Raw genomic sequence first — 57671 nt, 5'->3', positions numbered from 1 at the left:
ACGTTGATCCAGCGCTTTCCCGAGCTTCAGTACCGGTCCAAACTCGCCGGTCGTCCGGAACTGGATGTGGGTGACGAGGCGGCGTTTTGTTACGCGTTTTTCGACACCATGATCGATCCGGAAACGCGAACGTACTTATCGGAAGACTATGCTTTCTGTCGGCTTCTAGAAAGCATCGGCATTACGCCCGCAGTCGACGCGCGGTCGAATCTGCGCCATCAAGGTATTGCGGTCTATGAGGGCGACCTCGCCCGCAGTCTGGAGATACAGTGTTCGGAAGCGCGTCGTGTCGGCGGATAGCGGGGTGCGGAAGAGCGCGTGCCTCAGTTCGTGAGGCGGACGCGACTTTTTGCAGGCCCGATGTCAGCAGCTTGCTGCTGCCGGCGTCGCGCGCGGGCCTTGCACCGACGCAGGGAGGGCATCGAAAGCCCACGGAAAGGGAAACGAAGACCCGATATTTGGGAAGCTCGCGTTATAGACGCCTCCGGGTGGGGTAACGAGCGGGCTGAAACCAGAAGGAATTAGAACGCGCCGGCCCAAAAAAGAAACCCGGCATGAAGCCGGGTTTCAAAGGACGGGTAACGAACTGTTTCAGGCAGGTGCCTGGATGTTCGATGCCTGTTTGCCTTTCGGGCCTTGCACGACCTCGAAGGTTACTTTTTGACCTTCCTTGAGGGTCTTGAACCCATTCATCTGGATGGCCGAGAAGTGTGCAAACAGATCCTCACCACCTTCGTCAGGCGTGATGAATCCGAAACCTTTTGCGTCATTGAACCATTTGACCGTACCAGTTGCCATTCCAACTTCCCCTGTAACTCATGTCACTACCACGAGCCCTCGAAAAGCTCGACGACCGCGCGATGCAGCCGCTCCCTCCTCACAAGCTCACCATCGGCATTTTTTCGAATTATGGCTCAGTGAAAAAAGTGCCAGCTTGATTGTTGAGGCTCTTTATTCGAGTGTCAAGAAGATTTTGAGATGCCGTTGTCGCGTTGCAAACAGGCGTTTTCCAGGGTTTTTCCGGCTTTTGTTTTGTTATGTGCGGTTGCCCAAGCGAGCCGTCTTGAAAAGTCGCATAATCGACTCACATGCTGTTCTGCGGGTCGCGCACCGTCAGCTGACCGGGCCGGTGCCCTCAGCCAGCATTGGCAGGTTGTGCGATACTCGATCCGACTGCGGCGCAGCACGGCTGCGACGCATCACTGGATAGGGGCCGGCTCCGCAATCGGCTCGTCGAATGACGCAACGCTTTTGGGGGTAATCCCCCATCAGACGGTAGCGAACGGGCTTACCGGCCGGTTGGCCGGGTTTTGACAGGATTGCGGGCCTGTCCTAGTTGTTTAGAATGCGTGTATGGCGATTATCCCGGACAAGCAGGACGGCACCGTACTGGAGCGGCAGGAAAAGAAGCTGAAGCCGCCTTCCATGTACAAAGTGGTGCTGCTGAATGACGACTTCACGCCAATGGAATTTGTCGTGATGATCGTGCAGGAATATTTCAATAAAGATCGCGAAACCGCAACTCAGGTCATGTTGAAGGTGCATCGCGAGGGCAGGGGAGTTTGTGGGGTCTATACGCGGGACATCGCGTCGACCAAAGTCGAGCAAGTCGTTACCCACGCACGGCAGGCCGGGCATCCGCTGCAGTGTGTGATGGAGGAAGCATGATTGCCCAGGAACTGGAAGTCAGCCTGCACATGGCGTTCATGGAAGCACGCCAGGCGCGGCACGAGTTCATCACGGTCGAACATCTTTTGTTGGCACTGTTGGACAATCCAACGGCCGCGGAGGTGTTGCGTGCATGCGCGGCCAATATCGAGGATCTGCGCCAGAACCTGCGCAACTTCATTCATGACAACACGCCTACCGTGCCTGGCACGGATGACGTCGACACGCAGCCCACGCTGGGTTTCCAGCGTGTGATCCAGCGCGCGATCATGCATGTGCAATCCACCTCGAACGGCAAGAAGGAAGTGACCGGCGCGAATGTGCTGGTGGCGATCTTCGGCGAGAAGGACTCGCATGCGGTCTACTACCTGCAGCAGCAGGGCGTGACGCGTCTGGATGTGGTGAATTTCATCTCGCATGGCATCGCCAAGACGAGCAGCACGGACGCCGCGAAAGCGAGCGACGCGAATGCCGAGTCCGACGAAGCCGCCGCGCAGAAGGAAACGCCGCTCGCCCAGTTCACGCAGAACCTGAACCAGATGGCGAAAGACGGCCGCATCGACCCGCTGATCGGGCGCGAGTCGGAAGTCGAGCGCGTGGTGCAGGTGCTGTGCCGCAGGCGCAAAAACAATCCGCTGCTGGTCGGTGAGGCCGGTGTCGGCAAGACCGCGATCGCCGAAGGGCTCGCCTGGCGTATTACGCGCGGCGAAGTGCCGGACATTCTGGCCGATGCGCAGGTGTATTCGCTCGACATGGGCGCGCTGCTCGCCGGCACCAAGTATCGTGGCGACTTCGAGCAACGTCTGAAAACGGTCCTCAAGGAATTGAAGGAACGTCCGCACGCGATTCTGTTCATCGACGAAATTCATACGCTGATCGGCGCGGGCGCCGCGTCGGGCGGCACGCTGGACGCATCGAATCTGCTGAAGCCGGCGTTGTCGTCGGGCACGCTGAAGTGCATCGGCGCGACCACGTTCACGGAATATCGCGGCATCTTCGAAAAAGACGCGGCTTTGTCGCGCCGTTTCCAGAAGGTCGACGTGACCGAACCGACCGTCGAACAGACGGTGGCGATCCTGCGCGGGCTGAAGTCCCGCTTCGAGGAGCATCACGGCGTGAAGTATTCGTCGGGTGCATTGTCGGCGGCGGCTGAATTGTCGGCACGCTTCATCACGGATCGTCATCTGCCGGACAAGGCGATCGACGTGATCGACGAAGCTGGCGCGGCGCAACGCATCCTGCCGAAGTCGAAGCAGAAGAAGACCATCGGCAAGAACGAGATCGAAGAAATCATCTCGAAGATTGCTCGCGTCCCGCCGCAAAGCGTGTCGCAAGACGATCGCAGCAAGCTGCAAACGCTGGATCGCGATCTGAAGAGCGTGGTGTTCGGGCAAGACCCGGCCATCGACGCACTGTCGGCCGCGATCAAGATGGCGCGTGCGGGCTTGGGCAAGCTGGACAAGCCGATCGGTGCGTTCCTGTTCTCCGGCCCAACGGGCGTCGGCAAGACGGAAGTGGCGAAGCAACTGGCGTTCACGCTGGGGATCGAGCTGATCCGCTTCGACATGTCGGAATACATGGAGCGCCATGCGGTGAGCCGTTTGATCGGCGCGCCACCGGGCTATGTCGGTTTCGATCAGGGTGGTTTGCTGACTGAAGCCGTCACGAAGAAGCCGCATTGCGTGCTGCTGCTCGACGAAATCGAGAAGGCGCATCCGGACATCTACAACGTGCTGCTGCAGGTGATGGACCATGGCACGCTGACGGACAACAACGGCCGCAAGGCGGATTTCCGCAACGTCATCATCATCATGACGACGAACGCGGGCGCCGAGGCAATGGGCAAGGCGGTGATCGGCTTCACGAACCGCCGGGAAACCGGCGACGAAATGGTCGACATCAAGCGCATGTTCACGCCTGAGTTCCGTAACCGTCTGGACGCAACGATCAGCTTCCGCTCGCTGGATGAAGAAATCATCATGCGCGTGGTCGACAAGTTCCTGATGCAACTGGAAGATCAGTTGCACGAGAAGAAGGTCGATGCGCTCTTCACCGACGCGCTGCGCAAGCATCTCGCCAAGCACGGTTTCGATCCGTTGATGGGTGCGCGGCCGATGCAGCGTCTGATCCAGGACACGATCCGTCGCGCGCTGGCCGACGAACTGCTGTTCGGCAAGCTGATGAACGGCGGTCGCGTGACGGTCGACGTGGATGCGGAAGACAAGGTGCAGTTGACCTTCGACGAACATCCGGCGCCGCGCAATCCGAATCCGGAAGCGGTTGAGGTCGAGTAAGTCAGGCGGGTAAATTTCAGTCGTTGCTCTGAAAGCAGAACGGCGCGGGTTAAACCCCGCGCCGTTCTGCTTTTTGCGTTCCGGCCGCGTGCCCGGAACGTTTGCTCAACTCTTAATCGGCTGGCGCGGTTTCGTATGGATGCGCGGACGGGATGACGCGCTATCGAAGCCAATCGGCGCCGCCATGTACGCGTTCAGCTTGTCGCGCACCCACGGCTCCGGATTGCCGACTGTGGCGATGATGCCGGTGGTGGAACCGCCGCCAAGCAGCACGGCAAAGATGCCGCGTACTGGTAAATCGCCATACGCCGGCCCGGAGATGTCGAACGGTTCCGCATGCGCGAACAGATCTTCGACGGTCTTACCCATGTAGGTCTGGAAAGGCGTCGGGAATTCGAGCGCGAGGATAGTCGGATTGATGTTGTGATAATCCGATCCGATCGCGGGGTCGCCTAGCATATAGCTGCCACCGCTTCCCCAATGCTGGCTGTCGAAATCCGCGTAGACCTCGTCCGTGGTGGCTGGCGTGCGGCTCGCGGGAATCTGCCAGGGCATCACCGGCACCTTGAGCGCGCGGCTGACGGTCTTGCAAAAGTCGAAGAACCGATCCCATTCACGCGGACTGTAGCAGTAGCCGTTCACATAAGCGCGTTGCGTGAAGTCGTCCGCTTCATAGCGGTCGATGGCGAGGAAGTCGGGCGGGTTCGGACCGCTGTAGACCTCCAGCGCCTGCACGTACGCTGCCGTCTGTTGGGCGAAGGTGGCCGGATCGTTATCTTGATAGATCCACTCCGAATAGCCGACGCCCCAAAGGTTGATTTGCCAGCCGAACACAACTTTCGGGGCAACGGTACGGACCAGCCAGTTCACCGCCTCGACGTAACCGCGTATGTCTTCGGTCACGGTCGCGGGAATGACGGCTTTGACCGACCAGTGGTCGAGTGCCGTTTGCAGCGGCGCGCGCACCGGCATTCCGTAACTCGCGCCAAAGCCCGCTTGCTGGCAGGCGCCGAGGAAGTCGGGGTTGACGATAAAGCCGGCCGGCACCGGATGGGCGGCATCGATCGTACCGTTGGCGAGATTCAGCGCCAGGATGAAATTCGCGAAACTGTGGGCGTGCTGATCGGCATTGGCGAGCATCCCCGGCGTATTGCCGAGCGACAGATTGCACGTGTACGAAATCATCACCGGAAGCACGGTCTGTCCGTTGTCTAGCGCTGCTTCGACATTCCTCGCGAGTTGGATCGCCTGCCTGGTGGATTGATCGTCGGTGAGGTAGGTGTTGTCGTCGCCGGCGCCGTCGAAGCCCGCGTAGTTGAACAGAGACGACGCACGTGCCGCAACGAAATCGGCCTGATTACCCGGTGTGAGATCGGCGCATCCTCCGAACGACAGGAAAGCAGGAAAGCCCGGCACGTTGAGATTTGCGGACGCATCGATGGACAGGTCGAGTGCCGTGCTGCCGTCAACAGCAACGACGAGCGTGTTGGCAACGCTCATTGCAAAGACCGTACCGCCGGAGACGAAATCGTCCGCGTGGACCGAGTACGTGCCCGGCTTCACCGGCGCGCTGAAGGCGGTTTTCTGGGTGCTGACAGACACCGTTTGCGTGTAGCTCATGCTCTCGCCGGACAGGCGCAGCGTAATTTGCCGGGCCACGGTTTTTTCAGCCGTGATATTGACGGGAACCCTGACGTAGCCGGTCGTATCGACAGGCGCGGTTTGCACCATTGAATCGTCGATAAGAACCTCGTGAAGCATATTTTTCAATTCGACAGCCGGTGTTGAAAAGGAATGCTTAGTATTGTTTAGCGCAATGTTGCCGATCTGAATCAGTGCAGTGCCTGATGCCGGAAGTTTGCGTAACTGCGTAGAACTGTTGATGCCGGCAGCAAACGAAGCCAGGGTTTGGCCGCTTGCCTGGTCGATGACGACGACGTCAAGTGTCTCTGTCGCAAGGCCGCTCAGCGCGCCGATGGCGATATCCAGGGCGGAGTATCGCTGTACGGGGCCGAAAGTGACGGAAACCGGCGCGGTCTGATTGGGCGCTACGGTGACCTGCGTCGGCGCAATGATCAGTGGTGCGCTGACGGTCTCGTCGTCGGTGCAGATGTCATTGCCGCTGACCGAATAGGCGCCCTGCATCAGTGCGACGCTGGTCGTCTTGCCATAACTGAGCGTGAGATCGGATCGCTGACTGCCGAGGCTGAAGGTAAGCACTGGCGGAAAGCCGGCTAAGGCCGAGTCGGGAGGGGCTGCACAATCGACAGACACGCTGCCGTTCACGTCGGGCGCCGCGTCGGCCGCGATGACAAATGAGTTGAGGTAAGCATCCGGATTGTGGGTCAGATCGCCGTTTATCCCGATCGTGAACTGATCGCGCGGATCCATCGTGTGCGCTTCAGCAAAATCGAGTTGAGCCGAGACTGAAAAGGTGGTTGTATCGATCTGCGTCGAACCAACATGGGGCGTCACCTGGACCCACGACATAAACGTCCCGTTGATGTCTGTGTCGGCCACGGCGGCCGGCGACGTGAAATTCATCGAAAGGAACTGACGGACGTTGACGGGGGTTCCGTCTTCGTACTTGAGGCCGGAAACAACGATGGTGCCGTAATACTGACCGGCACCTGCGCCTACGACTGCGTCATACAGGACTTTCATACTATCTCCAGGCAAAAGCTGACCAACGAGACGTTTCGGCTCATGACAGTCGGGAGCAATCTATCCGCCTCAATGGGTGAAAGGATTTCTGCGTGAATTCGATCTGATTCGTCATCCGAAATAATCACGACGAGACGTGATTTGCTTGATTTGACTCCTGCGGGTTAGTTGGTTAGGCAGCGGGTTCGATGTCCGTGGCGAAGACATTTGATGCACTATCGCCTTGAGTCTCGCCCGACGTCACGACAGCCGCCACACGACGAACTATTGATCGATTGTAGTTTTTTGTGGGTGCACTTCAAAAGAGCTTAGCGTCGCAGGATGCGCCTGGATGTGTCGCATTTCGAGCGTGCGAAGACAGGGCATGCCTGCGAACGGCAAGCCGGTGTCGATGCGGAAGATTGGGTGCTGTCGAGTGTCGTCGAGAGTCGTGGCCGCTGCGCGACGCCTGCGACGAATCATGTGCGGAACAAGGGACCGCGCCCAGGCCGGCGGAACGGGCGCCGGCGCGAAATGTGTCGACCAGGCGCGCCGTCGCCACGGGCGGACATGGCGCGCCGATGCTCGCTTCAATGCTTCCCTGTACTGCCGAACCCGCTAGCGCCACGCTCGCTGGTTTCGAAATCATCGACGATATTGAACTCGGCTTGCACGACCGGCACAATCACGAGTTGCGCGAGGCGCTCCATCGGATTCAGCACGAACGCGGTCTCGCCGCGGTTCCACGTCGAGATCATCAGCTGACCTTGGTAATCCGAATCGATCAGGCCGACCAGGTTCCCCAGCACGATCCCATGCTTATGGCCCAGGCCCGAACGCGGCAGAATCAGCGCCGCATAGCCGGGATCGGCGACGTGAATCGCCAGACCCGTTGGCACCAGAGCGGTTTCGCCGGGTTTCAGCGTCAACGGTTCGTCGAGGCAGGCGCGCAGGTCGAGGCCCGCGCTGCCGGTGGTCGCGTAGGCCGGCAGTTGGTCGCGCATGCGCGCATCGAGAATCTTCAGGTCGAGTTTCATGCAGGTTCGAAGGGTTAGGTCGTGGAGGCCGGGCGTCCGAGTTGAAACGCGTCGGCGAGAAGTTCATAGGAGCGCAGCCGGGCGCGGTAGCTGCCCGCGACGGTGAGCACGATCAGTTCGTCGGCCTTGAACTGCTCCTGCAAAGCATGAAGCCGTTCGGTGACGGTTTCCGGCGTGCCGATGATACTGCGGGGCTTCTCGCGGTCGATCACCAGTTGCTCGCGTACGCCGTATTCTTGCGCAGCGCCTTGCTCGATCGTCGGAATCGGCGCATTCAGGCCAAGGGCCATCTGCACGCGGCGCAGGTCGACTGCTTTTTCCAGGTCGGCGGCTTCCTGTTCGGTGTCGGCGCAAATCACGAACACCGAGGCGGCCAGATAGGGCTGGTCTGTTTCCAGGCTAGCCTTGAAGCGTTCACGATAAGCCAGCGCCACCTGATGCCCGAAATGCGCGTTGATGAAATGCGCGAATGCAAAGCGGATGCCGAGTTGCGCCGCCAGCAGGCCGCCGAATTCACTCGACCCGAGTACCCACAATTGGGGGCGCGTGGCGATTTGCGGCTGAAGCAGTACGCCGTGCCCAAGGTGATCCTCGGGCAGTGTGCCGTGCATCAGGCCGACCAGATCGGCGACCTGCTGCGGAAAAATTTCGCCGCGATTGTAGGCACCGGCTGCGACTGCTTGCGCCGTGCGCATGTCGCCGCCTGGGGCGCGTCCTACGCCGAGGTCGATACGATTGGGAAACAGCGCCTCGAGCATCATGAATTGCTCGGCGACCTTGAACGGGCTGTAGTACGGCAGCATTACGCCACCTGAGCCGAGTCGAATGCGTTTGGTCACGCTGCCGAGGCGCGCCAGCATCACCTCAGGGCAGGGATTCGACACGCCGCGCAAGCCGTGATGCTCGGCGCACCAGTAGCGCGTGTAGCCGAGGTCGTCAGCAAGCTGCGCAAGTTCGACGGTGGCGGCGATTGCGTCCGCCACCGAGTGCCCGTCGATCACGGGCGTTTGATCGAGCACGGAAAGTAGCGTCATGTCAGTACTGCTCCAGATGATGCGGTGCGCCAGAGGCGCTCGCGGCGAACGCAGCATGCGCCGCCGCGAGCGGCTTTAGCGGACCAGACTTGTGTCGGGCAGACGCCTGGCAATTTCTACGATCAATGCGCGCGCGAGCGTCTGCTTGTCGGCGCGCGGGAGCTTCGTTGCACCACCTGCTTCGAACAGGATGACCTCGTTGTCGTCGAGACCGAAAGTCTGCGGGCCGAGATTGCCGATCAGGAGCGGTACGTTCTTGCGCACGCGCTTTTCTTCGCCATGCACTTCAAGATCGCCGCTTTCCGCGGCAAAGCCGACTGCGAAAGGCGGATGCGGCAACCTGGCTACCGCTGCCAGGATGTCCGGATTCTCGACGAACGTGAAGCTGGGCAGCGCACGGTCGGCGGTCTTCTTGATCTTCTGTTCGCTGGCGTGATCGACACGCCAGTCGGCCACCGCGGCCACACCGATAAAGATGTCGGCGTCCGCGACCGAGCGCATCACCGCGTCGTGCATTTGCTGGGCGGTTTGCACGTCTTCGCGGAACACGCCCCACGGCGTTTCCAGCGCGACAGGGCCGGCGACCAGATGCACCTCGGCGCCCGCTTGTTGGGCGGCGCGTGCCAACGCAAAACCCATCTTGCCGCTCGAACGATTGGTGATGCCGCGCACTGGATCGAGCGGCTCGAAGGTCGGGCCGGCGGTCAGCAACACGCGGCGGCCGGACAGGATCTTGGGCGAGAAGAACGACGCGATCGCCTCAAACGTGGCGGCCGCTTCCAACATGCGCCCGTCGCCGGTTTCGCCGCACGCTTGCGGACCCGAATCGGGGCCGAGCACTTCAATGCCGTCCGCGCGTAGCTGCGTGACGTTGCGTTGGGTAGCGGGGTTTTGCCACATCTGCCGGTTCATCGCCGGCACGACGAGCAGCGGACAATCGCGCGCGACACACAGCGTCGAGAGCAGATCGTCGGCCATGCCGTGCGCGAGTTTGGCGAGGAAGTCGGTAGAGGCCGGTGCAATGACGATCGCGTCGGCTTCACGCGATAGATCAATGTGCGCCATGTTATTCGGCACGCGCGTGTCCCACTGGCTCGTATAGACTGGCCGGCCAGACAGCGCCTGCATCGTGACTGGGGTGATGAATTGCGTGGCCGCTTCGGTCATCACGACCTGCACGGTTGTGCCGGCCTTGGTCAACAGGCGCGTGAGTTCGGCGATTTTGTAGCAGGCAATGCCGCCCGTCATACCGAGGACGAGGTGTTTTCCTGCGAGTTCTGCGGTTGCCAACGAAAGCCTCCGACAAAGCGTGGTGGCCGGTGGTGGCACTGGCCACCGCCACCGGTCTTCAAACCGGACATGTGCTCGGCCGTGTTCGTGACGGTCCGGCATGGTCTTTAAACATGGCCCCTATGCGTGGCCCCGGAGCATAGTCACCGAGCACGGCCCAGGTTCGGCCCATATATCAGGCCAAAGCGGGCAGTAACTCGCGTTACTGCGAACCGCGCACGCGCCGCAACTCGTCGAGCACAAGCAGGATCGCGCCGATCGTGATCGCGCTGTCGGCGAGATTGAACGCCGGCCAGTGCCACATGCGCACGTGGAAATCGAGAAAGTCGATTACATGGCCGTACGCGAGCCGGTCGATCACGTTGCCGAGCGCACCGCCGAGAATCAGCGAGAGCGCGGTGCAGAACATCTTCTGTCCGCCATGACGCTTGAGCAGATAGCAGATCACGAGTGCCGCGACCACGCCGAGCGCGGTGAACGCCCAGCGCTGCCAGCCGCCCGCCATCGCGAGGAAGCTGAAGGCAGCGCCACGGTTGTACACGAGGATCAGGTTGAAAAACGGCGTGACCTCATGCGGAACACCGTAGGCGAACACTTTCTGGATCGCGATCTTGGTGAGCTGATCGAACAGAATCACGATCAGCGCGACGCCGAGCCAGGGCGCCAGCGAACCGTTTCCAGACGACGCTTTCGACATGGTTCTCGCCATTATGCCGCGCTCCTCGTTTCTCCGTTGCCGAACAGATTGCTGAAGCAGCGGCCGCACAGGTTGGGGTGTTCGGCGTTGGCGCCGACGTCCGGGCGGTAGTGCCAGCAGCGTTCGCACTTCAGATACTTCGAGGCGATCACTTCGACGCCTTCTTCCGCTTCGCTATCAACCTTCACGACGTTCGCTGCTGACGTGATCAGCACGAACTTCAGGTCGTCGTCGAGGCTCGCGAGCGCGTCGTATCGCGCGCCGCTCGCGCGGATTTCGACTTCCGCTTGCAGCGACGAACCGATCAGGTTCGCCACGCGTGCTTCTTCCAGCGCCTTGGTTACGTCGCTACGCGCGGCGCGCAGCAGTGTCCATTTGTCGAGCAGCTCGCCAGCTTGCGGCACTGCCGGGAACGCGTGATACGTCTCGGTGAAGATCGTTTCGCTGTTCGGCGAGAAGATTTTCCACGCTTCTTCGGCGGTGAACGACAGGAACGGCGCCATCAGGCGCAGCAGGCCGTGTGCGATGTGATACAGCGCGGTCTGAGCCGAACGGCGTGCAACGGAGTCGGCCGCCGTGGTGTACAGGCGGTCTTTCAGCACATCCAGATAGAAGCCGCCCAGGTCTTCCGAGCAGAACGTCTGCAGCTTGGCGACCACCGGGTGGAACTCGTACTTGTCGTAGTGCGAGAGGATGTCGTTCTGCAGGTTCGCCGACAGCGCCACCGCGTAACGATCGATCTCGAGCCAGTCTTCGAGCGGACGAGCGTGTTGCGCGAAGTCGAAGTCCGACAGGTTCGCGAGCAGGAAGCGCAGCGTGTTGCGGATGCGGCGATAGCCTTCCGTCACGCGCTTCAGGATCTCTTCGGAGATCGCCAGTTCGCCCGAGTAATCGGTCGAGGCGATCCACAAACGGATGATTTCCGCGCCAAGGCGGTTCGCCACTTCATGCGGATCGATACCGTTGCCGAGCGACTTGCTCATCTTGCGGCCTTCGCCGTCGACGGTGAAGCCGTGCGTGAGCAGCGCGTTATACGGCGGGCGGCCGTCGAGCATCGAAGCCGTCAGCAGCGACGAGTGGAACCAGCCGCGGTGCTGGTCCGAGCCTTCCAGATACAGGTCAGCCGGGAATTGCAGTTCGTCTTTATGCGAGCCGCGCAGCACGTGCCAGTGCGTGGTGCCCGAATCGAACCAGACGTCCAGTGTGTCACGGTTCTTCTCGTACATATTGGCGTCGTCGCCGAGCAGTTCGCGCGGGTCGAGCGTTTGCCATGCTTCGATGCCGGCCTTCTCGACGCGTTGCGCGACTTCTTCGAGCAGCTCCAGCGTGCGCGGATGCAGTTCGCCGGTTTCCTTGTGCACGAAGAACGCCATCGGCACGCCCCATTGACGCTGACGCGACAGCGTCCAGTCCGGGCGGTTCGCGATCATGCTGAAAAGGCGCTGCTTGCCCCACGACGGATAGAAGGCGGTGTTCTCGATGCCTTCAAGCGCGGTTTCGCGCAGCGTCTTGTCGGAGTCGTTCGGCTTCACGTCCATACCGGCGAACCACTGCGAGGTCGCGCGGTAGATGATCGGCGTCTTGTGGCGCCAGCAGTGCATGTAGCTGTGCCGATAGTTCTCGGTGCGCAGCAGCGAGCCGGCTGCCTGCAGGGCTTCGACGATCTGCGGATTGGCCGCCCAGATCGACAGGCCGCCGAACAACGCGAGCGATTCGATGTAACGGCCGTCGCCCATCACCGGATTGATGATGTCCGAATCGGCCATGCCGTGCGCTTTGCAGGACACGAAGTCTTCCACGCCGTACGCCGGTGACGAGTGGACCACACCCGTACCCGTTTCGGTCGTGACGTAGTCGCCGAGATAAACCGGCGCCGTACGCTTGTAGGCCGGATGCGCGACTGCGAGCGGATGATTGAAGCGCAGGTTGACGAGCTTCGCACCCGGCGTGGTCGCGATGATCGAGCCTTCCAGTTCGTACTGTTTCAGGCACGCTTCAACACGCTCTTCGGCCAGGATCAGCAAGCCGCGCGGCGTGTCGACCAGCGCGTAGACGATTTCCGGATGCAGGTTCAGCGCCTGGTTGGCGGGGATGGTCCACGGCGTGGTGGTCCAGATCACGATGCCGCCTTCGTTGCGCGGCAGTGCAGTCAGGCCGAATGCCTGCGCAGTCTTTCCCGGTTCGGCAAAGCTGAACAGTACGTCGATGGTCGGATCGGTCTTGTCCGCGTATTCAACTTCCGCTTCGGCCAACGCCGAGCCGCAGTCAAAACACCAGTTGACCGGCTTCAGGCCGCGATACACATAGCCCTTTTCCATGATCTTCGCGAGCGCGCGGATTTCGCCGGCTTCGTTCGTGAAGTTCATGGTCTTGTACGGATTGTCCCAGTCGCCGAGCACGCCCAGACGGCGGAAGCCGACCTTCTGCTTCTCGATCTGCTCGGTCGCGTAAGCGCGCGCCTTCTGCATCACTTCAGCGGCCGGCAGCGACTTGCCGAACTGCTTTTCGATCTGGATTTCGATCGGCATGCCGTGGCAATCCCAGCCCGGCACGTAGACCGCGTCGAAGCCCGCCAGATTGCGCGCCTTGACGATCATGTCCTTCAGGATCTTGTTCACCGCGTGGCCGAGGTGGATGTCGCCGTTCGCATACGGCGGGCCGTCGTGCAGGATGAACTTCCTGCGGCCTTTGGAAGCAGAGCGGATCGTCTCGTAGACCTTGCGTTCCTGCCATTCCTTGACCCATTGCGGCTCGCGCTTGGGCAGGTCGCCACGCATCGGGAACGGCGTGTCGAGCAGGTTGACCGGGTAGCGTGACTGCGGTTTCGAATCGGCTTTCTTGTTGCTCATGATGAGGTCGCGGTGAATTCTTTCTAAGCGCAGCGAGGCTGCGGTATGCGCATGAAGCGCAGGGCGTTGGGCGCGCCCGGCAGGCATGTCGCGTGATTCACGGACGCCCTTCGATGCGCGCAGCGGTGGGTACATGCAGCACACAGTGCACTCGCATGTACCGCGGCGGCTATCTAATTCGGTCGGTGGCCGAGGTGGCGAAACCGGTGGAACGGCTGCCCGGCGTGCCGGCGCCGACGGCTGCGAACCACGCGCGCGCATTGGCGACGTCGCGCGCGATGGCGGCGGTCAGCGTTTCGAGGTCGACGTATTTTTCCTCGTCGCGCAGCTTTTTCAGGAATTCGACGCGCACGAGTTTGCCATACGCATCGCCGTGCCAGTCGAGCAAGTGCACTTCGAGCAGCACGCGGCCGGAATCGTCCACAGTGGGGCGCAAGCCGAGGCTGGCGACGCCCGGCAACGGTTGGTCCGTTACGCCGTGCACGCGCACCACGAAAATGCCGGCAAGCGCCGGACGCTTGTGCGCGATCGGCAGATTTAGGGTGGGGAAACCGAGATCGCGGCCGAGCTTCATGCCATGCACGACATGGCCGCTGATCAGGTAATCGCGGCCCAGCGCGGCGCGCGCCGAGTCGAGATCGCCCGCCACCAGCGCCGTGCGCACGCCCGAGCTGGAAATGCGCGCGCCGGACGGATCGGCCACGGTGGCCATCTGCTCGACTTCGAAACCGTACTGTTGACCCGCGGTCTTGAGCGACGCGAAATCGCCCACACGCTTGGCGCCGTAGCGGAAGTCGTCGCCGATCATCACCCAGCGCGCATGCAGCCCGTTGACGATGATCCGTTCGACAAACGTATCCGGCGACTGGCTCGCGAAGGTGTGATTGAAATGCTCGACCACGACCCGGTCGACGCCGTTGGTGCGCAGCGCCTCGAGCTTGTCGCGCAGCATCGCGATTCGCGGCGGCGCGCCAGCCGGGTTGAAGAACTCGCGCGGGTGCGGCTCGAAGGTCATCACGCAGACGGGCAGGCCGCGTGCATCGGCTGCGGCCCGGACGTGGGCGAGCAAAGCCTGATGGCCGCGGTGGACACCGTCGAAATTGCCGATGGTCAGTGCGCAGGGCGCACGGCTCTCAGCATTGGGAAGACCGCGGAAGACTCTCACGATAGCGGGTTTGAGGTAGGGCGGCCGAGGTGCCGCAAAACAAACGATTATAAACGCTCAGCGCACGAGACGGCGGCGCGTCGCCGTTTCAGTGTCCTCCGAATGATAAAATCCACGGATGAAAAAACTCGTCATCCTGATTTCCGGACGGGGAAGCAACATGGAAGCTATCATTCGCGCCTGCGCGGACGAGGGCTGGGCGGCGCAAGTCGCCGCCGTGATTGCCAACCGTTCTGACGCCGCGGGCCTTGCGTTCGCAGCGTCGCACGGCATCGCCACCGCGGTGGTCGACCACCGCCAGTTTCCCGATCGCGACAGCTTCGACGCCGCGCTGGCACAAGAAATCGACAGCTTCGCGCCCGATCTGGTCGTGCTCGCCGGCTTCATGCGGGTGCTTACGGCCGGTTTCGTCGACCATTACGCTGGGCGCATGCTGAACGTGCACCCCTCGCTGCTGCCGAGCTTTCCGGGCCTGAAAACCCATCAACAGGCCCTTGACGCTGGCGTGCGTTTGCACGGCGCGTCGGTGCATTTTGTCACGTCGCAGCTGGACCACGGGCCGATCGTCGCGCAGGCGGCCGTCCCCGTTGAGGCTGGCGACACCCCCGCCACGCTCGCGGAACGCGTGCTGGCAACCGAACACATTATCTATCCACGCGCAGTGCGCTGGTTCGTCGAAGGGCGTCTTGCCCTTGACGGCTTGCGCGTCACGCTTACGCCGCCGGAGCCGCAATGGCTCTTTGCCGGTCACACCGCCGGAGAGGGCGCATGAGATTACATGGTTTTTTGATTGGACAAACTGAGACTTTGCTGGCTGAAGTCCTGAGACTGAACGGCCCGGCCGACGCCACGACGAGCCGCTTTTTCCGCGCGCATCCGAAGCTCGGGCACGGCGAGCGCGGCGTGATCGCCGAGGCGGTCTTCGCGGTGCTGCGCCGCCGGATGGAATTCGCCCACCTGGCCGAAGGCGGAGCGGGCAGCCCGGCCCGCCGCATGGCCTTGCTGGGACTGATGCAGACGGCCGGGCGTACCGCGCTCAAGCCATTCGTGTCGGAAGCCGAGTCGCGCTGGCTCGAACACGTCGCCATGATCGACCCGGAAAGCCTGCCGCTGCGAATTCGCCTGAATTTGCCCGACTGGATCTATCAGGCGCTCTCCAAGCGCTTTGAACCCGCTGAACTGGCGCAACTGGCCGCCGCGCTGAACTATCCGGCGCCGCTGGATCTGCGCGCGAACCCGATCAAGGCAAGTCGCGACGACGTGCTGAACGCGCTGTCGAAGGCCGGTATCGAAGGTGGTGCAACGCCTTTCGCACCGTTCGGCGTGCGGGTGGTCGGCAAGCCGCCGCTCACCAAGCTGGACGCGTTCCAGCATGGCTGGGTCGAAGTGCAGGACGAGGGCAGCCAGCTGCTGTGTTCGCTGGTTGCGCCCAAGCGCGGCGAAATGATCGTGGATTTCTGCGCGGGCGCGGGCGGCAAGACGCTGGCGCTGGGCGCGGCGATGCGCTCCACCGGGCGCCTGTACGCATTCGACATCTCCGAGCGGCGTTTGGCCAAGCTCAAGCCGCGCCTCGCGCGTAGCGGGCTGTCGAACGTGAATCCGGTGCTGATTGACAGCGAACACGATGCGAAGATCAAGCGTCTGGCCGGCAAGATCGACCGCGTGCTGGTCGATGCGCCATGCAGCGGGCTGGGTACGCTGCGCCGGAATCCGGACCTGAAGTGGCGCCAGTCGCCGGAATCGGTGGCCGAACTGGCGCCGAAGCAGGCGTCGATTCTGGCCAGCGCCTCGCGCCTGGTGAAGAAGGGCGGCCGTCTCGTCTACGCGACCTGCTCGATTCTGGAAGCGGAAAACGAAGCCGTCGTGCAGCAGTTCCTCGCCGATCATCCGGACTTCGCTTTGGTGCCGGCGCGCGACGTGCTCGCCGAGCAGCGCATCGACCTGGAAATGGGCGATTACCTGTCGCTGTGGCCGCATCGCCACGCCACTGACGGCTTCTTCGCAGCCGTGCTGGAACGCCAGAGCTAAACGCAACAGGTTATCCGCCGGCGCGCAGGCGATTTCGGCTGCATCATGCAAAACCGTATTTTTCCTCACATGTTCAGCGACCTCGCGCGCGACTTCGGCCAGCCGGTGATGCTGTGGCAGGCCGGCGCGCTGCTTGGCACGCTCGTCGTCGCGTGGCTGCTCGCGCGCCTGTTGCGCCGCACGCTCGATCTGCGGCGCCAGACGCGTTACCAGACCCTGCGTTTCGGCGCGGAAAGCCTGAACCGTGCGTTCTTTCCGCTGATCGGGGCGGCGCTCGTCTGGGTCGCGCAGGCGATCACCGGCCAGTTCATGCACACCGCGCTGCTCGATCTGGCGCTGGTGCCGTTGTTCGGTATAGGCCTGATCTATATCGTGTTTTTCTTCGCGCGGCGGGTCTTCAGCCAGGACGGCGCGACGCATCCCGGGCTGTTCCTGGTGGAGAAGGTCGTCTCGCTGGTCGTTTGGGTCGGCATGGTGCTCACCGTGATGGGCATTCAGGACGACGTGATCGCCTGGATGGGCAGCGTGCACTTCAAGGTCGCGAATGCGCACATGACGGTGCTCTCGCTCACCACGGGCCTGCTGTGGGTGGGCGTGACGATGATCGTCGCGATGTGGCTCGGCGCCACGTTCGAAGACCGCCTGATGCGCTCAAAGACGCTCGACGCCAACCTCAAAGTGGTGGTGGCGCGGGTCGGGCGTGCTGCGTTCGTGCTGGCGGCGGTGCTGATCAGTCTGTCGCTGGTCGGCATCGACATTACGGTGCTGGGGGTGTTTGGCGGCGCGCTGGGCGTGGGGCTTGGGTTCGGGTTGCAGAAAATCGCCAGCAATTACGTCTCGGGCTTCATCATCCTGATCGACCGCTCGCTGCGCATCGGCGACACGATCAACGTCAGCGGCCTGCAGGGCATGGTCACGCAGATCCGCACGCGTTATACGGTGGTGCGCGGTCTGGACGGGATCGAAACGCTGATCCCGAATGAAAAGCTGATTACGGACGTGGTGCAGAACCAGTCCTCCTATCTGACGCGCGGCTACGCCAAGGCGGCCGTACAGGTCGCCTACTCCTCTGACGTCGAGCAGGCGATGGCGCTGCTCGCCCAAGCCGCGCAAGGTGTCGCGCGGGTGCTGCAGGAGCCGGCGCCTGCGCCCTATCTGGTTGGCTTCGGCCCCGACGGCATCAACCTCGAACTGGGTTTCTGGATCGAAGACGCGGCGACGGGCACCTCTGGCGTGCGCTCGGCCGTGAATCGCAACATCTGGCGTCTATTCTCCGAACATGACATCTCGATTCCTTTCGCGCAACGCGAGGTGCGAATCGTCGGTAACGTGAGCGACGCGATGCAGCGAGAGGTAACAATGACCGCTGCCGCGGCTAATCAGGCCGACAGCGCCCACTGACGGGCACTTCGGACCCGCCTGCAGGTCAAAAAACAAGCTCCGGCGCTTCCGTCCGGTTGATGTCGCACAAAAAATCCCTATTTGTTACAAACACTTGGAACGCTTCAAGTAGAATATCGTCCAATCCCGCTGTATGCTTTCACTTTCTTGACACACGCATTTTGCTTGTGTCTGGCGTCTCTTGTTCCACAGGTAAATTGCCTTGTTGAATTCCTTGCTCGATTTCCTTGCCCACGGCCTGCTGCACTTCTCGTGGTGGCAACTTGTGCTGTACACGCTGGTCGCAACGCACATCACGATCATTGGCGTAACGGTCTATCTGCATCGCTGCCAGGCGCACCGTGCGCTGGAGTTGCATCCGATCGTCAGTCATTTTTTCCGCTTCTGGTTGTGGATGACCACCGGCATGCTGACCGGCCAGTGGGCCGCGATTCACCGCAAGCACCACGCCAAGTGCGAGACCGAAGAAGATCCGCACAGCCCGCAAACGCGTGGCATCTGGAAGGTGCTGCTCGAAGGCGCGGAACTGTATCGTTCCGAAGCCAAGAATGAAGAAACGATGCGCAAATTCAGTCACGGCACGCCGAATGACTGGATGGAACGCAACGTCTACACCAAGTACCCGATCCTCGGCGTGAGCCTGATGATGGTGCTGAACGTCGCGCTGTTCGGCGTCGTCGGCCTGACCATCTGGGCCGTGCAGATGATCTGGATTCCGTTCTGGGCGGCCGGTGTGGTGAACGGCCTCGCGCACTGGTGGGGCTACCGCAACTTCAACTCGTCGGATGCCAGCACCAACATCTTCCCGTGGGGCATCATCATCGGCGGTGAAGAGCTGCATAACAATCACCACACGTATGCGACTTCGGCCAAGCTGTCGAACAAGTGGTACGAGTTCGATATCGGCTGGATGTACATCCGCATCATGTCGGCGTTTCGTCTGGCCAAGGTAAAGAAGATCGCGCCTACGCCGCGTCTGACCACCGGCAAGCTGGTGCTTGACCAGGACACGTTGCAAGCCGTGCTGGCAAACCGCTACGAAGTGATGGCGCGTTACGGCAAGGCGCTCAAGCGTGCTTACCGCCAGGAGTTGGCGCACCTGAAGGAAGTTGGCGCGCGCGAGAAATATCAGGTGATGCGCGGTGCGCGTAGCTGGTTCCACAAGGAAGAAGCGGGTCTCGACGAGCCGCAGAAGCGCCAGTTGCCGCAAATCTTCGCGAACAGCCAGAAGCTCAAGACCTACATCGACATGCGCAATGAACTGGCGGCGATGTGGGAGCGCTCGAATGCGTCGCGCGATCAACTGCTGATTCAGTTGCAAGACTGGTGTCATCGCGCAGAGCAAAGCGGTATCAAAGCACTGCAAGACTTCGCGATGCGCCTGCGCCGTTATGCTTGATCGCATGCCTGAGCGCGAAATCCATTAAAATTTCGTTACGTCACAAAACCCCGCGTTGGCGGGGTTTTGCTTTTTGGGCCGCGGCAATTTCAACGACACGCGATTGACGGTCCGCGGCGGCAGAGCGAGGGCAGAGGAGATTATGGATCAGCAGGCGATCAGGACCGTCGAATACGACCGGCCACAGGCGCAGAGCACGACCTGCGGGATCGGGCAGGCGTGGGCGAAGGTGCCCGACGTGCCGTCGGCGGAACAGAAGGTGGCGTTGAAGGAGCGCATCCGCGCATTGCTTAAGCGCGAGAAAGCCGTGCTCGTCGCGCACTATTACGTCGACGCGGAACTGCAGGAGCTCGCCGACGAAACCGGCGGTTGCGTGGCCGATTCGCTGGAAATGGCGCGTTTCGGTCGCGATCACGAGGCGCAAACGCTGGTGGTGGCGGGCGTGCGCTTCATGGGCGAGACCGCGAAAATCCTGAGTCCGGACAAGCGCATTCTGATGCCTGATCTCGACGCGACCTGTTCGCTCGACTTGGGCTGTCCGGTCGATGAGTTCTCGGCTTTCTGTGACGCTCACCCGGATCGCACGGTGGTCGTGTACGCGAACACCAGCGCGGCCGTTAAGGCTCGTGCGGACTGGATGGTGACGTCGTCGATCGGGCTGGAAATCGTTGCCGACCTGCACGCACGCGGCGAAAAGATCATCTGGGCGCCGGATCGGCACCTCGGCAGCTATATCCAGAGCAAGACCGGTGCGGACATGCTGCTGTGGCAGGGCTCGTGTCTCGTGCACGACGAATTCAAGGGCATTGAACTCGATCTGTTGCGCGCCGAATATCCGGGCGCGAAAGTGCTGGTGCATCCGGAGTCGCCGGCTAACGTGGTCGCGCAAGCGGACGTGGTGGGTTCGACAACCCAGTTGATCGACGCCGCGCAAAAACTCGACGCGACGCATTTCATCGTGGCGACCGATCTCGGCATTCTGCACAAGATGCAGCTTGCGGCGCCCGGCAAGACGTTGATCGCCGCGCCCACGGCTGGCAACAGCGCGACCTGCAAGAGTTGCGCGCATTGTCCGTGGATGGCGATGAACGGCCTCGCCAACTTGGCCGAGGTGCTCGACCGCGGCCACAACGAAATCTTCGTCGATCGAGTGATCGGCGAGCGGGCGCGTCTGCCGATCGACCGGATGCTCGACTTCGCGGCGCGTCACAAGAAGCGCGTGCAAGCCAGCGGCGATCTCGCGCGCGACGCACAACTGTATTCGAACGTGGGAGCGGCGTAATGGGGGCAGTTGAAGGGGCTGTGGAACTCAATCAGGCCGAGGCGGTGTCGCCGCTGTTCGCAGAGATTCATGCGCAGTACGGTGCGGCGTTCGATGCCGCGTTAGCCCGCAACGTCGCCGACGCGCTGGCCGAAGATGTTGGCGCAGGCGATCAGACCGGCCGCCTTGTCCCCGCAGACGACCTGCGTGATGCACGCATTATCGTGCGCGAAGATGCCGTGCTGTGCGGTGTGCCATGGTTCAACGCGGTGATGCGCCAGGTCGATCCGCGTATCGACGTGCAATGGCGTTATCGCGAGGGTGATCGGATGACAGCGGACGCGCCGGTCTGCGAGCTGCGCGGCCCTGTTCGAGCGCTGTTGACAGCCGAGCGCAATGGGCTGAATTTCCTGCAACTGCTGTCGGGCGTGGCGAGCGCAACGCGCCGTTATGTCGACGCGATTGCCCACACTCAGACGCGCATCCTCGATACACGTAAGACCTTGCCGGGCTTGCGGCTCGCGCAGAAATACGCAGTGCGCGTGGGCGGCGGAGCGAATCAGCGGCTTGCGTTATACGACGGCATTCTGATCAAGGAAAACCACATCGCCGCAGCGGGTGGCGTCGGTGCGGCGATGGATGCGGCGCTCGCGCTGAATGCGGGCGTGTCGATCCAGATCGAAGTCGAAACGCTGGCGCAATTGGAAACCGCGTTGGCGCATCGCGCGCAATCCATTCTGCTGGATAACTTTTCGTTCGATGCGATGCGCGACGCAGTGCGTATTACGGCAGGGCGGGCGGTGCTGGAGGTGTCCGGCGGTGTGAACTTCGAGACGGTGCGGACCATCGCGGAAACGGGCGTCGACCGTGTGTCGATCGGTGCGCTGACCAAAGATGTGCGCGCAACGGATTACTCGATGCGGATCGTCTGAGCGCACGCGCCTAAGCGCTCGCAGTCAATGAAAAAGCCGTCGCTGGGAAACCCGCGATGGCTTTTTCACTTCAGCTTTAGACATCACACATTGCGGTTGCGCACATGCTCTGGTGACAACACCGTCGGCAGCGCTTTAGGCAACGTGGCCGGCCAATCGCGGCTGAAGTGCAGGCCGCGGCTTTCACGCCGTGAGCGAGCGCCTTCGACGATTAGCGACGCCACGTCGACCAGATTGCGCAATTCAAGCAAATCGCGGCTCACCTTGAAGTTCGCGTAATACTCGTGAATCTCGTCACGGAGCAAGGCGAGCCGATGCCTGGCCCGCGCGAGCCGCTTGTCCGTCCGCACGATGCCGACGTAGTTCCACATCAGGCGACGCAGTTCATCCCAGTTGTGCGCGACCACCACTTCTTCGTCCGGATCGGACACGCGGCTTTCGTCCCAGTCCGGCAGCGGCGCATGGACGGCGGCGCTGAAGCCTTCTTCCTCGATGGCCTGCGCGGCGGAGCGTCCGATCACGAGGCACTCGAGCAAGGAGTTGCTGGCAAGCCGGTTTGCGCCGTGCAGGCCGGTGCATGACGTTTCACCGACCGCATAGAGGCCCGCGAGATCAGTCCGGCCTTCCAGATCCGTCACGACGCCGCCGCACGTGTAGTGCGCGGCAGGGACCACCGGAATGGGTTCTTTGGTGATGTCGATGCCGAATTCCAGGCAGCGGGCCAGAATCGTTGGGAAGTGTTCGCGTAGGAATTCAGGCGGCTGATGGCTGATGTCGAGATACACGCAATCAATGCCGCGTTTCTTGATCTCGAAGTCGATCGCGCGCGCGACGATGTCGCGCGGCGCGAGTTCGGCCCGTTCGTCGTGGTTCGGCATGAAGCGCGTGCCGTCCGGCAGCTTCAGAATGCCGCCTTCGCCGCGCACCGCTTCCGAGATCAGGAACGACTTCGCATAAGGATGGAACAGGCAGGTCGGATGGAACTGGATGAATTCCATATTCGACACGCGGCAGCCCGCGCGCCAGGCCATCGCGATACCGTCGCCGGTCGCGGTGTCGGGGTTGGTGGTGTACAGATAGACCTTGCCGGCGCCGCCGGTGGCGAGCACCGTATGCGGCGCCTCGATTGTCACGGTGCGGCCGCTTTGCAGATCGAGTGCATACAAACCGTGGCAGCGACGGCCTGGCAGGCCGAGGCGGTCGGACGTGATCAGGTCGATCGCGTAGTGGTCTTCGAGCAGGGTGATGTTCGGATGATGGCGTACACGCTCGCTGAGCGTGGTGACCACGGCATGGCCCGTTGCATCCGCAGCATGAATGATGCGGCGATGGCTATGGCCGCCTTCGCGTGTCAGATGGAAGCCGAGTTCGGCCGCGTCGTCTTTGGTGAATGGCACCCCTTGCTCAATCAGCCATTCGATCGCGGCACGTCCGTGCTCGACGATGAAGCGCGTTGCCGCCTCGTCGCACAGGCCGCCACCCGCAATGAGTGTGTCGCGCACATGGTTTTCGATGCTGTCCGCCGAATCCAGTACCGCGGCGATGCCGCCTTGCGCCCAATCGCTTGCACCTTCGGTCATCGATCGCTTGGCGACCACCGCAACCCGCCGGGTCTCCGCGAGATTGAGCGCGACGCTCAAACCTGCCAGACCGCTACCGACAATCGCTACATCGAATTCCATCGCCTGCATCTCCGTCTTTCGTTTTGCCATGACGGTGTGCCATTCGCACGCCGCTAAAACGAGAAAGGATACGCGTCACAACGGATGAGGGAAAGCTGGCCGAACGGGATAAGACTGTCCTGGTAGACAAAGGGCCGCTAAGCAGCGCGATATTGGGGCGCACAAAACAAAAAAGCCTCGCACGAATGCGAGGCTTTTTTGCAAATCTTTTTGCCTTCGTCAGGCAGGAGCCAAGATTTATTTAATCTTGGTTTCCTTGTAGTCAACGTGCTTACGGACGACCGGATCAAATTTCTTGATCAGCATCTTTTCCGGCATGTTGCGTTTGTTCTTCGTAGTCGTGTAGAAGTGACCCGTGCCTGCGGTCGATTCCAACTTGATCTTGTCGCGTGCGCCTTTCGCCATGATTTACTCCTTAGGCTTCACCGCGTGCGCGCAGATCTGCGAGCACAGCGTCGATACCGTTCTTGTCGATCAGGCGCAGGCCGGCGTTCGAAACGCGCAGACGCACCCAACGGTTTTCGCTTTCCACCCAAATACGGCGGTTTTGCAGGTTCGGCAGGAACCGGCGCTTGGTTTTGTTATTCGCGTGGGAAACGTTGTTGCCGCTCATCGGCGCTTTCCCAGTTACTTGGCATACGCGTGCCATGAGAGCACTCCTAATACGCTAATTCTGAGTTCGAACGCCGTGAAAGTTTCCCGAAAAGAGCCGCGCTAAGAGTTTATTGAAACTCGAGGCACGTTTCCTTTCCGGAACGCCTTGGTGGCTTCGGAACAGGGGGTTGGAAATAGGCAAACCGGAATTCTAGCAGAAAAAAAGCCGCAAAATCAAACCTTATTTGCGATGCCGAACTCGGCGCGACGTTGCCGCGGCCCAGGTTCAGCCCATTTCACGGCCAGCCGGCGCGGGCGAACGAGTAGGTATCGTCGGCGCCGATCACCAGATGATCGATCAGCCGCACGTCGATCAGCGCAAGCGCGTCGCGCAGCGTATGCGTCAGTCGGCAGTCGCTCGCGCTCGGCTGGACGGCGCCGGAAGGGTGATTATGCGCGACGATCAGGCTGGCGGCATTCAGACTCAGGGCTCGCCGCGCGATCTCGCGCGGATAGACCGCCATGCGTGTCAGCGTGCCGCGTGCGCTTTCTTCGCAGCGGATCAACCGATGCCTGGCGTCGAGAAAGAGCGACACGAAGACTTCTTGCGTCATGCCGCCTATGCGCAGGCGCAGATAGTCTTGTACGGCCTCGGGCGAGTTCATCAGCGATCGGTCACGCATTTTGTCGACCAGCGAGCGCCGCGCCATCTCCATGATGGCGAGCAACTGCGCCTTCTTTGCCGGGCCGACGCCGCGCAGGCCGTCGAAATCCGAATAGGTTGCGTCGAGCATTGCCCGCAGCGAGCCGAACCGGTCGAGCAGGGTGCGCGCGACGTTGAACACATCGTGGCCGGGCAGGCCTGAGCCAAGCACCAGTACGATCATTTCGGCGTCGGACAGCACGCCCGGCCCTTCCGCGATTAGCCGCTCACGCGGCATGTCGTCTTTCAGCCATTTGCCGCGTACGAGCTGTCGGGCTGGGGGTGTGCGGGCGTTCGCCGCAGCGCCGGCGATGCGAGCGCCACGATCGGCTGCGGTATTGCCCGCTGCGGCGCAAGCGCGCGGCGACATCAGGGCGGGCGCCAGGGCGGCGGGCGTGGCAGGCTCCGGCGAGGTCGCATTGAGTGTCGCTTGGTCTATCGTGCAGGCGTAGTCGGCCATATAGGTACGCATCCTCCAGTTTGGGTTTGTGGCGGCGCGCGGTGTCAGGCTGTGCCGGCGTGCATGCAACGGCGCCAAGCTGCCGCGCGCTATGTGGCTTACAATAGACGCTTTGCGCACGGCACTCCGACGGTCTGCCACACGCGTCGACTGCGCCTGCGGCGCACGCGTGCAGCGCGCTTCGACTGAGCGAGCATTGCATGAGCATCATCGACATTTCCGAAGTAAAACCCGGTTCACACGTGACGCTTCATTACCGGCTTTCCCTTGCCGATGGCGCCGAAGTCATCAATACATTTACCGACAGGCCGGCCACGCTGCTGCTTGGTGCGGGTCAACTGGCGCCGCCGCTGGAAGATATTCTGCTGGGTTTGAAGGTGGGCCACCATTCGACCTTTCAGCTAACGCCGGATCAGGCGTTCGGGCCGCGCAATCCGGAGCTGATCCAGCGGGTCTCGCTGGCCACACTGCGCGAAAACAGCATGATCGGCGAGGATTTTTCGCCAGGCGACCTGGTCGAATTCAACGCGCCAGGCGGCGGCCGCTACGCTGGCGTCCTGAAAGAAGTCGGCGAAACGTCGGCGTTGTTCGATTTCAATCATCCGCTTGCCGGCCAGGCGCTGGCGTTTGAAGTGAAAATCATCGGGATTCTGTAAACATGAGCATCACGGATACGACTCTTGCCGAAGCAGAGATCCTGCTGGCGCAGCCGCGTGGGTTCTGTGCCGGCGTCGATCGGGCCATTGAAATCGTGGAGCGTGCCATCGCGCTGCACGGCTCGCCGATCTATGTGCGTCACGAAATCGTCCATAACGCCTATGTTGTCGAAGATTTGCGCAAGAAAGGCGCAATCTTCATCGAGCAGCTGGAAGAAGTGCCGCCCGGCAATACAGTCATCTTCAGTGCGCATGGCGTGTCGAAAGCAGTCCGCTCGGAGGCCGAATCGCGCGGCCTGCGGGTGTACGACGCCACTTGTCCGCTTGTGACCAAGGTGCATATCGAAGTCGCGAAAATGCGCCAGGACGGCTTCGACATTGTGATGATCGGCCACAAGGGCCACCCGGAAGTCGAGGGCACGATGGGGCAGGCAGGCGAAGGCATGCATCTGGTGGAAGACATCGAAGACGTGCAGGCTTTGCAACTGGCCGAGCCCGAGCGGATCGCGTTCGTTACGCAAACCACCCTGTCGGTCGACGACGCAGCCGAGATCATCGCTGCCCTGAAGGCGAAGTATCCGGCGATCCGCGAGCCGAAGAAGCAGGACATCTGTTACGCCACGCAAAACCGCCAGGACGCGGTCAAGTTCATGGCGCCGCAATGCGACGTCGTGATCGTGGTCGGCAGCCCGAATAGTTCGAACTCGAACCGCTTGCGCGAGCTGGCCGAAAAGCTTGGCGTGCCTTCCTATATGGTGGACTCGCCGGACCAGATCGATCCGGTCTGGGTCGAAGGCAAGCGCCGGATCGGCGTGACGGCGGGCGCTTCGGCGCCGGAGGTGCTGGCGCAAGCGGTGATCGCCCGGTTGCGTGAGCTCGGCGTGCGCAACGTGCGTGCGCTCGAAGGCATCGAGGAGAACATTGCGTTTCCGCTGCCACGCGGGCTGGGTCTCCCCGCCTGACAATTAGCTGACGTTTCTGAAAGAAAAGCGCGCCCGATGGCGCGCTTTTTTTACGCCCGTAGATTCGTGAGTCTCTCTGAATAAAGTGCCAGAACACCGCGTCGAGCCGTTTTAAGTGTGCTCCCACACAAATTCTTTTGAATTGCGATTTGGCATTTAATCGATTTTCCGATGATGTGACCCCGTTTAAACCGTGTCAGAGACGTTGCACCGATTTTTGGTGCACTAAAATAGTGCGTGTGTCTTGATATCAATGAAAACGTAATACTTAACGCGGACCACGGCGCAATCGGCGATCGAGGCATATCGCTACAACACTTGATGCCATTGGGCGCAACGGTGGTGCAACTGGTGCACGGGAAATAGTCGCAACCGGGTTGCGCCAATGGTGGGATTCCTCTCTCAAAATAAGGTTGCAATGCAGGAAAACCCCACCGTTTCAACAATATTGCGCGTCGCATAATTGGAGTTACAATGCGCGCGTTCTCAAGGCCTCCGGGTCCCGAACAACGGATTTTGCAAGGCGCGGGAGACCTACATAATGCGAGTCAAATTTGCTTACGCCGTGTCCATCGTGACCGCGGTTGCGATGTTGACCGCATGCGGCAAGAAACAGGAAGGTGAGGCGGGAGCCGCGGCATCGGCTGCCACGGCGGCAGCGGCACCGGCGAGTGAAGCGACTGTCGTGAAAATCGGTCATGCGGCCCCATTGACGGGTCCTATCGCGCACCTCGGTAAAGACAATGAAAACGGCGCGCGTCTGGCGGTCGAGGAAATCAACACGCAGGGTTTGACTATCGACGGTCACAAGATCCAGCTGGAGCTCGACGCGCAAGATGACGCCGCGGACCCGAAAACGGGTACGGCCGTCGCCGAAAAATTCGTCGACGATCATGTGGTCGCCGTGGTCGGGCACCTGAATTCGGGCGTTTCGATTCCGGCGTCGAAGATCTATAGCGATGCCGGGATCGTGCAGATCTCGCCGTCGTCGACGAACCCGGGGTATACGCAGCAAGGTTTCAAGACGACTTATCGGGTGGTCGCGACCGATGCCCAGCAGGGGCCGGCGCTTGCCAACTACGCAACGAAAGTGCTCGGCGCGAAACGCATCGCGATCGTCGACGACTCGACCGTGTACGGCAAGGGATTGGCCGACGAGTTCGCGAAGACGGTACTGGCGAGCGGGGCGAAGATCGTCGCGCGCGAAACTACGAATGACAGGGCAACGGAGTTTCAGGCCGTCCTTGGAAAGATCAAGAGTGTTCAGCCGGACGTGATCATGTTCGGCGGCATGGACGCAACGGGCGGGCCGTTCACCAAACAGGCGGCGGCGCTCGGTATCAGGGCAAAAATCCTTGGCGGCGACGGCGTGTGTACCGACAAGGTGGGTGAGCTGGCGGGAACCGCCGTGCAAAACCTGGTCTGTTCGGAGGCGGGACTCGCGCTTTCGAAAATGGACAAGGGAGCGGACTTCGAGAAGAAGTACGTCGACCGCTTCCACACGCCGGTGCAGATTTACGCACCGTTCACGTATGACGCTGTGTACGTGATTGTCGATGCAATGAAGCGCGCCAATTCGATCGAGGCGCCCAAGGTGCTGGCTGCGATGCCGTCCACCGATTACAACGGGGTAATCGGCCACATCGCGTTCGACGACAAGGGTGATTTGAAAGAGGGCGCCATTACGCTTTACGACTTCAAGGACGGCAAGAAAGCGGTTCTCGACGTCGTAAAGATGTGATGACGGGACGTTCAGCCTGACGGCACCGACACCACCCAACGGTGCCGTTTTTGCATCCGCCATCGGCGAGTCCCCGGCTGCATCCCAGTCGTAAGACGAACCGGATGGCGGATAACCCTTACCGGTCTTTTACATCAGTACCCGCAGTGCCGTTGAGATTCCGTCCCGCATCACCGCCCACCGGCTGATGAAGAACGCGAATCCAGTCGCACGGGCTAAGGAGCATTAAATGGATATCTTCATCCAGCAGGTCCTCAACGGGCTGGTGCTTGGCAGCGTTTACGCCATCATCGCACTGGGCTATACGATGGTTTACGGCATCTTGGGCATCATCAACTTCGCGCATGGCGATGTGTTGATGGTAGGCGCGATGGTTGCGCTCTCGGCCATAGGCGTGCTTCAGAACCACTTCCCCGGCCTCGGCAATGTGCCGACGCTCGTCATTGCGTTGATCATCGCGGCAGTGGTTTGCTCGGTGGTCGGCTACACGATCGAGCGCGTGGCCTACCGGCCGTTGCGTAAAGCGCCGCGTCTCGCCCCGCTGATCACCGCGATCGGCGTGTCGATCCTGCTGCAAACCCTCGCGATGATGATCTGGTCGCGCAACCCGCTGCCGTTCCCGCAGCTGTTGCCCACCGACCCGATCAACGTGATCAAGGCCACCGACACGACGCCTGGCGCCGTGATCTCGATGACCGAAATCGTGATCATTGTCGTGGCGTTCCTCGTGATGGGCGGTCTGCTGCTGCTGGTGCACAAGACCAGGCTCGGCCGTGCGATGCGTGCGATCGCTGAGAACCCGGGCGTCGCCAGCCTGATGGGCGTGAACCCGAACTTCGTGATTTCGGCAACCTTCATGATCGGCTCGGCGTTGGCCGCCTTGGCCGGCGTGATGATCGCGTCCGAATACGGCAACGCACACTTCTATATGGGCTTCATCCCAGGTCTGAAGGCCTTTACCGCGGCGGTGCTGGGCGGCATCGGCAACCTCGGCGGGGCCATGGTGGGCGGCGTGCTGCTCGGCCTGATCGAACAGTTGGGGGCGGGTTATATCGGCAACCTCACGGGCGGTGTATTCGGCAGTAACTACCAGGACGTGTTCGCATTCATCGTGCTGATCAGCGTGCTGGTGTTCCGTCCGTCGGGCCTCTTGGGCGAACGTGTTGCGGATCGAGCATAAGGAGTAGACAGACATGACCTCAATTCAACCGATCGAGCCGTCCACGACGCTCATCCCTGAAAAGAACCTGACGAAGACGCTGACCGTCGGCATCATCACCGCGATCTTCGTGATCGCGGCGCCGATGATCATCGGCGCGGCAGGCGGCAACTACTGGGTCCGCGTGCTCGACTTCGCCATGCTGTATGTGATGCTGGCGCTGGGTCTCAACGTGGTGGTCGGCTTCGCCGGCCTGCTGGACCTGGGCTATATCGCGTTCTACGCCATCGGCGCCTACGTTGCCGCTTTGCTGAGTTCGCCCCACCTGACCTCGCAGTTCGAGTGGATCGCGCATCTGGCGCCGAACGGGCTGCATGTGCCGATCTGGATCATCGTGCCGATCGCCATGGGGCTCGCCGCGACCTTCGGCGTCCTGCTCGGCGCGCCGACCTTGCGGCTGCGTGGCGACTACCTCGCCATCGTGACCCTGGGCTTCGGGGAAATCGTGCGGATCTTCATGAACAACCTCGACCGTCCGGTCAACATCACCAATGGCCCGAAGGGGATCACGGGGATCGATCCGGTGCAGGTGGGCGGCTTCAGTCTGGCGCAGACACACACGTTCCTCGGGTTCTCGTTCCCGTCGGTGTACATGTATTACTACCTGTTCGTGTTGTGCGCGCTGTTCGTGATCTGGACCTGTACGCGTTTGCAGCACTCGCGGATCGGCCGTGCATGGGCCGCGATCCGTGAAGACGAAATCGCCGCCAAGGCAATGGGCATCAACACCCGTAACGTGAAGCTGCTGGCCTTCGCGATGGGCGCGTCGTTCGGCGGCCTGTCGGGCGCGATGTTCGGTTCGTTCCAGGGCTTCGTGTCGCCGGAATCGTTCACGTTCTGGGAATCGGTCGTGGTGCTGGCGTGCGTGGTGCTGGGCGGCATGGGCCACATCCCTGGTGTGATTCTCGGTGCGGTGCTGCTTGCGGTGTTCCCGGAATTCCTGCGCTCGACGATGGGTCCGTTGCAGAACATGATCTTCGGCCATGAAATCGTCGATACCGAAGTGATCCGTCAGTTGCTGTACGGCCTCGCGATGGTCGTGATCATGCTGTACCGCTCGGAAGGCCTGTGGCCGTCGCCGAAGCACGAAGACAAGATTGCGAAACTGGCGAAGCGCGCTGGCAAGAAGCCGGTGCGCGCCTGAGGCCATGGGACCGGAGTAAGCACTGAAGTGCTAACTCCGGTCGACAGCGATGCATGGGACCTGAGTAAGCATGGGACCGGAGTAAGCGCTAAAGCGCCAACTCCGGTCGACACGCTAACTCAGGTCGACAGCGGTGCATGGGACCTGAGTAAGCGCTGAAGCGCTAACTCAGGTCGACAGGAGAAAACATATGAGCGATAACGTAAGCAACAACGTGGGCAGCGATCAGATCCGCCTGTCGGTGAAAGGCGTGAACAAGCGCTTCGGCGGCCTGCAGGCTTTGTCCGACGTCGGCCTGCAGATCAAGGCGGGCCAGATTTATGGTCTGATCGGTCCGAACGGCGCCGGCAAGACGACCTTCTTTAATGTGATCACGGGTCTGTACACACCCGATTCGGGCGAGTTCAAGCTCGACAACGTGCAATACACGCCGACCGCTGTGTATCAGGTGGCGAAGGCGGGGATTGCCCGCACGTTCCAGAACATCCGTTTGTTCGGCGGCATGACCGCGCTGGAAAACGTGATGGTCGGCCGTCACGTGCGCACGAAGCACGGTCTGATCGGCGCGGTGTTCCAGACGCCGGCCGAGCGCAAGGAAGAGCGCGAGATCAAGGAACGCGCAATCGAATTGCTGGAGTACGTCGGCATTGCGCAGTACGCGGACTACACGTCGCGCAATCTGTCGTACGGTCACCAGCGTCGGCTGGAAATCGCCCGCGCACTGGCTACGGATCCGAAACTGCTCGCGCTGGACGAACCGGCTGCCGGCATGAACGCAACGGAAAAGGTCGAGCTGACCAAGCTGCTCGACAAGATCCGCAGCGACGGCAAGACGATTCTCCTGATCGAGCACGACGTGAAACTGGTGATGGGTCTGTGCAACCAGATGACGGTGCTCGACTATGGCAAGGTGATTGCGCAAGGTTTGCCTTCAGACGTGCAGAAGGATCCGAAGGTGATCGAAGCTTATCTGGGTGCGGGGGTCCACTAATGGCAACGGCAATGTTGAAAATCAAGGGCCTGCAGGTCAATTACGGCGGCATCCAGGCAGTCAAGGGTATCGACCTCGAAGTCGCGCAGGGCGAGCTGGTCACGCTGATCGGCGCGAACGGCGCGGGCAAGACCACGACGATGAAGGCGATCACGGGTCTGAAGCCGTACTCGGCGGGCGACATCGAGTACATGGGCCAGTCGATCAAAGGCATCCCGGCGCACGAACTGCTCAAGCGCGGTCTGGCGATGGTGCCGGAAGGCCGTGGCATCTTCTCGCGCATGTCGATCGTTGAGAACATGCAGATGGGTGCTTATCTGCGTAACGATACGGACGCCATCAAGGCGGACGTCGATCGCATGTTCGGCTTCTTCCCGCGCCTGAAGGAACGGGCGACGCAGTACGCAGGCACGCTCTCGGGCGGCGAACAGCAGATGCTGGCCATGGCGCGCGCGATCATCAGCAAGCCGAAGCTGTTGTTGCTCGACGAACCGTCGATGGGTCTGTCGCCGATCATGGTCGAGAAGATCTTCGAAGTGGTGCGGGCGATCTCGGCTGAAGGCATGACAGTGCTGCTGGTCGAGCAGAACGCGCGTCTCGCGTTGCAGGCGGCGAACCGCGGCTACGTGATGGACTCGGGTCTGGTGACGATGTCCGGTGACGCGAAGCAGATGCTCGATGATCCGAAGGTTCGGGCGGCTTATCTGGGCGAGTAAGTTGGGTAAATGAACTGGGTAAATAACCCGGACCAGGTTTGCCTTAGCCGTAAAGAAGGCCGCATGCGTTTCAATCGCGCATGCGGCCTTTTTCTATTCAAGCGCTTGCCCGGCGCCTAAGCGGCCGGCGTTTCCACCAGTTCACCAAGGCGTTTGCCGAGACTGATCACGGCATCCGCGCGATAACCGAGTGCCTCATAGAACGCCCGCACGTCGGCCTTCGCGGACAGCACCTGCAAGTTCAGCTTTGGGCATCCACGTTCGGTCAACGCGGATTCGACATGCGCGACCAGACGCGTGCCGATGCCGTGACGACGCAACGATTCATCCACCGCGAGCGAATACAGCCAGCCTCGGTGCCCGTCGTAGCCACCCATCACTGTGCCGACGATACGCTCGCCGAACACTGCGACAAAGAACAGTTCCGGTTGCGTCGCCAGCTTGTTGGCGATCGACAGGTGCGGATTGCGCTGCGGCCTCGTCACGTCCCGGTACTCGGGGAATGCTTCCTGCCACAGCGCGACCACGGCGTCGGTGTCGCTCGCTTCGAAGCGGCGGATCGATAGCGTTGCGCTCGTCATACGCGCTTTCCTCTGTGATTACAGCGTGTCGAGAATCGACCGCAGCATCGCCATCATCTGGTCGATTTCTTCGTTCGTGACGTTCAGCGCCGGCATGAAGCGCAGCAGGTTCGGACGCGCCGCGTTCAGCAGCAGGCCGTCGGGTTGCATCACACGAGCCTTCTCGACGATCTGATTGCCGATGTCCTTGCCGAGCAGCAGGGCGCGCAGCAGGCCTTCACCGCGTTCGCCTTCGAAACCGCGTTCTTCCGACAATTCGAGCAGCCTGGCGCGCAGATACTCGCCGCGCGCGCGCACGTCTTCGAGGAAGCCCGGCGCGGTCAATTGCGAGATCACCGAATAGCCGACCGCGCTCATCAGCGGATTGCCGTTGTAAGTGCCGCCCTGGTCGCCTGGTTCGAACACGGCGATGTCGGCTTTCGAGAGCAGCGCCGCGAGCGGCACGCCGCCGCCGATGCCTTTGCCGAGCGTCATGATGTCCGGCTCGATGCCCGACAGTTCATACGCGAACAAGGTGCCGGCGCGGCCACAGCCGCTCTGCACTTCGTCGACGATCAGCAGCAGGTTGTGCTGCTTGGTCAGCGCGCGCAGTTGCTGCATGAATTCGCGCGTGGCGGGAATCACGCCGCCTTCGCCCTGAATTGGCTCGAGCATCACGGCGACGGTCTTCGCGTTGATGAGCTTTTCAACCGACGCGATGTCGTTCAGATCCGCTTTCGGGAAGCCCGGCACTTGCGGCGCGTAGATCGTGTCCCAGCCCGGCTTGCCGCTTGCGGACATGGTGGCGAGGGTGCGGCCGTGGAAGCTGTGATCGAACGTGATGATTTCGAACGCGCCGTCCTTGAACTTCCTGCCCCACTTGCGCGCGAGCTTGATCGCGCCTTCGTTCGCTTCGGCGCCGCTGTTCGCGAAGAACACTTTGTCGAAACAGCTGTGCTGCGTAAGCAGGCCTGCGAGTTGCGCCATCGGCTCGTTGTAGAAAGCCGGCGATGGGTTGATCAGCAGTTGTGCCTGCTTATTCAGCGCTTCGATCATGCCGTCGTTGCAATGGCCGAGGCTGTTGACCGCCCAGCCCTGGATGAAGTCCAGATATCGCTTGCCGTTATTGTCATAGAGCCACGAGCCCTTGCCGTGCGTGAAAACGATTTCGGGCCGGTTCGTGATGCTCATCAGCGACTCGATCGGGTACTCATTGAAATTCATGACGGCGGGCTCCAGACAGCGGGGTGAAGGGTTGATGAGCGGTTGGCCAATACGAAACAGGGGCCGGGGGAAACAAAAAAAGCAAACAAAAAAGCCACGGCATGCCGTGGCTTTCATGATCCGAACTGCTAGCGCCTGTGTGCGGCGCGAATCCGTGACGAAGCCAGCGGCGTCCCTAAGGGAGCGGCGAGCGGCGACGTCGGAGTTCGGACTGGATGCGGTTCATGCGCGAAAGAATACGACAAGGAAAGCGCTGGTGTAAACCATGAATTTGCACAGAGTCGCATCAACGCGGATGTATGCAAGTCTGCCAGCGTACCTGTTTCGTTTTGGTGAATGGGTTAATCGTCACCCGATCAACCCATTCACCGCCTCAAACCGCGTTCGCCAGATCCGCCTCGCTCGTGAAGGAATCCGCGTAGAACTCGTCCTCCGGCAGCCCATGATGCTGGGTGAAGTCGCGCTGTGCCGACTCGACCATCACCGGTGCGCCGCAGGCGTACACCTGATACGGCGACAGGTCGGGCAGATCCTCGATCACCGCGCGATGCACGAAGCCGACACGGCCCGTCCACGCATCGCCCGCGTCTGGTTCCGACAGCACCGGCACGAACTTGAAGTTCGGAATCTCGCGAGCCCATTGCTCGGCGAGATCGAGCAGATACAGATCCTTCTTGCGGCGCGCGCCCCAGTACAACGTCATCGGGCGGTTCAGGTTCTTGAACACCGCATGTTCGACGATCGCCTTTAGCGGCGCGAAGCCGGTGCCCGAGGCCAGCAGCACGATCGGCTTGTCCGAATCTTCACGCAGGAAGAAGGTGCCGAGCGGGGCCTCGAAGCGCAGGATGTCGCGCTCCTTCATCGTATTGAAGACGTGATCGGTGAACGTGCCGCCGGGCATGTGACGGAGGTGCAATTCGATCGGGCCTTCCGTGTGTGGCGCGCTCGCCATCGAATAGCTGCGGCGCTTGCCATCTTTCAGAATGAATTCGAGGTACTGGCCGGCCAGATACTGCAGACGTTCGTTGGCGGGCAGTTGCAGCTTCAGCACGACGACGTCGTCAGCCTTGCGCTCGATCGCGTTCACGCGGCACGGCAGTTTCTTGACCTGCACGTCGCCCACGCCGGCCACTTCGCGGATATCCACTTCGAGATCGGAGCATGCCGTCGCGCAGCAGAAGAGCGCCATGCCGCGCGTCTTTTCATCGTTCGACAAGGCCGACGACGAATGCTGACGCTGTTCGACCTGGCCGCTGACCACGGTGCCTTTGCATGAGCCGCAGGCGCCGTTCTTGCAGCCGTACGGCAGGCCGATGCCCTGGCGTAAAGCCGCGATCAGGACCGGTTCGTCCTGTTCTACCTGAAACTGCCGGCCGCTTTGCCGGAGCGTGACGTTAAAAGCCATAGAGTGTTCGAAATCGAAAAGTCGGTAATCGTTATCGGACCCGCGGTGCAACTGTGCGGTACCTGCCGCGCCAGGCGGCTACAATGCGTCCACCATGAAAGCGACACGAAATTTACGCCGGCCGCGCGTGTTGATCGTTGGCTGCGGTGATGTCGGCATGCGCTGCGTGCCCTTGCTGCGGCCTCACGCGCATGTCTTCGCGCTCACCAGCCACGCCGAACGCAGCGCCGAATTGCGCGCCGCTGGCGTCACGCCGCTGGTCGGCGACCTTGACGCGCGCCGCAGCCTGAAGCGGCTTGCTGGCCTCGCGCCGACGGTGCTGCATCTCGCGCCGCCGCAAAAGACCGGCGATGACGACCGCCGTACCCGCGCCTTGCTTGCGACGCTGAGCGCGCGTCGCGATCGGGCGCTGCGTGCCGCGCGCGGCGCGCTGGCGCCGGTCGGGCGGTTGCGCCGCGGGTTGCGCCGCATTCGTGCCTCGTGGACGGAATCTGAAGCAGCCAATATTGTACCCGACAGGGTGCGCTGGACCGCCGCACCGCGGGCGCCTGTGAAGTTGGTGTACGCGAGCACGACAGGCGTCTACGGCGATTGCGGCGGCGCGTGGATCGACGAGACGCGCGCGTCGCAGCCTGCCAATGCGCGTGCCAAACGCCGCGTGTCGGCCGAGCGGCAATTGCGGCGTGCCACTGCGCGAGGCGTGATCGCCGCAAGCATCGCGCGGATTCCGGGCATCTACGCGAGCAACCGTCTGCCGCTCGTGCGGCTGGAAAAGCGCACCCCCGCCTTGATCGATGCCGACGACGTCTATACCAATCACATCCACGCCGACGACCTCGCCGCGATCCTCGTGCGCCTCGCTACGCACGGGCGGCCGGGGCGCGCAATCCACGCATCGGACGATACGTCGCTGAAAATGGGGGAGTACTTCGACGTGGTGGCCGATGCGTTCGGCCTCGAACACGCGCCGCGCATCACGCGCGTGGAGGCGGAGCAGCAGATCGAGCCGACCTCGCTGTCCTTCATGCGTGAATCGAGGCGGCTTGTGAACCGGCGCCTCAAAGAGGAATTGCACGTGCGCTTGCGCTATCCGAGCGTCGAGGATTTTTTGCGCGAGGCGTGAAGCGTGAAGCGTGAAAATTGAAAATGCGCCGCCCGGCGGCGCGCGGACTCACAGGCTTATGTCAGTGCAGGCAACGCCTCCAGCAACAGGAAGCACAGCATCGCGCCGATCAGTGCGCCGATCAGGTTCGGATGATATTTGTGCCGCAGCCGCATCATGACCAGCAGTCCGCCAATCAGAACCAGGCCGAGGCACACGAAAGCGATCATCAAATGCGAAATCGCGGTGGTGTCGTGGATGACCATGGCGCCCCTCCTTGTGAACCCTATGTAGTCTTTGTTTAAACGAGTATAGAGCGAGTTGTAAGGAAGAGCATGCTGCGATGCAGCGTGTAATCAGGTGTCCCCCGGGGCCTGTGTGCGGGGCGCACACGATTGTCCTGACGCATCAAGGCCTTAAAAGGGTCCTACCGGTTTACCCGCTCCGTAAATATCCGAGGTCGGTTTCGTCGAGCCATTGCCACGCGCCTTCCGCGAGCGTCGCAGGCAATGCGAGTGCGCCGATCCGCTCGCGATGCAGCGCTTCGCAACGGTTGCCGGCTGCCGCAATCATCCGCTTGACCTGGTGATACTTGCCTTCCATCACGGTAAGCGCCAACGCGTGCTCGCCGCGCGCCTGGGCGTCGACGGCGACGATCGGTTTGGACTCGCCGTGCAGCAGGACACCGTCGCGCAAGGCACTCAACTGGACGTCGTCGATGGGGTGCCGCGTGGTTGCGATGTACAGCTTCGGCACTTTGCGTTTCGGCGATGTGAACATGTGAACGAACTTGCCGTCGTCGGAGAGCAGCAGCAGGCCGGTGGTGTCCTGATCGAGGCGTCCCACGCATTGCACGCCGCGTTCGGCGAACTGCGGCGGCAGCAGGCTGAACACGCTCAGATGATGCTGCGGGTCGCGCGAGCATTCGTAGCCGGCGGGCTTGTTCAGCAGCAGATAGGCGTGCTCGCGATACGGCCAGACGACCCCGTCCACGCTGAAGCAGAACGTATTGTCATGGGTTGGGAAATCGGCGTCGGCATCGGCGCAGACTGAACCGCCGATGCTCACGCGGCCGTCGCCGATCAGCGCCCGGCATTGGCGGCGCGAGCCGAAACCTTGAGTGAAGAGGATGCTTTCGAGATTCATGGCGAGCGAAGAATAACACCGCAAGAAGCAGAGCGCCGCGCAGCGCCGTAGCGACGACGCGGGTCTCCCGACATTCCGTCGCAGGTGTTCATCAATGCACGCTACGTCCTCTTCACCTTCTCTATCCGCGATCCGTCCACCGCGATCTTCTTCAACTTCGGTTTCTTCGTGCTGCAAGCGGTGTACGTGCCGAGCGCCGTGCATCGATTGGGATAGAGCGCGTCGACGATCATCATGTCGCCGGCGGCACCGCTTGCGTGCCGCCCCGAGGGCGCAGCAATCGCGCAATGAAAACCGGTTTTCATCTGGCGGCCACGTTGCGCGCCGACTCGCCTGCTGATGTCCGTGAAAACCCTCGAAAATGAAAATGAATTTTTTTAGATTGGATTTCTATGTAAATATACTTTCATTCATTTTGATTGCGCCCGAAGGAAGTCCCCTTGGGGGGCGCCCCGAAGGGAGGTCCCTTGAGGGACAGTCACCACGTCGGCTCGCTCGCATGATCCATCACTCGTCCGTTGCATCGAACCCCGCCGAGCAGGCCATTGCCGCGCGCATTGCCGCAGCGATGCCGACCCTCACACCGATCCATCGGCGCATGGGCGAGTTCGTGCTGGCGAATCTGTTCCGCGCGGCGACCATGCGGATCGACGAACTGGCGAACGTGGTCGGTGCCTCGGTGGCAACGGCGAATCGCTTTGCTCGCGCGCTGGGCTTCGACGGTTATCCGCAGTTTCGCGAAGCGCTGGTACGCGGCTTCGAAGCGACGCTCGCGCCGGTAGAGCGGTTGCGTAGCGCGCAGGAATCGCCCGCTTCCGGTGACGCGCTGCTCGATGCATCGCTCGAACAGGCGGTGGCCAATCTTAATTCGACACGCACCGCGATCGATAGCGCCGCAGCCGAAGCGGCGGTTGAAGCGATCATTGCCGCCCGCCGTGTTTTCGTGCTCGGCTACGGGGCCAGCGCGTTTCTCGCCGGCTTGATGGAGCACGGCCTGATGCCGTATCACGACAACGTGCAGTCGCTCGCCTTGATCGGTGGACCGTCGCATGCCGCGCGGCGCCTGTTCACAGCGGACGACGGTGATCTGGTGATCGCCATTGCGTTTCCGCGCTATATCGAAGACACCATCGAACTCGCGCGTCGTGCGGCAGGCCGCGGCGCACGCGTGCTTGCGCTAACCGATAGTCCGCGCTCGCCGCTCGCGCAATTCGCTGATCTCGCACTCTATATCCGCTCCGAACGGCGGCTTGCGGCCAATGCCGATTCCGCTGTGCTGGCCGTGATCGAAGCACTTTGCGATGCGCTCGCGTATCGCGCACAACAGTCAGTCAAGGCGGCCGCCGGCGTCAGCGAATTCGTGCTGCCCTGGCTGACCGATCCACAAGCCGCGCCGTCCAGCACTGCTGAGAAGCCAGCGCGCGCTTCTACCCGTACCACCCGCACCTCGAAAGCCAAAAGATGAACACCAACGCACTCATTGCCATTCACGGCGGGGCAGGCACGATCCTGCGCGCATCGATGTCGGCCAGCGTCGAAGCCGACTACCACGCTGCCTTGCACGCCGTGCTGAGCGCGGGCCAGCGTGTCCTCGCCGACGGCGGCAGCGCGCTCGACGCCGTCAGCGAAGCCGTACGCCTGCTCGAAGACTGCCCGCTCTTCAACGCCGGACGTGGCGCGGTCTACACAGCAGCCGGCACGCATGAACTCGACGCGGCCATCATGGACGGCAGCACGCTCGACGCCGGCGCGATCTGCTGCGTAACGCGCATACGCAATCCGATTCTGGCGGCGCGCCGCGTACTCGAGCGCAGCGAACATGTGCTGTTCGCGGGCGACGGTGCGGAAGCCTTCGCGGCCGCGCAAGGACTCGAATTCGTCGATCCCGAGTATTTCCATACCGAAGCGCGTCGTCGCCAATGGCAACTCGCGCGCGGTCAGCAGCGCGCCATGCTCGATCACGACGGCGCGACGCTGGCCGCCGCGCCATCGTCGAACGACGGCGATCCCGCGCCGCACGAGCCGATCGATCCGAATCGCAAGTTCGGCACGGTGGGCGCGGTCGCGCTCGATCAACATGGCCACGTGGCGGCTGCGACTTCGACGGGCGGCGTCACCAACAAGCAGCTCGGCCGGGTCGGCGATACGCCGCTGATCGGCGCGGGCTGCTATGCGGACGACGCAACCTGCGCAGTCTCGACCACCGGCACAGGCGAGATGTTCATGCGCATGGTGGCGGCGTACGACGTCGCGGCGCAGATGGCGTACCGCAACATCTCGCTCGAAGAGGCGGCGCACGACGTGGTGATGAACCGTTTGCCGAAGATCGACGGACGCGGCGGCCTGATCGCCGTCGATGCGCGCGGCAACGTCACGCTGCCGTTCAATACCGAGGGCATGTATCGCGGATTCGCGCGGATCGGCGAGACGCCCGTGACGGCGATCTATCGCTAATACGGTCTCGCTGCGTCTTCGCTTGAACTGCCGCTTGAATGTTCGTCTGAAGCACCGTTAGCCGCGTCCGAACCCACCCTTACGCTTACTAGCCAGGGCCTACTGTTGCCGGCTCAACTCTCGCGCTGCACGATCGATCACATCCGCAACAGCACCTGCATGCGACACCGGCGCGAGATGGCTCGATGACATCGACACGACCTTCGCATTCATCCGGTCGGCCATGAATTTTTCGATTTCAGGCGACACCGCGCGATCCCGGGTCGTCACCACGTACCACGACGGCTTTTCTTTCCACGCTACGTGGCTGACGGTTTCATTGAATGCCGTCGCGGAGATCGGAACTTGCGCGGCGGACAGTACGCGTGTGAGGTTTTCGGGCACATCGGCGGCAAAGTCGGTGTGGTATTTCGTGCGGTCGAGCCAGAGGTAACCGCTGGGGTCCGCGACGATGCCTTGGGTCGCAGGCATCGGCGCCGCGCGTTTCATAAGGTCTGCCACGGATTCATGCAGATCCGGCGCAATCGCCGCGATGTACACGAGACCTGCGACGTTCGGTGCGTTCGCACCGGCTTCCGTGATCACGACACCGCCCCACGAGTGCCCCACCAGGATGGTCGGGCCTTGCTGGCGCGCGAGGACGCGGCGGGTGGCGGCGACATCGTCGGCGAGCGACGTGAGCGGGTTCTGCACTGAACTCACGTGATACCCCTTCTGCTGCAACTTCGCGACGACGCCGTTCCAGCTCGACCCGTCGACGAACGCGCCATGAACCAGCACGACGTTGCGCACGGGGCCGGTGATCGGCGCTGAGGGTGGTTTGGGAGCAGTCGCCGTTGGCGTAGCGGGTGCCGGGGGCATGGGGGCGGTGGCGGCAGGCGTCGCGGGTATTGCGGGTACTGCGGGTACTGCGGGTACTGCGGGTACTGCGGTCGGCGCGGCGGCTGGCGGGGCCGGTGCTTCGGGTGCGCTCGACTCCATACCGGGCATCTCGGCCGGTTCGGCGGCGGGTTCTGCCGTGGGCGCCGCGGTTTGCGCGAGGGTACCCACCCCAGCGAAGCAGAGACACAAAGCTGCGGCGCAAAGCAGACGTTTGGGCGACATGTTGAATCTCCGAAGGCTGAGGCCTCGACTAGGGGAACATACAGAAGCGCCACGCCAGTGACAATCACTATCCGCGCCGTTAAGTGCGGCGCAGAACCAAGCGCGGGTTGGTCCCAGTATTGAGGTAATTTCGGGCGCGGTAAAATTATCGGTTCTGCCGCGGCAGACCATAAGTCTGATCGGGTGATCGATATCCATATACTGGGGCGCAATTTTGAATAGTGCACAGCAGCAAGACGGCCTGAAGCGTGGGCTGAAGAATCGCCACATCCAGCTGATCGCGCTGGGCGGGGCGATCGGCACCGGCTTGTTTCTTGGCTCCGCTAGCGTGTTGAAGGCGGCCGGCCCGTCGATGATTCTCGGCTACGCGATCGGCGGCATCATCGCCTTCATGATCATGCGGCAGCTCGGCGAAATGGTCGCGCAGGAACCGGTTGCCGGTTCGTTCAGCCACTTCGCGTACAAGTATTGGGGCGACTTTCCCGGCTTTCTGTCCGGCTGGAACTACTGGGTGCTGTATGTGCTCGTGAGCATGGCCGAACTGACCGCAGTCGGCACCTACGTGCATTACTGGTGGCCGGGGGTGCCCACGTGGGTCTCGGCGCTGGTGTGCTTCGCCGTCATCAACGCGATCAACCTCGCCAACGTCAAAGCGTACGGCGAAACCGAATTCTGGTTTGCGATCATCAAGGTGGTGGCGGTGATCGGCATGATCCTGTTCGGCGGCTATCTGCTGATCAGCGGCCATGGCGGCCCGCAAGCCTCGATCACCAATCTCTGGGCCGACGGCGGGTTTTTCCCGCATGGTTTTCATGGCCTCTTCATGATGCTCGCGGTCATCATGTTTTCGTTCGGCGGGCTCGAGTTGATCGGCATTACGGCTGCTGAAGCGGCCGACCCGCAGAAGAGCATTCCGAAGGCCGTGAATCAGGTGATCTACCGGATTCTGATTTTCTACATCTGCTCGCTGGCGGTGCTGCTCTCGTTGTATCCGTGGAATCAGGTCGCGGCCGGCGGCAGCCCGTTCGTGATGATCTTCTCGCAGATCGGCTCGACGCTGACCGCGAACATCCTCAATGTGGTAGTGCTGACCGCGGCGCTGTCGGTGTACAACAGCGGCGTGTATGCGAATAGCCGCATGCTCTACGGTCTCGCGGAACAGGGCAACGCACCGCGTGCGCTGATGAAGGTCGACCGGCGCGGCGTGCCGTATATGGCGATCGGGTTGTCGGCGCTCGCCACGTTCACGTGCGTGATCATCAACTATCTGATTCCGGCCGAAGCGCTCGGCTTGCTGATGGCCCTGGTGGTGGCCGCCCTCGTGTTGAACTGGGCGCTGATCAGCCTGACGCACCTGAAGTCGCGCAAGGCGATGGTGGCGGCGGGCGAGACACTCGTGTTCAAGTCGTTCTGGTTCCCGGTCAGCAACTGGATCTGCCTCGCTTTCATGGCGCTGATCCTCGTGATTCTGGCAATGACGCCGGGCCTCTCGGTCTCGGTGTGGCTTGTGCCGGCATGGCTGGTCGTGATGTGGGCCGGTTATGTGTTCAAGCGCCGGCGTGCGGCGATGCATGGCGGCGCGCGGGTGGCAGGACAGTAGAGCGTGTCGGCGGCGCGGGAGGCCGTCCTTTTGTGTCGACGGCACCCGGCCCGAGGTATTCCCGGATACTGCTTTGATCCATACGAACGCCGGAAAAACGACGACTTTCGATCATTTCATCAAATGATCGCTTCACCACTTCAGGTCAGCCGTACCCCGCAGCAGCTACCCCACCCCTTGCGTGCCGCGCGCAGTAAGGGGCGAGGCGATTCCAGCCGTGACGGACAGCCTTGGGACCGCGACTGGCACAGTCGTTGCATGATCTGGGGCGTGTTCGCGTTTTCGCAAGCACGGGCCTTTCAGCCAACAGGATCGGGTGAGTGAAGATTCGGTACGCAACCGACACCCGCAAAATCACTGTCAGCTGTGGAAAACGTTCGTCAATGTACTCGATCGCATCGAGCGACATGCAGTTGAGGAGATGGTCATGGCGCATTCAGGATACTCACTGCACGCTTTGGTCGAAAAGTGGCTTGCGCCGTCCAACAGAACGAGCGCGCGCGTTACGTTGTTCACACACCTCGCCCAGAAGGGGTGTTGCTATGTGCGGGTAGAAGCAGCTTGTCGCCAGGGTATTGGCGCGATGTTCTTTTTTCGTCACGACGACGGGAACTGGTACATCTTTCCGCCCGGTCAGCAACGGCCGGCCATGAACGCGCTGAGGTATGCCGCGTGAAACGCCGTTCCCTAGACCCGAAGCCCCCGGCTTTTAAGGCGATACACGAGTTGCGGACGCGTAATCCCCAGCGTCCGCGCGGCCGCCGACAAGTTGCCTTGCGCACGTTGCACGGCGCTTTTTAGCAGTGCGGTTTCTATATCGTCGAGCGATGTTGGCTCGATATCGCCGCTGATCCCCATCAGCAAGCTGTTTACTTTTCGGGCGACGCGCTCGATTTCTCCATCAGGAGTGCCCGCTGTCTGGTCCAGCAAGGATCCAGAGGGCATCAATGCCCCATCGGTGCCAAGGCCGAACATCTCCGCGTCAATCGTTTCTCCGCTCGTAAAAAGATGGCCGATATCGATTGCGCCTCCATCCGGCGCGAGGATCACGCCGCGCTCGACAAGGTTCTCCATCTCGCGAATATTCCCCGGCCAGCCGTAGTTCAACATCGCGTCGATGGCACGGCCGGTGAAGCCCGTTACGTTACGCTGGTGACGCGCACGATACTTGTGCAGCATGTGATTCAGCAGTACGGGTAGATCCTCGCGTCGTTCGCGCAACGACGGCACACGGATTGGGAAAACGTTCAGGCGGAAGTACAGGTCTTCCCTGAAACGCCCCGCGCGAATCTCATCCCTCAGGTCCAGGTTCGTCGCCGCGACGACTCGTACGTTGACGCGGCGTGTCTGCGTATCGCCGATCCGTTCAATCTCGCCTTCCTGCAGCGCACGCAAAAGTTTGCCCTGTGCCGTCAGGCTGAGAATGCCGATCTCGTCCAGAAAAAGCGTACCGCCATTCGCGCGCTCGAAACGGCCAGGCCGGCTCTGCGTGGCATCCGTGAAGCCGCCGCGCTCGACACCGAACAGTTCTGACTCGATCAGCGCTTCCGGAATCGCCGCGCAATTGACTGCTACGAATGGACCATTGCTGCACGTGCTGATCCGGTGCAGCGTGCGGGCGCATACCTCTTTGCCAACACCGCTCTCGCCAAGAAAAAGGACTGTCGCGCGAGTGCTCGCCACGCGCCGGATCATGTGGCATACCGCGTTGAAACCCGGGGACGCACCCACCATGTTGTCGTCGCCGAACGCCGTGGGCGGCGCCGTCAGCGGGTCACCGAGTACGGGCGCGCTCTGTTCGCGTTTAACCGCTCCCGCAGACAAGCCTTGCGTGAACGATTGTGCCTGCATGAAACGGAGATCGTCTGCCGCCTCGTCACCCCATTCCTCAACGGGTTTGCCGATAATCCTGCATTGAGCCTGGCCCAACGCGCGACACTCCACTTCGCGATAGACAACGGGACGCCCCATAAAGACACTGGTATAGCCGGACGCATACCCGATCTGAGTCCAGCAGACAGGCTCGGCGCCGATTCCATAAATGCGGATGTGCTCCTCGTCTTCTGCGCAATTCTTCCAGATGAACTCGCCGTAGTACTCCCCCTTCTCGACGTCTAGTTCAAGGCGCACCGGTTCGACGACGGTCATGCCCTCCAGCATGTGCAACTGCGGGCCGACCGCGAACATTTCGGTGATCGCGCTGTCGGGCCGGACTTTGCGCGCCAGCTCTGCGTCACGCGCGCCGGAGTTGTAGCCCATCCGCGTGAGCAAGCCGCGCGCGGCATCGATACCGAGGCTCTCGATCAGCTCGCGTCGCATCACGCCGACCGAGCCGGTGTGAACCAGCAGCATGCGTTGATCGTCCAGCCAGATTCGTCCGTCGCCCGGCGAGAAATGCAGCCTCGACATGAGGTCTGCGATGTCCGGATATCGAAGGCTGTCCACGCAGTCGCCCTTGGGCGATACCAGCGACATGCGTTCGCTGGCTGCGGCCTGCGCTTTGTCTCGAGTGACCATCAGGATTCGTCTCCCACCACTTTTCTTGAAGTCCCGCCAACGGGTGTTGCCCGTCAGTATGCAACGCTCCGTGTCCCGCTGCACGGCGAATCGCCCACCTGCGAACCCCGGGTGTTCCCGGATACCGATTTGATTGGACGCCGAGCAAGCGATCACGACGGATTTCGATCATTTGGTCAAGCGCAAGGGGTTCTGATGGCTCGCGGTTCATTTGTCGCCTGATTGTTCGGCCTTTGTTTTTCCATTGATTAACAAAGGATTTTTCGTCTTTCTGCGCGGCATTCGTGGCCTGTTGAACTGCCGCTGGCATCGGGATTGCCTTAATACCTGCGCAGTCCCGCATTTCGATGAAAGCGTGAAGTGAATGACGGCATGAACCGCGCGAGGAGTCTGATGCGGAAATCAAAACGAAGGAGACAGCGATGCCATTGCATCCACCCCATGTTGAGCCAGCCTCGAGCGTTTTTGACGTAACTCGACGCTATGTCCGTGTCAGGCAACGTCGCGACGATGGTTTTGTCGAATTCGACTTTTCCATCGGTGACCCGGGACTCAGCGTCGAGCTCGTCATGGCGTTGCCGGACTACGAGTCCTTTTGCACGGCAAACCGCGCAGTCCACCTGAGCGACGACGAAGGCGAGGCGCTTGACCTCGAACAGCTGAAATGGCGCTACGGACAGCCTGGACTGTCTGAGTGACCCGTATAGGAAACCAAGGAGACACGCCATGCAAATCGACATCAAGACGTCTGCCGTACAGCAGATCCGTCAGACCTTCTCTCATGTAGCGCGACGGTTGGGCGGAGACAAGCCGGCTTCGCGATATCAGGAAGCCACTCTGGAATTGCAGCCTGAAGACAATTTCCATTACCGGCCACTGTGGGAGCCCGAATTCGCGCTGTACGACAAGGGCCGCACGGCCATCAGGATGAACGACTGGTACGCGTTCAAGGACCCTCGTCAGTATTACTACGGGACCTACACGATCACGCGTTCGAGGCAGCAGGACACGATGGAGAAGAACATCGAGTTCGTCTCCAAACGCCGCCTTCTGAGTGACCTGCCGGCTGAGGTGAAAGCACACATTGCCGCGCTGATGGTGCCTCTCAGGCACGTCGAATGGGCGGCCAACACGAATAACTGCTTCGTGACGGGCTATGGATGGGGCACGGCCATTACCCAGGCCACCATGTTCCATAGCATGGACCGGCTGGGCATTGCGCAGTACCTGTCACGCCTTGGCGTGCTGCTCGACGGCAATCAGGGCACGTCGCTGCTGGACGGCAAGGAGCGCTGGCTTGGCAGCCCGACCTGGCAGGGCCTGCGCCGCATGGTCGAGGACACGATGGTAGTGAAGGACTGGTTCGAGACTTACGTCGCGCAGAACGTCGTGCTGGACGGCCTGTTGTATCCGCTCTTCTACCGCCATATCGACCAGCGTCTGACGCAACAGTGCGGACCCGGCATCGGCATGCTGAACGAGTTCGCAAGCACGTGGTTCGATGAGTCGAATCGATGGGTCGACGCGACGCTCAAGACGGCAGCGTCGGAGTCGACAGAAAACGCCGCGCTGCTTGGTCAGTGGATCGCGAAGTGGCGTCCTCAGGTTCTCGACGCGTTGCAACCCCTTGCAATCGAAGCGCTTGGCGCCAACGACGCCGAATCGGCACTGCGCGAGATCGCTGAAGCATTCGACGCCCGCGTGCTGAAACAGGGTGTGTCGCTTGCATCCGCTGTGGAGGCCATTCATGACTGATTCCGTGTTTATCGCGTTTCAGACCAACGACGATTCCCGGCCGATCATCGAGGCAATCGAAGCGGACAACCCCCACGCCGTCATCAACGCATTTCCGGCCATGGTCAAGATCGATGCCGTCGGCCGTCTGGTGATCAGGCGTGAATCGATCGAGGCGCGCATTGGCCGTGACTTCGATCTGCGCGAACTGCAACTCAACCTGATCTCGCTTGGCGGCAACATCGAAGAGACAGATGACGAATTCATTCTTGAATGGAAAGCCTGACGGGCGAACAGGAGACACAACATGAGCACCACCAACGCGACGCCGAAGAAGTTGAGCATCAAGGAAAACTATGCGATGTTGACCCGCGGCCTCGGGTGGGAAACGACCTACCAGCCGATGGACAAAGTTTTTCCGTACGACAGATTCGAAGGCATCAAGGTCCACGACTGGGACAAATGGGAAGACCCGTTCCGCCTGACGATGGACGCCTACTGGAAGTATCAGGGAGAGAAGGAACGCAAGCTCTACGCGATCATCGATGCTTTCCAGCAGAACAACGGCCAGTTCAACGTCACCGACCCACGGTATATCAACGCGCTGAAGCTGTTCCTGACGGGGGTAAGCCCACTCGAATACGCGGCGCATCGCGGCTTCGCGCTGGCCGGGCGCAACTTTCGCGGAGCCGGTGCGCGGATCGCCTGCCAGATGCAGGCGATCGACGAACTGCGTCACGCGCAAACGCAGGTCCACACGATCAGCCATTACAACAAGTTCTTCAATGGCTTTCACGACTTCAAGCATATGCACGACCGGCTCTGGTACCTGTCAGTGCCGAAGTCGTATTTCGAAGACGCGATGAGCGCCGGGCCATTCGAATTCGTGACGGCGATCTCGTTCTCGTTCGAATATGTGCTGACCAATCTGCTGTTCATGCCGTTCATGTCAGGTGCCGCGTTTAACGGCGACATGGCGACGGTGACATTCGGCTTCTCCGCGCAGTCCGACGAATCGCGTCACATGACCCTCGGGCTGGAGGTCGTGAAATTTCTGCTTGAACAGGACCCCGGCAATGTGCCGATCATCCAGAAATGGGTCGACAAGTGGTTCTGGCGCGGCTACCGCCTGCTGACGCTCGTTGCGATGATGATGGACTACATGTTGCCCAAGCGGATCATGTCCTGGCAGGAAGCGTGGGAAACCTACTTCGAGAAGAACGGCGGTGCGCTGTTTCATGACCTCGAACGCTATGGCATTCGCATGCCGAAGTACCACGACGTTGCATCGAAAGAGAAAGATCGCCTCTCGCATGAGGCGTGGGGCATCTTCTACAACTACACGCACGCGGCGGCCATGCACACATGGGTACCGTCAGATGACGAAATGATCTGGCTGGCCGAAAAGTATCCCGCGACCTTCGACAAGCTCTATCGGCCCCGCCTCGAGTACTGGCGGGAACAGCAACAGCAGGGCAAGCGCTTTTACAACAACACGTTGCCGATGCTGTGCCAGCTTTGCCAGATTCCGATGGCGTTCACGGAGCCCGACGATCCGACGAAGATCTGCTATCGCGAAAGCGACTACCTGGGCAACAAGTATCACTTCTGCTCCGACGGCTGCAAGGACGTCTTCGACAACGAACCAGAGAAGTATGTGCAGGCGTGGCTACCTGTGCACCAGATCTACCAGGGAAATTGCTTCGAGAAAGATGCGGATCCCACCGCAGCCGACTTTAACCCGCTGGCTGAAGTGCTGCGCTACTACCACATCAACGTAGGTGAAGACGGCCACGAATTCGAGGATTCGCCAGACAGGAAGAACTGGCTGCGCTGGACCGGCAAACCGAGTCATGGCGGAGAAGAGACGCGGGAAACCGCACCCGCCGAAAAAGCCGCCTGAAGGCGTACGTCGATCGAATCCTGAAGGAGACAAGTCATGCCAGTTATCGCACTCAATGAAGGCTATAAGGGCGAAGTGAAGGACCGTGAAGAAAACTTTCACGGCAACCGGCTGCTTTTTATCGGCTGGGAGGATCATCTGATGTTCTGCGCGCCGCATTGCATTCCAGTTTCGCCGGCAACGACCTTCGCAACGCTCGCCAACGAAGTCATTCCGGGTATTTATTCATCGCATCCCGACTGGGACAAGGTCGTGATCGGAGAAATCGAATGGTTCCGGTCAAACGAACGCTTTGTACCCGAGTTCGACCGGACGCTCGCTGAAAACGGATTGCTGCACAAGGCGTTGATTCGCTTTCGCACGCCCGGCCTGACCGGAATCCACGGTTCCTGCAGTTAGGCCAGCGACGGACGCAATCACGAAGAGAGGAGAGGCTGAAATGAGCTATCAGCTAACGATCGAGCCGATCGGTCACACCATTGAAATCGGCGATAACCAGACCATTCTCGACGCGTGCCTTCGGGCAGGTGTGTGGCTGCCGCACGCGTGCTGTCACGGCCTGTGCGCGACCTGCAAGGTTCAGGTCACTGACGGCGAGGTCGAACATGGCAACGCGTCACCGTTCGCGTTGATGGACTTCGAGCGCGACGAGCGCAAGTGTCTCGCCTGCTGCGCGACGGCGCAATCCGACCTCACGATCGAGGCCGATATCGATGAAGACGTCGATGCACGTCACTTCCCGGTTAAGGACCATACGGGCCGCGTGAAGGAGATGATCGACCTGACGCCGACGATCAAGGGCATCTTCATCGAACTGGATGACGAGGGCATCGAGTTTCAGGCAGGTCAGTACGTGAACGTCCATATTCCCGGTGAAGACATGCCACGCGCGTTCTCGCTTGCAGACAAGCCCGGCTCTTCGAGGCTGATCGAACTGAACGTCAGGCGTGTGCCGGGCGGAACAGGGACCGGCTATCTGCACGAGGGTTTGAAGCCTGGCGACGAGATTCGCTTTAGCGGTCCGTTCGGCCGATTTTTCGTGCGCGCGTCGGACCCGCAACCCGTCATCCTGATTGCAGGTGGATCGGGGCTTTCAAGTCCAAGATCGATGCTGCTGGATTTGCTCGAGCAGGGAGATGAGCGGCCGATCACCCTGCTGTATGGCGCTCGCGATCGGGCAGAGCTCTACTATCACGACCTTTTTCTTGAACTGGCAGAGCGGCATGCAAACTTCACGTATGTACCCGCACTTTCCAGCGAGGCTGTGGATTCCGCCTGGGATGGCTTTCGCGGCTTTGTTCATGAAGCCGCGAAAGCGCACTTTGCCAACGATTTTCGCGGCCACAAGGCGTATCTCTGCGGGCCGCCGGTCATGATTGAAGCGTCCATCAGAACGCTCATGCAAGGGCAACTGTTCGAGCGCGATATCTACACAGAGAAATTCCTGACCAGTGCGGACGGCGCCGAAGCTCTGGCGAAAAGCCCTCTGTTCAGGTCGATCTGAAACCTGGGCAGGTCCCGTTGCCCACTTACGCAGCGCGGCGCACGTAGCCCTATTGCGGAGCATGTTGCGCAAGAGGGCATTACGCGAACTAAAGCGGCCCGTAAAGGGCCGCCTTCCGTCGGCTTGACATCGACGGCGATCCGCACCTCTGGGAGGACTTCGCGTTTGCCACGCGCGAAGGTCCCGTCCCCGAGGTGAAGCGGGCGGAGGGCTGCACCGGGCGGCTGCCCGGCAGTCAAACAGACGTCCAGCGTTAAAAGACCTTCACCAACCGCAGGTTGACCCGATATTTTTCCTTGGGTCCGCTCGAGACGTGGATATCCTGTCCAAACTGAGCTTCAAGTTGCAGCGTGGGGGAAACGATTATCTGCTGGATAGTCAGCAGGTAGCGGCTGGTGTTGATGCGATCGGCCTGATCGACTCCGCCAAGCGTGCTGCGTCCCCCCGCGGTTTGATAGAAGCTGACTCCAAATGTGGTGAGCGGCGTCAGCGCATAACGCAAATGCGTCTGGAGTTCGTAGGTAGGCTTTTGCTGATACTTGAGTCCCGCAAAGTCGTTGTTGGCGCCGTAGATCGCATATTCGCCCGTCACGTCGAATGCGAGGTTTCCGTAGATCGGCTGACCGTAGGAGATCTGAAAAACGCCTTGCCATCGATTCGAACCAACGTTGACGGCTCCCTTGGCGCTGTCGTAGCTGCCAACCGGAATGCCCAGGAACGCACCGAGCGCCAGATAACGCTGCGCCTTCTGATCGTTCAACAACCAGATGACCGTTCCCAGGAAGGGATCGCCGGCACCGTTCGAGACCGAGCTCACCGGCTGACTCAAGCGTACGCTGCCGAACGGGACGATTGCCTGCACATCCACGGTGAAGCCGGCGACGCTGAGATAGCGTACATACCGTGCGATCGCTATGTCGGTCTCCAGCCTGAACGGAATGTTCACCTGTTCGCCACCGTGGTACGTGCTATCGCGGAAAGCATGCTGGTAGTAAAGAACGGCGAGGTTCGTTCCTGGCGGCAAGGGAACATAGTCGGCGGGATCCGTCTCGATGACTGCATGGGCCATCTGGAAGGGAACGGCCATCATGCACGCCGCGAAGATCTTGCAGCATGCCTTTCGCATGGATCCGGACGCGGCGCTTGCGCGCTCGTTCCGACGTGATCGAAGCCTCTTCGGTTTGTCACCTTTTTCATCCTGCATCTCGCATCTCCTATTTTGTTTTATTGAAAGGACTCACGCGGCGCACAATGCCGTGCCGGCGGCCTGGCGCGAATTGCGCCAGGCCGCCGGAGTTACAGCTTGTTGGACGTTATTGCGCGGGCCAATCGCAGCAGCCTCGACCTGCGCCGCTGGTATGGCTCAACCTGTTTGAAGGCTCACCGCCTGGACGGCGCGAATCACGCCGTCGTGCGGCAGGAAGGCCGCGCGCGTCGCCTGGTCAGGCCGTGGGTACAGATTCGGGGGCATCCGTCAGGCGTTGTTGCCTGTCGAGCGTGAACCCGGTGTAGCCGTTGTGCGCGATCGTCGAGATGACGTCCTTGTAGTGTTTGCCGCCACCGAGATAGACCATGAAAACACGGGGCTTTCCTGGGATGTTCGCGCCCAGATACCACGACGTCGCCTCTGGTAGAAGGCTGGCGTCAGCGACCTCCTTGACGTGAGCGATCCAGTCATCTTCTTCCCGCTCATTTGCCTCGATACTTGCGACGCCGTTCTCGGACATGTGTTCGATACACTCGGCAATCCATTCGCAGTGCATCTCGATGCCGAGCGGCATATTGAACAGCACCGACGGGCTTTGCGGACCAGTGATAGTGAACATGTTGGGGAAGCCGTGAGCAGCGAGCCCGACGAGCGTGCGCGGTCCGGCGGACCAGCGCTCCTTGAGCATCTGACCGTTGCGTCCGCGGATGTCCATCTTGAACAGGGCGCCGGTGAAGGCATCGAAGCCGGTGGCGTAGATCAGGCAGTCGAATTCATAGGATGCGTCAGTGGTCGTGATGCCGGTTTCGGTGATCTCTTCAATGGGCGCTTTCTTGATGTCGACTAGCGTGACGTTGTCGCGGTTGTACGTCTCGTAGTAGTTGGTTTCGCAAGGCTGGCGTTTGGTGCCGTAGGTCTGGCCGACAGGCGGGCAGAGCATGTCCGCAATAGCCGGATCCTTCACGCGCGCGCGAATCTTGCCGCGCACGAACTCCGCTGCGGTTTCGTTCGCCCGCTTGTCGAAGAGGATGTCCTGGTAGCTGCCGATCCAGAGGCTGAAACCACCGTCGTTCCAGCATGCTTCATAGTGGGCGACGCGCTCGTTGTGCGTGACCTCCAGCGCCGAAGGTTTGAGCCGCTCGAACGGCACGCCGGCAAAGCTGTCCCATGCCTGACGACGAAGCTCCGGGTACATGGCTTTCGCCTGCTGGTCCAGCACGGGGTCCATGGGCGCGTTCATGAGGGGCGCGGCATAGTTCGGGGTGCGCTGGAACACCGTCAGATGAAGCGCTTCTTCCGCGATGAGCGGAATCGCCTGCATGGCGGTTGCCCCCGTGCCGATGATGCCCACGCGCTTGCCTTTGAAGTTGACGCCTTCCTTGGGCCAGTGCCCGGTAAAGTAGACGTCGCCCCTGAAGCTGTCATGCCCCTTGAACTTGGGGATGTTGGCATGAGACAACGTGCCTACGGCAGGAATGAAGAACTTTGCGAGGATGCGCTTGCCGGCGCTCGTTTGAATAGTCCATTTTGCCGATGCCTCGTCATAGATCGCCGAGGTAATGGCCGTCTGAAAATGAATGTCGCGGAAAAGGTCGAATTTGTTGGCAACGAAGTTGAGGTACGCAAGAATCTCCGGCTGCGCGGCGTACTTTTCGGACCAGGTCCACTCCTGCTGCAACTCTTCGGAGAACGAATACGAATAGTGGTGGCTGGGGATATCGCAACGTGCGCCCGGGTAGCGGTTCCAATACCAGGTGCCACCGACACCATCCGCGGTTTCGAACACGGCGACGCGCTTCTTGAGCTTGTCGCGAAGCAGGTGAAGCATGTACAGGCCTGCAAAGCCCGCGCCGACGACGACGGCATCGACTTCCTCCATTGCCTCTTGCGCAACTGCTCCGATCATTTCGGACATACGAGTCTCCTTGTGTTTTACGGTCTCTGTTTCCGGGCAGGCGCAGGATGGGAAAAGCCCACCGGGGTGCACAAGTCAATGCAACGTCTGTGCCATTGGCTGTAGAGCCTGTGGCGACAACGCCTGGCGACCGAAACGGAGGAGCTCGGCCAAACGATCGACCCGTCAGGTTGCGGAAATCATCAAGGCTCTTTCCGATATGGTGAAGTTCGGCCGCAGCACGGCGTGTCGCCCAACTGGTTCACGCATTCTTCGCGACCGACGTCCCTTCGATAGGGTGGATACTGATGACGCGACCTGAACGCGCGCGCCTACAATCGAAACGACCGGTGACGGCGACGCGACCCCGGGTCACCGCACATACGCGAATCGCCTTCGATGGTGGGGACTGAATGTCGAGCAACAAAGATCCGAAATTCCCCGAGAGCCGGGACCTGGTTTCACAAATCACGTTCGACGTCGAGCAGGGCAAGATCTGGCTGCACGAGCAGCGCATGCTCCTCACACACAGCAGCATGTTCGCGAACCTGCGGACCGAGCTTACCAGGACCTTGGGAAGTCAGCGCGCGCGAGGACTGCTTATGCGCCTCGGTTACCACTCCGGCTGGCGCGATGCGATCCTGGCCCGCCAGCTACGTCCGGATCTTTCCACTGCGGAGGCGTTCTTCGCCGGTCCCCAACTGGCGCTGATCAAGGGGATGGTGAACGTAAAGCCGCTGAAGCTTGAGTTCGATGTCGGGCAAGGGCAGTTCTACGCGGAGTTTCAGTGGCAAGACGCCTTTGAAGCTGAGTTGCACCTGCGGGAACACGGACCGGTAAGCGAACCGGTCTGTTGGCAACTCGTTGGATATGCGAACGGCTTCACAACGTACTACATGGGTCGAAGCATTTTTTTCAAGGAAGTGGAGTGCCTCGGGTGCGGCGCGGACCATTGTCGAATTGTCGGCCGTCCTGCGGAGGAGTGGGAAGATCATGATGATCTGGTCCGCCTGCTGCAACCGGACGCGATGGCAGAAGAACTGCTTTCGGTTCAAACTCAACTGAGCCAGTTGCAGGCGTCCGTACGCAACGCGAGCGCCCCAGATGGGCTTATCGCAAACTCCGTAGGCCGCTCGAGCCGTTTCATGCACGCGAGCGAGCTTTTGAAGAAAGCGGCGACCGCGCCCGTTAGCGTCCTGCTGCAAGGCGAGACCGGTGTCGGCAAGGAGATTTTTGCGCGCGCACTGCATATGCGCTCACCGAGAGCCTCCAGGCCGTTCGTTGCGGTGAACTGTGCCTGCATCCCCCCTGATCTCATTGAGGCGGAGCTGTTCGGGGTGGAAAAAGGCGCCTTCACCGGAGCGGTGACCAGCCGGGAGGGCAAGTTCGAGAGAGCGAACGAAGGTACGCTCTTTCTCGATGAAGTGGTTGAGCTGAGCCCGCGTGCCCAGGCGGCCTTGCTTCGAGTGCTGCAGGAAGGAGAGCTTGAGCGCGTCGGCGGAACCGAGACCCGCAAGGTTGATGTTCGGCTGGTCGCGGCGAGCCACGAGGATCTGGGCGACGCCGTGAAGGCAGGCAAGTTTCGCGCGGACCTGTTTTATCGGCTCAATGTCTATCCGGTTCATATTCCTGCGCTGCGTGACCGCACGGAGGACATACCGCTTCTACTCGAGCATTTTCTCGGCAAGTTTCACGCGCTCTACAACAAGAAGACCGCGGGCGTCTCCGACAAGGCGATGAAGGCCCTCATGGCATACAGCTGGCCGGGAAATGTGCGGGAGCTCGAGAACATGATCGAGCGCGGCGTCATTCTGACCGATAGCAACCAGGCCATCGAGCTGGACGCATTCTTCCCGTCGCTTCCCGAGACGGGCAAACTGGTGATTCGCGTTGACGACAGGGGGCAACTGAAAACGTCAAAGCCAGTCATGGGGAGTGAGCCGGACCTTTTGTGCGAGTCGTTGCTGGTCGAGGACTTTAGTCTGGAACAACTGGAGGCGCGATTGCTACAAGCTGCATTGGCCAAGGCCGAGGGTAATGTGTCAAAGGCCGCGCGACTTCTGGGGCTGACACGTGCGCAGCTCGCCTATCGTCTCGATAAACTGCCGGGCGACGAAAAGTAGGTGCCGTCCGACGGGGAGCGCGCCGGCGATGGCCGGCATCCCCAGCGAAGACAGTCTTGCCGTTCATCGGTCCAGGAGGGGATCCTTTCGTTCCGCGTCATTGCAAAGCTCGCCCAATCGAGTACGGACAGCCTGAGCGAGATAACCTCTGGCCTCGGCGCTCGCCGGTAGAAGCGCGTCGAGGCCAAAGAAGCCATGCATCTGTCCGGCGAAGCGTCGATGGTCCACGTGGACGCCCGCGGACTGTAGCGCGGTCGCATACGCCTCGCCTTCGTCGCGAAGCACATCGTGTTCGGCGGTGATGACAACGGCCGGTGGCAACCCCCGGAAGCTTTTTGCCCGCAGCGGCGATGCTTCGGATGCTTGCCGGGCTGCGGTGTCCGGAAGATAGAGATCCCAGAACCAGCGCATGTCCTCCTGACCAAGCAGCGCCTGATTGTCTGGATCGAGATAGCAGGGCGTATTCAGATCGTCCTGTGTGACCGGATAGATGAGCAGTTGCTGCGCGATCTCGGGTCCGCCACGGGCATGTGCTCGTTGAGTGACGACCGCTGCAAGATTGCCTCCCGCGCTGTCGCCGGCGACGATGAGCGGTGCGTGCGCACTTCCGTTCAATGCTTCCCGGTGGGAGGCCGCCCATTCGAGGGCGAGCCATACATCATCGATCGCTGCCGGATAGTGGTGTTCGGGAGCGAGACGGTAGTCGACGAGCAAGACCGTGCAACCGGTTTCGTACGCGATGTGCCGTCCTGCTGCGTCATAGTCGTCGATCGACATGAGTGCCCAGCCACCGCCATGACAGTACACAACGATCCCGGAAGACCTGCCTTCGGGAGCAAGTACCCGCACACGTAGGGCATGTCCCCCTTGATCGAGGAAGAGGTCCTCGACCCGGTACATGTCGGGTCCCGGGCCGACGATGTCACGAAGTCCCTCCATGAAGTTCCGCGCCTCAGGCACACCCATTTGATGGAACGGCTTGGCCCCCTTCTCCGCCAGTGCATCGAGGAAAGCTCTGCTATGTGCATCGAGCGCCATGTGTCACCTCCAGTTGTTTTATCTACGAAGGTGACGAGCAACAGGCATGCCAATGGTTCTCTGACTGCGATGCAATTGAGGTCGGGTTGATTTACGTGGTCTTCGTGGCTTCATCGGATCGACGCGGCAGATCGCGAGATCTGCGGAAGATTACGGGGTTGCTCATTTGGCGAACGAGATTCATCAATTCATGAACGAGGCTCGTTCTTGCGCGTCGCTTTCGTGAGACTCACCAGGTCCAACATGGACGCGTATCAGACGCAACCAGAAAATGCGTTGGCGTGATTCGGCACATAGCCGAGCGCGGCGCTCCGCGTCTTTCGGTGCGTTGTTTCGGAAGGCCCGCGACCAACTATTAATTGAAGGCTTGTACTTTCACGATTCATGATTCATGGGCGGAAGCTCACGCGACTATCGCGCAAGGTGGACGTTATGACGCTCGCCAAGATCAGCGGTCACAAGGATTTGTCCATCCTTCAAAACACGTACTACCGGGAATCGGCCGAGCAGATCGCAGCGAGACTGTAGCGTGTGCAGTGCCGGGTGCAAGGATCAAAACTCAATGCATGTTTATGCACAGTCGGACAATG

General features: G+C 61.1%; 51 protein-coding genes (1 of these 51 running past the window's edge). 28 read left to right on the top strand and 23 right to left on the bottom strand.

The genetic code is table 11. The features are described from left to right. Positions 1-300: the 3' end of a hypothetical protein gene (locus AYM40_RS16435; RefSeq protein ID WP_063497132.1), read on the top strand. Its footprint begins 510 nt before the window's first position; only the last 300 of its 810 coding nucleotides appear in the window; its start codon lies beyond the left edge, outside the window; it ends in the stop codon at positions 298-300. A gap of 291 nt (positions 301-591) precedes the next feature. Here the strand turns inward: AYM40_RS16435 and AYM40_RS16430 are convergent, their stop codons facing one another. Continuing rightward, on the bottom strand, positions 592-798 hold the full coding sequence (locus AYM40_RS16430) for a cold-shock protein (protein WP_007180614.1): 207 nt from the start codon (positions 796-798) through the stop codon (positions 592-594). A 555-nt stretch (positions 799-1353) separates the two neighbouring features. Here AYM40_RS16430 and clpS point away from each other — a divergent pair. Beyond that, complete coding sequence (clpS, locus tag AYM40_RS16425) at positions 1354-1668, top strand: ATP-dependent Clp protease adapter ClpS (RefSeq protein ID WP_006050100.1); 315 nt, start codon at positions 1354-1356, stop codon at positions 1666-1668. Then, positions 1665-3962, top strand: coding sequence for an ATP-dependent Clp protease ATP-binding subunit ClpA (clpA, locus tag AYM40_RS16420; RefSeq protein ID WP_063497131.1), 2298 nt, complete (start codon positions 1665-1667; stop codon positions 3960-3962). The genes clpS and clpA overlap by 4 nt, the downstream gene beginning before the upstream one ends. A gap of 105 nt (positions 3963-4067) precedes the next feature. On the opposite strand, the gene AYM40_RS16415 is transcribed toward clpA, so the two are convergent. The 7 genes from AYM40_RS16415 to AYM40_RS16385 form a co-directional block, all read right to left on the bottom strand. Beyond that, entirely contained in the window at positions 4068-6626 is a 2559-nt protein-coding gene (locus AYM40_RS16415) for a hypothetical protein (protein ID WP_063497130.1), read from the bottom strand. Between the two features lie 569 nt (positions 6627-7195). After that, on the bottom strand, positions 7196-7642 hold the full coding sequence (gene dut / locus AYM40_RS16410) for a dUTP diphosphatase (protein WP_063497129.1): 447 nt from the start codon (positions 7640-7642) through the stop codon (positions 7196-7198). Between the two features lie 14 nt (positions 7643-7656). Next, positions 7657-8676, bottom strand: a complete 1020-nt coding sequence (locus AYM40_RS16405) for an LLM class flavin-dependent oxidoreductase (protein ID WP_063498069.1) — start codon at positions 8674-8676, stop codon at positions 7657-7659. Between the two features lie 75 nt (positions 8677-8751). Then, positions 8752-9966: a bifunctional phosphopantothenoylcysteine decarboxylase/phosphopantothenate--cysteine ligase CoaBC gene (gene coaBC / locus AYM40_RS16400; RefSeq protein WP_063497128.1), complete on the bottom strand. Its 1215-nt coding sequence runs from the start codon at positions 9964-9966 to the stop codon at positions 8752-8754. 202 nt (positions 9967-10168) lie between these two features. Then, the gene (lspA, locus tag AYM40_RS16395) at positions 10169-10675 is read right to left on the bottom strand and encodes a signal peptidase II (protein ID WP_063497127.1); all 507 of its coding nucleotides are present in this window, start codon (positions 10673-10675) and stop codon (positions 10169-10171) included. Next, complete coding sequence (gene ileS, locus AYM40_RS16390) at positions 10675-13512, bottom strand: isoleucine--tRNA ligase (RefSeq protein ID WP_063498068.1); 2838 nt, start codon at positions 13510-13512, stop codon at positions 10675-10677. The genes lspA and ileS overlap by 1 nt, the downstream gene beginning before the upstream one ends. Positions 13513-13681: 169 nt before the next feature. After that, positions 13682-14677 (bottom strand): bifunctional riboflavin kinase/FAD synthetase, encoded by a 996-nt coding sequence (locus tag AYM40_RS16385; RefSeq protein ID WP_063497126.1) that lies wholly within the window; start codon positions 14675-14677, stop codon positions 13682-13684. Positions 14678-14795: 118 nt separating this feature from the next. On the opposite strand from AYM40_RS16385, the gene purN reads away from it, so the two are divergent. The 6 genes from purN (at position 14796) to nadC (ending at position 21698) form a co-directional block, all read left to right on the top strand. Then, positions 14796-15449, top strand: coding sequence for a phosphoribosylglycinamide formyltransferase (gene purN / locus AYM40_RS16380; RefSeq protein ID WP_063497125.1), 654 nt, complete (start codon positions 14796-14798; stop codon positions 15447-15449). Further along, positions 15446-16705 carry an RsmB/NOP family class I SAM-dependent RNA methyltransferase gene (locus tag AYM40_RS16375; protein ID WP_063497124.1) on the top strand — a complete coding sequence of 420 codons (1260 nt, stop codon included), beginning with the start codon at positions 15446-15448 and terminating at the stop codon, positions 16703-16705. Before purN ends, AYM40_RS16375 begins: the two co-directional genes overlap by 4 nt. Before the next feature lie 45 nt (positions 16706-16750). Further along, the gene (locus AYM40_RS16370) at positions 16751-18106 is read left to right on the top strand and encodes a mechanosensitive ion channel family protein (RefSeq protein WP_063497123.1); all 1356 of its coding nucleotides are present in this window, start codon (positions 16751-16753) and stop codon (positions 18104-18106) included. Positions 18107-18308: 202 nt separating this feature from the next. After that, on the top strand, positions 18309-19505 hold the full coding sequence (locus tag AYM40_RS16365) for a fatty acid desaturase (protein WP_063497122.1): 1197 nt from the start codon (positions 18309-18311) through the stop codon (positions 19503-19505). A 142-nt stretch (positions 19506-19647) separates the two neighbouring features. Further along, positions 19648-20787, top strand: a complete 1140-nt coding sequence (nadA, locus tag AYM40_RS16360; RefSeq protein WP_063497121.1) for a quinolinate synthase NadA — start codon at positions 19648-19650, stop codon at positions 20785-20787. Continuing rightward, positions 20787-21698, top strand: coding sequence for a carboxylating nicotinate-nucleotide diphosphorylase (gene nadC, locus AYM40_RS16355; protein WP_063497120.1), 912 nt, complete (start codon positions 20787-20789; stop codon positions 21696-21698). The genes nadA and nadC overlap by 1 nt, the downstream gene beginning before the upstream one ends. An 83-nt stretch (positions 21699-21781) precedes the next feature. Here nadC and nadB read toward each other — a convergent pair whose 3' ends face one another. The 4 genes from nadB to radC all read right to left on the bottom strand — a co-directional run bounded on the left by nadB (position 21782) and on the right by radC (position 25137). Then, positions 21782-23380, bottom strand: coding sequence for an L-aspartate oxidase (nadB, locus tag AYM40_RS16350; RefSeq protein ID WP_063498067.1), 1599 nt, complete (start codon positions 23378-23380; stop codon positions 21782-21784). A 237-nt stretch (positions 23381-23617) separates the two neighbouring features. After that, positions 23618-23785, bottom strand: a complete 168-nt coding sequence (rpmG, locus tag AYM40_RS16345) for a 50S ribosomal protein L33 (protein ID WP_006050116.1) — start codon at positions 23783-23785, stop codon at positions 23618-23620. Between the two features lie 10 nt (positions 23786-23795). After that, positions 23796-24029, bottom strand: coding sequence for a 50S ribosomal protein L28 (gene rpmB / locus AYM40_RS16340; RefSeq protein WP_007180631.1), 234 nt, complete (start codon positions 24027-24029; stop codon positions 23796-23798). 241 nt (positions 24030-24270) lie between these two features. After that, a complete protein-coding gene (radC, locus tag AYM40_RS16335) occupies positions 24271-25137 on the bottom strand; it encodes a RadC family protein (protein ID WP_082855111.1) in 867 nt (288 codons plus the stop codon). 200 nt (positions 25138-25337) lie between these two features. Here radC and AYM40_RS16330 point away from each other — a divergent pair, with 200 nt between their 5' ends. The 7 genes from AYM40_RS16330 (at position 25338) to AYM40_RS16300 (ending at position 32566) form a co-directional block, all read left to right on the top strand. Beyond that, positions 25338-25793 carry an FKBP-type peptidyl-prolyl cis-trans isomerase gene (locus AYM40_RS16330; protein ID WP_063497119.1) on the top strand — a complete coding sequence of 152 codons (456 nt, stop codon included), beginning with the start codon at positions 25338-25340 and terminating at the stop codon, positions 25791-25793. A 2-nt stretch (positions 25794-25795) separates the two neighbouring features. Continuing rightward, positions 25796-26755 (top strand): 4-hydroxy-3-methylbut-2-enyl diphosphate reductase, encoded by a 960-nt coding sequence (ispH, locus tag AYM40_RS16325; protein WP_063497118.1) that lies wholly within the window; start codon positions 25796-25798, stop codon positions 26753-26755. A 541-nt stretch (positions 26756-27296) separates the two neighbouring features. Beyond that, entirely contained in the window at positions 27297-28496 is a 1200-nt protein-coding gene (locus tag AYM40_RS16320) for a branched-chain amino acid ABC transporter substrate-binding protein (RefSeq protein WP_063497117.1), read from the top strand. A 229-nt stretch (positions 28497-28725) separates the two neighbouring features. Continuing rightward, on the top strand, positions 28726-29676 hold the full coding sequence (locus tag AYM40_RS16315) for a branched-chain amino acid ABC transporter permease (RefSeq protein ID WP_063497116.1): 951 nt from the start codon (positions 28726-28728) through the stop codon (positions 29674-29676). 13 nt (positions 29677-29689) lie between these two features. Further along, positions 29690-30859: an ABC transporter permease subunit gene (locus AYM40_RS16310; RefSeq protein ID WP_063497115.1), complete on the top strand. Its 1170-nt coding sequence runs from the start codon at positions 29690-29692 to the stop codon at positions 30857-30859. Positions 30860-31049: 190 nt separating this feature from the next. Further along, positions 31050-31850, top strand: a complete 801-nt coding sequence (locus AYM40_RS16305) for an ABC transporter ATP-binding protein (RefSeq protein ID WP_063497114.1) — start codon at positions 31050-31052, stop codon at positions 31848-31850. Continuing rightward, positions 31850-32566 (top strand): ABC transporter ATP-binding protein, encoded by a 717-nt coding sequence (locus AYM40_RS16300; protein ID WP_063497113.1) that lies wholly within the window; start codon positions 31850-31852, stop codon positions 32564-32566. Before AYM40_RS16305 ends, AYM40_RS16300 begins: the two co-directional genes overlap by 1 nt. Positions 32567-32682: 116 nt before the next feature. On the opposite strand, the gene AYM40_RS16295 is transcribed toward AYM40_RS16300, so the two are convergent. The 3 genes from AYM40_RS16295 to AYM40_RS16285 form a co-directional block, all read right to left on the bottom strand. Continuing rightward, positions 32683-33147 (bottom strand): GNAT family acetyltransferase, encoded by a 465-nt coding sequence (locus tag AYM40_RS16295; protein ID WP_063497112.1) that lies wholly within the window; start codon positions 33145-33147, stop codon positions 32683-32685. 18 nt (positions 33148-33165) lie between these two features. Continuing rightward, positions 33166-34350, bottom strand: a complete 1185-nt coding sequence (locus tag AYM40_RS16290) for an acetylornithine transaminase (protein WP_063497111.1) — start codon at positions 34348-34350, stop codon at positions 33166-33168. A 373-nt stretch (positions 34351-34723) separates the two neighbouring features. Next, a complete protein-coding gene (locus AYM40_RS16285) occupies positions 34724-35755 on the bottom strand; it encodes a CDP-6-deoxy-delta-3,4-glucoseen reductase (RefSeq protein ID WP_063497110.1) in 1032 nt (343 codons plus the stop codon). A gap of 94 nt (positions 35756-35849) precedes the next feature. Here AYM40_RS16285 and AYM40_RS16280 point away from each other — a divergent pair, with 94 nt between their 5' ends. After that, positions 35850-36878: an NAD-dependent epimerase/dehydratase family protein gene (locus AYM40_RS16280; protein ID WP_063497109.1), complete on the top strand. Its 1029-nt coding sequence runs from the start codon at positions 35850-35852 to the stop codon at positions 36876-36878. A 56-nt stretch (positions 36879-36934) separates the two neighbouring features. Here the strand turns inward: AYM40_RS16280 and AYM40_RS16275 are convergent, their stop codons facing one another. The 3 genes from AYM40_RS16275 to AYM40_RS41745 all read right to left on the bottom strand — a co-directional run bounded on the left by AYM40_RS16275 (position 36935) and on the right by AYM40_RS41745 (position 38308). Continuing rightward, positions 36935-37123 carry a hypothetical protein gene (locus AYM40_RS16275; protein WP_063497108.1) on the bottom strand — a complete coding sequence of 63 codons (189 nt, stop codon included), beginning with the start codon at positions 37121-37123 and terminating at the stop codon, positions 36935-36937. Between the two features lie 169 nt (positions 37124-37292). Continuing rightward, complete coding sequence (locus AYM40_RS16270) at positions 37293-38003, bottom strand: pseudouridine synthase (protein ID WP_063497107.1); 711 nt, start codon at positions 38001-38003, stop codon at positions 37293-37295. A gap of 101 nt (positions 38004-38104) precedes the next feature. Further along, positions 38105-38308, bottom strand: coding sequence for a hypothetical protein (locus tag AYM40_RS41745; protein WP_063497106.1), 204 nt, complete (start codon positions 38306-38308; stop codon positions 38105-38107). Between the two features lie 194 nt (positions 38309-38502). Between AYM40_RS41745 and AYM40_RS16260 the strand changes: the two genes are divergently transcribed. Beyond that, positions 38503-39468 carry a MurR/RpiR family transcriptional regulator gene (locus AYM40_RS16260; protein WP_063497105.1) on the top strand — a complete coding sequence of 322 codons (966 nt, stop codon included), beginning with the start codon at positions 38503-38505 and terminating at the stop codon, positions 39466-39468. Further along, complete coding sequence (locus AYM40_RS16255) at positions 39465-40457, top strand: isoaspartyl peptidase/L-asparaginase family protein (protein WP_063497104.1); 993 nt, start codon at positions 39465-39467, stop codon at positions 40455-40457. Before AYM40_RS16260 ends, AYM40_RS16255 begins: the two co-directional genes overlap by 4 nt. Positions 40458-40556: 99 nt before the next feature. On the opposite strand, the gene AYM40_RS16250 is transcribed toward AYM40_RS16255, so the two are convergent. Then, positions 40557-41561, bottom strand: a complete 1005-nt coding sequence (locus tag AYM40_RS16250; protein ID WP_063497103.1) for an alpha/beta fold hydrolase — start codon at positions 41559-41561, stop codon at positions 40557-40559. A 214-nt stretch (positions 41562-41775) separates the two neighbouring features. Here AYM40_RS16250 and AYM40_RS16245 point away from each other — a divergent pair, with 214 nt between their 5' ends. Together AYM40_RS16245 and AYM40_RS16240 are read left to right on the top strand one after the other, a co-directional pair. Continuing rightward, positions 41776-43161: an amino acid permease gene (locus tag AYM40_RS16245; protein ID WP_063497102.1), complete on the top strand. Its 1386-nt coding sequence runs from the start codon at positions 41776-41778 to the stop codon at positions 43159-43161. A 316-nt stretch (positions 43162-43477) separates the two neighbouring features. Then, the gene (locus tag AYM40_RS16240; RefSeq protein ID WP_335341175.1) at positions 43478-43837 is read left to right on the top strand and encodes a hypothetical protein; all 360 of its coding nucleotides are present in this window, start codon (positions 43478-43480) and stop codon (positions 43835-43837) included. A gap of 11 nt (positions 43838-43848) precedes the next feature. Here AYM40_RS16240 and AYM40_RS16235 read toward each other — a convergent pair whose 3' ends face one another. Then, positions 43849-45678, bottom strand: a complete 1830-nt coding sequence (locus tag AYM40_RS16235) for a sigma-54-dependent Fis family transcriptional regulator (protein WP_236720856.1) — start codon at positions 45676-45678, stop codon at positions 43849-43851. Between the two features lie 422 nt (positions 45679-46100). Here AYM40_RS16235 and AYM40_RS38660 point away from each other — a divergent pair, with 422 nt between their 5' ends. From AYM40_RS38660 to AYM40_RS16205, 6 genes are read left to right on the top strand one after another with little or no spacing between them, the layout of a single operon-like run. Next, on the top strand, positions 46101-46376 hold the full coding sequence (locus tag AYM40_RS38660; protein WP_082855110.1) for a phenol hydroxylase subunit: 276 nt from the start codon (positions 46101-46103) through the stop codon (positions 46374-46376). Between the two features lie 28 nt (positions 46377-46404). Continuing rightward, positions 46405-47433 (top strand): aromatic/alkene monooxygenase hydroxylase subunit beta, encoded by a 1029-nt coding sequence (locus AYM40_RS16225; protein ID WP_063497100.1) that lies wholly within the window; start codon positions 46405-46407, stop codon positions 47431-47433. Continuing rightward, complete coding sequence (locus AYM40_RS16220) at positions 47426-47698, top strand: MmoB/DmpM family protein (RefSeq protein ID WP_063497099.1); 273 nt, start codon at positions 47426-47428, stop codon at positions 47696-47698. The genes AYM40_RS16225 and AYM40_RS16220 overlap by 8 nt, the downstream gene beginning before the upstream one ends. Positions 47699-47719: 21 nt before the next feature. Continuing rightward, positions 47720-49315, top strand: a complete 1596-nt coding sequence (locus AYM40_RS16215) for an aromatic/alkene/methane monooxygenase hydroxylase/oxygenase subunit alpha (RefSeq protein WP_063497098.1) — start codon at positions 47720-47722, stop codon at positions 49313-49315. A gap of 36 nt (positions 49316-49351) precedes the next feature. Beyond that, positions 49352-49714: a phenol hydroxylase subunit P4 gene (locus tag AYM40_RS16210; protein WP_063497097.1), complete on the top strand. Its 363-nt coding sequence runs from the start codon at positions 49352-49354 to the stop codon at positions 49712-49714. A 40-nt stretch (positions 49715-49754) separates the two neighbouring features. Beyond that, positions 49755-50819 (top strand): NADH:ubiquinone reductase (Na(+)-transporting) subunit F, encoded by a 1065-nt coding sequence (locus AYM40_RS16205; protein WP_063497096.1) that lies wholly within the window; start codon positions 49755-49757, stop codon positions 50817-50819. A gap of 253 nt (positions 50820-51072) precedes the next feature. Here the strand turns inward: AYM40_RS16205 and AYM40_RS16200 are convergent, their stop codons facing one another. Then, positions 51073-52023 (bottom strand): transporter, encoded by a 951-nt coding sequence (locus AYM40_RS16200; protein WP_082855109.1) that lies wholly within the window; start codon positions 52021-52023, stop codon positions 51073-51075. 238 nt (positions 52024-52261) lie between these two features. Then, complete coding sequence (locus tag AYM40_RS16195; protein WP_063497094.1) at positions 52262-53941, bottom strand: flavin-containing monooxygenase; 1680 nt, start codon at positions 53939-53941, stop codon at positions 52262-52264. Between the two features lie 392 nt (positions 53942-54333). Here AYM40_RS16195 and AYM40_RS16190 point away from each other — a divergent pair, with 392 nt between their 5' ends. Further along, complete coding sequence (locus tag AYM40_RS16190; protein ID WP_063497093.1) at positions 54334-56043, top strand: sigma-54-dependent Fis family transcriptional regulator; 1710 nt, start codon at positions 54334-54336, stop codon at positions 56041-56043. Between the two features lie 63 nt (positions 56044-56106). On the opposite strand, the gene AYM40_RS16185 is transcribed toward AYM40_RS16190, so the two are convergent. Further along, positions 56107-57081, bottom strand: a complete 975-nt coding sequence (locus tag AYM40_RS16185) for an alpha/beta hydrolase (RefSeq protein WP_063497092.1) — start codon at positions 57079-57081, stop codon at positions 56107-56109. Positions 57082-57671: the final 590 nt, after the last annotated feature.

The organism is Paraburkholderia phytofirmans OLGA172 (assembly GCF_001634365.1).
Lineage (GTDB): Bacteria > Pseudomonadota > Gammaproteobacteria > Burkholderiales > Burkholderiaceae > Paraburkholderia.
Note: the sequence above shows the minus strand (reverse complement) of the source record. Positions and strands in the feature narration are given on the sequence as shown.

Excerpts from the sequence above, each read along its gene's own strand:
- AYM40_RS16430 (WP_007180614.1), bottom strand. The coding sequence starts at position 798 with ATGGCAACTGGTACGGTCAAATGGTTCAATGACGCAAAAGGTTTCGGA.
- clpS (WP_006050100.1), top strand. The coding sequence starts at position 1,354 with ATGGCGATTATCCCGGACAAGCAGGACGGCACCGTACTGGAGCGGCAG.
- clpA (WP_063497131.1), top strand. The coding sequence starts at position 1,665 with ATGATTGCCCAGGAACTGGAAGTCAGCCTGCACATGGCGTTCATGGAA.
- AYM40_RS16415 (WP_063497130.1), bottom strand. The coding sequence starts at position 6,626 with ATGAAAGTCCTGTATGACGCAGTCGTAGGCGCAGGTGCCGGTCAGTAT.
- dut (WP_063497129.1), bottom strand. The coding sequence starts at position 7,642 with ATGAAACTCGACCTGAAGATTCTCGATGCGCGCATGCGCGACCAACTG.
- AYM40_RS16405 (WP_063498069.1), bottom strand. The coding sequence starts at position 8,676 with ATGACGCTACTTTCCGTGCTCGATCAAACGCCCGTGATCGACGGGCAC.
- lspA (WP_063497127.1), bottom strand. The coding sequence starts at position 10,675 with ATGGCGAGAACCATGTCGAAAGCGTCGTCTGGAAACGGTTCGCTGGCG.
- ileS (WP_063498068.1), bottom strand. The coding sequence starts at position 13,512 with ATGAGCAACAAGAAAGCCGATTCGAAACCGCAGTCACGCTACCCGGTC.
- purN (WP_063497125.1), top strand. The coding sequence starts at position 14,796 with ATGAAAAAACTCGTCATCCTGATTTCCGGACGGGGAAGCAACATGGAA.
- AYM40_RS16375 (WP_063497124.1), top strand. The coding sequence starts at position 15,446 with ATGAGATTACATGGTTTTTTGATTGGACAAACTGAGACTTTGCTGGCT.
- AYM40_RS16370 (WP_063497123.1), top strand. The coding sequence starts at position 16,751 with ATGCAAAACCGTATTTTTCCTCACATGTTCAGCGACCTCGCGCGCGAC.
- nadA (WP_063497121.1), top strand. The coding sequence starts at position 19,648 with ATGGATCAGCAGGCGATCAGGACCGTCGAATACGACCGGCCACAGGCG.
- nadC (WP_063497120.1), top strand. The coding sequence starts at position 20,787 with ATGGGGGCAGTTGAAGGGGCTGTGGAACTCAATCAGGCCGAGGCGGTG.
- nadB (WP_063498067.1), bottom strand. The coding sequence starts at position 23,380 with ATGGAATTCGATGTAGCGATTGTCGGTAGCGGTCTGGCAGGTTTGAGC.
- rpmG (WP_006050116.1), bottom strand. The coding sequence starts at position 23,785 with ATGGCGAAAGGCGCACGCGACAAGATCAAGTTGGAATCGACCGCAGGC.
- rpmB (WP_007180631.1), bottom strand. The coding sequence starts at position 24,029 with ATGGCACGCGTATGCCAAGTAACTGGGAAAGCGCCGATGAGCGGCAAC.
- radC (WP_082855111.1), bottom strand. The coding sequence starts at position 25,137 with ATGGCCGACTACGCCTGCACGATAGACCAAGCGACACTCAATGCGACC.
- AYM40_RS16330 (WP_063497119.1), top strand. The coding sequence starts at position 25,338 with ATGAGCATCATCGACATTTCCGAAGTAAAACCCGGTTCACACGTGACG.
- ispH (WP_063497118.1), top strand. The coding sequence starts at position 25,796 with ATGAGCATCACGGATACGACTCTTGCCGAAGCAGAGATCCTGCTGGCG.
- AYM40_RS16320 (WP_063497117.1), top strand. The coding sequence starts at position 27,297 with ATGCGAGTCAAATTTGCTTACGCCGTGTCCATCGTGACCGCGGTTGCG.
- AYM40_RS16315 (WP_063497116.1), top strand. The coding sequence starts at position 28,726 with ATGGATATCTTCATCCAGCAGGTCCTCAACGGGCTGGTGCTTGGCAGC.
- AYM40_RS16310 (WP_063497115.1), top strand. The coding sequence starts at position 29,690 with ATGACCTCAATTCAACCGATCGAGCCGTCCACGACGCTCATCCCTGAA.
- AYM40_RS16305 (WP_063497114.1), top strand. The coding sequence starts at position 31,050 with ATGAGCGATAACGTAAGCAACAACGTGGGCAGCGATCAGATCCGCCTG.
- AYM40_RS16300 (WP_063497113.1), top strand. The coding sequence starts at position 31,850 with ATGGCAACGGCAATGTTGAAAATCAAGGGCCTGCAGGTCAATTACGGC.
- AYM40_RS16295 (WP_063497112.1), bottom strand. The coding sequence starts at position 33,147 with ATGACGAGCGCAACGCTATCGATCCGCCGCTTCGAAGCGAGCGACACC.
- AYM40_RS16290 (WP_063497111.1), bottom strand. The coding sequence starts at position 34,350 with ATGAATTTCAATGAGTACCCGATCGAGTCGCTGATGAGCATCACGAAC.
- AYM40_RS16285 (WP_063497110.1), bottom strand. The coding sequence starts at position 35,755 with ATGGCTTTTAACGTCACGCTCCGGCAAAGCGGCCGGCAGTTTCAGGTA.
- AYM40_RS16280 (WP_063497109.1), top strand. The coding sequence starts at position 35,850 with ATGAAAGCGACACGAAATTTACGCCGGCCGCGCGTGTTGATCGTTGGC.
- AYM40_RS16275 (WP_063497108.1), bottom strand. The coding sequence starts at position 37,123 with ATGGTCATCCACGACACCACCGCGATTTCGCATTTGATGATCGCTTTC.
- AYM40_RS16270 (WP_063497107.1), bottom strand. The coding sequence starts at position 38,003 with ATGAATCTCGAAAGCATCCTCTTCACTCAAGGTTTCGGCTCGCGCCGC.
- AYM40_RS41745 (WP_063497106.1), bottom strand. The coding sequence starts at position 38,308 with ATGAAAACCGGTTTTCATTGCGCGATTGCTGCGCCCTCGGGGCGGCAC.
- AYM40_RS16260 (WP_063497105.1), top strand. The coding sequence starts at position 38,503 with ATGATCCATCACTCGTCCGTTGCATCGAACCCCGCCGAGCAGGCCATT.
- AYM40_RS16255 (WP_063497104.1), top strand. The coding sequence starts at position 39,465 with ATGAACACCAACGCACTCATTGCCATTCACGGCGGGGCAGGCACGATC.
- AYM40_RS16250 (WP_063497103.1), bottom strand. The coding sequence starts at position 41,561 with ATGTCGCCCAAACGTCTGCTTTGCGCCGCAGCTTTGTGTCTCTGCTTC.
- AYM40_RS16235 (WP_236720856.1), bottom strand. The coding sequence starts at position 45,678 with ATGGTCACTCGAGACAAAGCGCAGGCCGCAGCCAGCGAACGCATGTCG.
- AYM40_RS38660 (WP_082855110.1), top strand. The coding sequence starts at position 46,101 with ATGCCATTGCATCCACCCCATGTTGAGCCAGCCTCGAGCGTTTTTGAC.
- AYM40_RS16225 (WP_063497100.1), top strand. The coding sequence starts at position 46,405 with ATGCAAATCGACATCAAGACGTCTGCCGTACAGCAGATCCGTCAGACC.
- AYM40_RS16220 (WP_063497099.1), top strand. The coding sequence starts at position 47,426 with ATGACTGATTCCGTGTTTATCGCGTTTCAGACCAACGACGATTCCCGG.
- AYM40_RS16215 (WP_063497098.1), top strand. The coding sequence starts at position 47,720 with ATGAGCACCACCAACGCGACGCCGAAGAAGTTGAGCATCAAGGAAAAC.
- AYM40_RS16210 (WP_063497097.1), top strand. The coding sequence starts at position 49,352 with ATGCCAGTTATCGCACTCAATGAAGGCTATAAGGGCGAAGTGAAGGAC.
- AYM40_RS16205 (WP_063497096.1), top strand. The coding sequence starts at position 49,755 with ATGAGCTATCAGCTAACGATCGAGCCGATCGGTCACACCATTGAAATC.
- AYM40_RS16200 (WP_082855109.1), bottom strand. The coding sequence starts at position 52,023 with ATGCAGGATGAAAAAGGTGACAAACCGAAGAGGCTTCGATCACGTCGG.
- AYM40_RS16195 (WP_063497094.1), bottom strand. The coding sequence starts at position 53,941 with ATGTCCGAAATGATCGGAGCAGTTGCGCAAGAGGCAATGGAGGAAGTC.
- AYM40_RS16190 (WP_063497093.1), top strand. The coding sequence starts at position 54,334 with ATGTCGAGCAACAAAGATCCGAAATTCCCCGAGAGCCGGGACCTGGTT.
- AYM40_RS16185 (WP_063497092.1), bottom strand. The coding sequence starts at position 57,081 with ATGGCGCTCGATGCACATAGCAGAGCTTTCCTCGATGCACTGGCGGAG.